Here is a 57,671-nt window from a genome sequence, read left to right as displayed (position 1 = left end):
GTCCGGCGGTGAATCTGCTGTGCGCGATCGTGCTGCTGGTGGTCGTCGCGGTGTTCGGTGAGGAGCGCGAACATGCGGCGTTCTGGTACGGGTTGAGCTTCCTGGCGTTCCTCCAGATCTTCGCGACCGTGCTGAATCTGCTGCCGGTGCCGGGGACCGACGGGTACGGGATCGTGGAGCCGTCGCTGAGCTACAAGACGCGGCGGTCGCTGGATCAGATCAAGCCGTACGGGATTCTGCTGCTGGTGGCGCTGCTGTTCGTACCCGAGATCAACGACGTGTTCTTCACGGCCATCAGGGCGCTGTTCGAGCTGTCGGGGGTGCCCGCGCGGTGGGAGCAGAACGGCAACTGGCTCACCAGATTCTGGCTCTGACCGGGTGGACCGCCCGGACGACCCGGTGAACCGGGCGGTCCCATTCGCGGTGACGGCTCCCCGCCCTCGCGGCCACCACACCACCTGGCCGCCTACCTTCGCCGTCGCCGCGAATTCGGGGCCGGACGACCCCTCGAAGTCCGGCCTTGATTGAACGGTAGAGAGGCGCAAGGGGATCCACGCGAGTAGCGCACTACCCGAAGATCAAGAGTGAGGGCCCGCAGGGGGTGCGGGGAGCTCGCAGGTATGGGCGGCGGATGCGCCGCGCGACCGGTGAGCGAACCGCCGGGGGCCAACGGATCCGCCGGAGGAAACCGTCAATCCACCGGCGTCACATAGGGATTCGGCACGGTGGGCGGCAGCAGGGCGATGGCGGAGAGACGCTTCATGCCGCACACCTCCATCAAATCGACCACGATGGAACGGATTTGGGCGAAGACCACGTGGGCGGAGATGCCGGAGCCCTCGACCATGTCCTTGGTCGCGGCCTTGGCCACGGTGCGCAGTACGCGGGTGGCCTCGGCGGCGTCGGGTTGTTCGCCAGGGTCGGCGAGGAGCATGCGGCGCACCACGTCGATGGCCTCGCCGAGCTTCTCCACCTCGGCGATGAGACGCGGGTCGAGGACCTCGTCGTCGCGAACCGAGCTCAGGGCGCGGCGCAGCAGGACGCGGGTGTTGCGGACGGCATTGTCGAGGGGGTCGGCGGCGGCGCGCAGTTTCTCCAGGCGGGGGCGGGCGTTCCAGTAGAGCGGGGAGATGCGGGCGATCTCCTCGCCGCCCTCCAGGGTGCTGCGCATGCCGTCGATCTGGGGTTGCGTGCCGCGGGCGGCCTGGAGTGCGGTCTTGATCTTCGCGGCATCGTGTTCGAGCAGGCCCGCGCCGCAGTCGGTGAGGCTCTTCTGTAGGACGCCGAGAATATCGGCGGCCTGCTGGCGGGCGCGGCGCACCGGATGCAGTGGCAGCGCCGCCACCACGACGATGCCCACGAAACCGCCGACCAGGGCGTCGACCATGCGCAGACCGCTGCCGCCGCTGTGCGGTGGGAGCAGGGTGGCCACGAGTACCGCGGAGCCCGCGGCCTGGGCGGTGATGATGGTGCCGCTGTCGAGGAAGACGGCCGTCACCATGGCGACGGCCACAACCAGGGCGATCTGCCAGACGCCGGTGCCCACCCAGGAGATGAACAGGTCGCCGATGCCGATGCCGACGGCCACGCCGACCATGAGCTCGACCGCGCGGCGCAGGCGCGCGCCGAAGGAGACGCCGGTCGAGATGATGGCGGCCATCGGGGCGAAGAACGGCTGTGGGTGGCCGATGAGGTTGTGCGAGATGAACCAGGCCAAGCCCGCGGCGACGGCGCACTGGACGATCGGCAGCGCCGAGCTGCGCACGCGTTTGGTGGCGGTGCGCAGGCGCGCGCGGCTCGAGTCGCGCGCGGTGGCTAGGCGGGCATCCAGTGCGCCGGGCAAATCGTGGGTCAGTCCAGGCCGAGTTCGGCGGCGGCGCGGGGGTCGCAGTCCTCGAGCAGGTCGAGGCAGCGGGCGTATTCGTCGGTTTCGCCGATGGCGCGGGCGGCGCGGGCCAGGGCGCCGACGGCGCGCAGGAAGCCCTGGTTGGGTTCGTGGCTCCACGGCACCGGGCCGAAGCCCTTCCAGCCGTTGCGGCGCAGCAGGTCCAGGCCGCGGTGGTAGCCGGTGCGGGCGAAGGCGTAGGCGGCGACGATATCGGCGTTGACGGTGTCGCCGTCGGGGTCGGTCACCGATTCGCCGCGGGTGAGGGCGTCCTCGGCGAGCTGGGCCCACGCGATGGAGGCGGTGGGATGCGCCGCCGCGACCCGCACCGGATCCGTGCCGTCGAGCAGGGCGTCCTCCGCGTCGGTTAGTTCCGGAAGCAGTACCGGCTGGGGTCCGAGCAGATCACCGAAGGAGGTCATGCGGATCATTGTGCACCGACCGCCGATTTGCTCAGTAGGCTGACCGGTTGAATCACCGTTCCGCCAAAGCGAGGGGTAGCGCGTGTCCGACCAGAACGCCGACAAGAAACCACAGGGCCCGGGTTCCGACCCACAACCGGACACCCCTGCCTCGGCCACCCCGGACCACGCCCCCGGCGACCCCGCCGCCACCGCCCCCATGCCCTCGGCCCCCGAACACACCCCCGCCCAAGGCAATTCACCCGACGCGGAAACCGAAGTCATGCGCCGCACGGACAAACCGTCCCCCGGCACCCCCTTCGCGACCATCCAGTACGAAGACCCCACCCCGAAGCCGCCGAGTGCCCCCAACGCGCCCCAAACCCCGGGCAAAACCCCTCCCCCAGCGGCCAAAAACATCCCGACCGCCCCGAACCCGACCGCCACCGACGGCCCCACCGCCCGCACGGAAGTAACCCCGGGCCCCGCCGACGAGGCAACCACCAAATTCCCCACCGTCCCACCGACCCCGCAGCAGGGTCCCAGCCAGCCGCCCAGCAACCAGGGCCGCCCCGGCCAGCCCAGCGTGGCCGCCGGTGCCGCCCAATCCGGCAGCGGCACAGGACAACCCGGTAGCGCTGGCGCTCCACCACGTGGAACCCAGGGCGGCCAGCCCACCCCTGCCGCAGGCCAGGGCGGCGAACCGGGCGCGCAGCGACCGAACCAGACCGGCGGTGAAGGGCGTACGAGTCAGGCGGGCGAAACAGTCGCTGGAGGTACGGGCCGTGGTCCGGTCAGCGGCGCATCCGCTGGTGCCACCGCGCAAACAGGAAGTGGCGCAGGACAACCCGGCGGCGCTGGCGCTGAACCGCGTGGCGGACAGGGCAGCGGCCAATCGAATGCCCCCGAGGACCGTGGCGGGCGGCCGAACCAGGCCGGTGGCGAAACGGCCGCTGGAGGACGCGAACAGGGCGCGAGCGTGCGCGGCAGTCAGCCTGAAGGCGGGCAGTTCAGTGGCAACCGCCCGAGCTCGGCACAACCCGATGGAGAGCAGGCTGGACGGTCGGGCGAAGACTCGAGCCGGGGCGCGGCCGCTGGTGCCGCAGCGCAATCAGCCAGCGGCGCACGGCAATCCGACGGTGGCACCGACAACGGCCCCCAGCCCAGCGGTGGACAGCCCGGTGGCGCGCAGCGCGTTGTCCCGCCCAGCGATCAACAGACGGACCAGTCCCGCGGCGCAGGCCGCATGGGTCAGCCGAGCGAAATGGCTGGCGGCCCGGAGCGTGCGGGTGGCCAGAGTGGTCAGCCTGACACTGCGGCGGCCAGTGGGGCGGCGCAATCGCATGGTGGCGCGGGGCAACCCGGTGGCGGCGCTGGCGCTCCGCCGCGTGGCGGTGGGCAATCGAACGCTGCCGAAAACCAGGGTGAGCGGCGGCCGAACCAAACCGGACGCGAAAGCGCCGGGCAGCCGAGCGAAATGGCGGTCGGTGGCCGCGAGCGGGCTGCGGGCGGACAGTCCGACAACGCAGCGGCCGGTGGCGCAGCGCAACTCGGCGGCGGTGCTGGAGCGCAGGCGCGCGGCGGACCCGGCGGCGACCAATCGAATGCCACCGCGCCCCGGGGCAGCCAGCGACCGAATCAGGTCGGTGGCGAAGGTCCCACCGGTCAGGCGAGCGAAACGTCGGCCGATGCTACGGCCCGAACACGTAGTGGCACAGGACAACCCGGTGGCGGCGGGCCGCAGCTGCGTGGCGGTCAGGGTGGTGGTGGCCGACCGGGCTCGGCGCAGTCCGGCGGAGAGCAGAGTGGACGACCCGCTGGAGGGTCGGGCCGTGGCGCGGCCGCCGCTGGGCAATCAGTTAGTGGCGCAGGGCAACCCGGCGGGAGTGCTGGCGCGCACGCGCCGGGCGGGGGACGACCGGGTGGCGGTCAGCAGGGTGGCCGTGAGGGCGGGGCGCCGTTGGCGGGGCTTGTGAAGCCGCCTTCGGGTGCGACCGGAGCGCCGGGAGCAGGGCGTGCGGAGGCGGGAACGACTGCTGCGCAAGGTGGTTCGGGGGCGGGAGAGCAAGAGGCCGACCGGCGTGGGGCTGCTGGTTCCGGCGATGCTGGACAAGGAGAGGGTGGTCCGGCTGGGGCCGGGCGTGGTGAGGCCCAGTCCGCGGGTGCCGACGCCCAGACGACTGCGCGGGGCGAGGGGGATGCGGGGGCGCAGGCGGGGGCCGCGGATGCGGAGACCGTTGCCATGCGGCAGGTTTCGGGGGCGGATGCGGATAAGACGGCGGTGTTTCCGAAGGTTTCTCGGGAGCAGGCGCCTACCGAGAAGATTCAGCGGGCGGGTGGGCCGTTGAGTAAGCCGAGTACGCCTCGGGTGAATGCGGGGCCTCGGAATGTGGGGCCTCGGGCCGGGGCGGTGGGGGCGCGGCCGCCGGGGGTGGAGGAGACTCGGCCTTCGCCGCCTCGGAAGGCCACGCCGCCCATGCCGCCTCGGTCGGCGTCCGCGCCGTCGCCCGCGGATATGCAGCCGACCATGCCCGCGCAGCCGTTGAACAGCCCCCGGGCGGTCGCGCCGGGTGTGCCGCGGCCGCCGCAGCAGCAGCCTCGGACCATCGCGCCGCCGCAGCGGGTGCCCGCCGCGAGCGAGCGCACCCCGGCCGAGACGCCGCCGCAGGGGCGTGGCAAGCGGTGGTGGCTGCTGGTCGGCGCGGCCGCGGTGGCGGTGCTGGTGCTGCTCGGCGTGGTGATCGGGCTGGTGCGCGGCGGGACGGACAATTCGCCGGAGGCGCAGGTGAAGGGGGCCATCTCGGTCTACACCGAGGCGCTGGCCGACGGTGACCTGGACCAGCTGCGCGGTATCACCTGCGGTTCGCAGCACGACTTCTACCAGAACATCTCCGCGGAACAGTTCGCCGGTGTGTATCGAACCTCCAAGGAGCAGAAGAGCATTCCGGTGATCGACCGGATCGACGCGGTGCGCATCACCGGCGATACCGCCATGGCGCAGGCCACCGTCCACACCGAGGCCGATCCGAGCAACCGCTCGCAGCGCACATTCGACCTCCAGCACACCGACGACGGCTGGAAGGTCTGCGACCCGCCGACCACCCCGCACTGAGGGCTTCGGCCGCAACACCATTCGCGACGCCGACGGATCTCCTTCCGTCGGCGTCGCGCCTTTTCCACCACCCCTTAAACCGCGACAAACGTCACAAACACCTGGTCACCGGTCCGACTGATCGGTAGCATGGCCCGGATTGTCTGGGCCAGCTTCGACGAAGATCGTCCGGCCCGGAAGCAGAATTCGGATACACAGGGAGTGGTAGAACATGCCGGAAACGGCAGCCGAGGCGGCCTCCGCCACCGCATTGGTCGGCAGGCACTTTCGGGTACGTGACCACTACGAGGTCGGCCGGGAGAAGGTCCGCGAATTCGCGCGCGCCGTCCGCAATACGCACCCCGCCCACCACAGCGAGGACGACGCCCTGCGCCTGGGCTACCCGGCGCTGATCGCGTCGCCGACCTTCGCCTCGGTGATCGGCGCGGCCACCACCCGCTCCCTGATCGGCACCGTCCTCACCGAGTACGACCTCTCCCAGGTGCTGCAGACCGATCAGATCTTCGAATTCCACCGCCCCATGCTGGCCGGTGACCTGCTCTCGGTGGATGTGGTCATCGAATCCATCCGCACCTTCGGCGACAACGACTTCATCACCATCAAGGTGACCCTCGCCGACGCCGACGCCCTGCCCGTACTGGTCTCCACCACCACGATCGTGGCCCGCCGCGGCGTCGAAATCGACCACGCCGCCGTGGAAACCATGTCCGGCGTGGTCATGCACGGCCATGTCGAGACCGCCGACTCCATCGACCCCAGCGGCCTGGTGCTGCTCGCGCCCGAAGAGGTCGCCGAGGAGCGCACCCCCGCGCCCGCCCTGCCGGTGCACACCATTCCCACCGTCGCCGAGCTCACCGCCGGTGCTGAACTGCCCGCCGCCAAGGTGCCCGTCACCCGGGGCGACCTGGTCAATTATGCGGGCGTCTCGGGCGACCCGAATCCGATTCACTTCAGCGACACCGCCGCCAAACTGGTCGGCCTGCCCACCGTGGTCGCGCACGGCATGCTCACCATGGGCCTGACCGCCAGCTACCTCATCTCGTGGCTGGGCGATCCGTCGGCGCTGGCCAAGTTCAGCGTGCGCTTCTCCGGCTATGTCGCGGTCGAGCCGACCGCGCCGACCATCATGGAACTCACCGGCAAGGTGAAGTCCGTCGATGCCGAGAGCGGCCGCGCCACCATCGTGCTGGGCGCGACCTCGGAGGGCAAGAAGCTCTTCGGCCGCGCAGTCGCCGAGGTCCGACTCAGCTGACGCGCGCTACCTCATGCTCGCGTGCATGAGGTACACGTTGTAGTCGTTCCACGTCGACAGCGTGAAATACAGGTCCTCGCCCGTGGACCACGGATGAATGAACCCGCCGTACAACTCGGGGTATTGCAGCGCCGACACCATCGGCGTACTCGGCGACCACACCCCCTGCGGTGAATCCGCTTCGCGCACAACGATCGCCGTCTTGGCGGTATCCAGATAGCTCATCTGCCACACCTGCCGCACGGCGTCGTAGCGCACCGACAGCTCACCGGCCGGTGCCTCGACAATCGATGTGGCGGAGGCGAATCCACCGACCGGCGTCCACGATCCGTCACGCCAGTACTGGTACGCGGTGGTGTTGAGCACCTGCTCCTTGGGCACCCGCGCCAGCCCGACCGACCCCAGCCGGGTATTCGGCGTGCCGAACATGTACACGTAGTCGCCCTGCGGCACCATGGACGTCACCTGGAAGTTGGAGAGCCCGAAGATATTGTCCCACTTGGCATGTGGGTCCTTGGTCCAGGTCTCGCCGTGATCGTCGGAGTAGGCGATGCCGCCGTAGTTGGTGTGGAAGGTGCCCGGCACCGTATTCCAGGTCCGAATCGACATGTAGCTCATGTACTGACGGTCACCGAGCGCGAATCCCGAGGTCGGAATGGTGGTGATCTCGATATTGTCGAGCTTCTTGCTGCTCAGCAATTCGGCCGCGTGACAGCGGGAGTCGGTGACCATGCGATCGAAGGTGACGCCGTCGTGCAGTTCGGCATCGGTGCTGAAGGCCAGCAGATTGCTGCGCCAATCCTCACCGAATCCGCCCGGCGGATGGAAGTCGCGTCCGACCGTATCGCCGAAGGCCACCGCGATCTCCCCCGGCGCGCTCTCCCACATGATGCCGAGATCGGTGCCGTTGACCTGCCAGCGCTTGTCGGTGCGGTTCACCGAATTGGCTCCGGTCAGCTTGGCCACCTCGCGCACCCCCGAGACCCTCGGCGCGGGCCGCGCCGGAGCCTGCGGAGCCACCTCGATGGTCGGCGTCACCGCTTCCGGCCCGGGCGGCAGCTGTGGCGGATCAGGGTTCGGGAAGGCGAAGTGGAAGGGTTGCGGCCGCAGGCGCACCTGTGGAATCCCCAACTGCTCCAGCAGATTCGGCAGCGGCGTCGACCCGTCGGTGAGGTCCGGGCACGGATTCACGCACGGATCGGTCGGCAGCGTCATGCGCACCCGCGTGGTGTTCTCCTGCGGCGGCCCGGGGTCGACGGTGACGACCGGATACGGAATCGGCACCTCGACGGTCTTGGCGAACAGCCCCTCGTGCGTCGGCTTCGGATCGCTCACGCACGGCCCGGCTCCCAGCGCCGCTTCGGTCGGCACCGCGTTGACCTCGGACCGGTCGGCGCACACCAGCACGCCCGCTCCGAACAACACCGCCCCCACGGCCGCCAGCATCCGCTTGGCCATGCATTCAACCTCTCGATATTCCGGCTTTTCGGACACATTCGGGCAGGACCATACCCGCCAGACGTGTCCGATTTCCGCTACCGGGGGCGCGACTCGCGCAACTCATGTTCGCGACTTCGCAATGCGTCCCAGCTCACGATTCGAAACCAACTGGGCAGCAGCGTAATACAGTCGGCATTCGTGTACATGGAGAAGATCACGGCCACCCGGGCGCTGACCGCCGAACTGGCCGAGGAGATCCTCGAGCACTGCGGGCGATACACCTCGCGCATCACCATCAGCTGCCACGACCACGTGGTGAACGCGCCGGTGCTGTCGGTGGCCTGGCCGGACCTGCGCATTCGGCCCGGCGACGCCGTGACGATCACCGCCGAGAGCGGACATCAGCCGCCGGATCTGGAGGACCGCCGCGCCCTCAGCGATATCGTCGGGCTGCTCACGGCCTGACTCGCCGCTCGAAAATCAGTGCGCGGCCTGGAAGACCAACACCGTCGAACCGATCCGAATGGCATCGCCGTCGGCCAGCACCGCCGCGCTCTCGATGGCCTCTTCGTTGATGTAGACCCCATTGGCCGAGTGCAGATCCTTGACCAGCAGCCCGGCCCGGCTCGGCGTGATGTGCGCGTGGTACCGACTGGCCTTCGGATCGTCGAGCACCAGATCGTTGTCGGTCATCCGGCCGATCTTCAGCCCGGTCCGAGCCACCGGAACAGTCCGACCGTCCGGTAGTCGCAACTGCCCGCTGCGCACCGCGCGCGGCATTTCGGTGACCGTCTCGGTCATGGCCTTGGCCATGCGTTCGACATCGGCCATCTCCACGGTATTGAGCGGCTCCTGCCGCAACACCCGCTGCTCCAGCGCCACCAGCGCCGGTCCGGGATCGATGCCGAGCTCATCGGCGAGCACCGTGCGCACCCGACGGCACGCGTCCAGGGCGTCGGCCTGCCGACCCGACAGATACAGCGCCGTGATGAGCTGCGCCCACAGCGGTTCCCGCAGCGGATGCGCATTGGTCATGGCGACCAGCTCGCCCACCACCGACGACGCTCGCCCACAGGCAATTTCGGCGTCGATGCGCGCGGCCGCGACCAGCAGCCGCTCCTCGTCCATGGCGGTGGCGAAGCTGTCGGCGAAGGACAGTCCGGTCAGATCGTCGAGGGCGCGCCCGCTCCACTGGTTCAGCGCGTCGCCGTAGAGCCGCGCGGCGGCCTCCGGATTACCCGCCGCCCCGGCCTCCATACCGGTGCGGCGAATACTCTCGAACCGTCCCAGATCGCACTGCTCGTCGGCGATTTCGAGCCGGTACCCGGACGATTCGGTGCGCAGCACCGCACCCGGATCGACCCCGGCATTGCGCAGTGTCTTGCGAATATTCGAGACGAACACCTGCAGGCTGGCCTGGTAGGAGTCCGGCGGCTCGTCGTTCCAGACGATATCGGCCAGGGCCTGCGACGACACCGCGCGCCGTCGGTTCACGGTCAGCGCGGCCAGCAGTGCGCGCGGCTTCGGTCCGCCGACGGGCAGCGCGTGGCCATCCACCAGCAGCTGCACAGGCCCCAGGACCCGCACTTCGAGACTCATGCCCAGCACCTCGACATACACCGAAGCGTCGAAAGCGGCCGCGGCGGCAGCACATCCAGCATTGCCGCCGCGGCACGCGCGTCGTTCACCTCGTTCGGAATTCCGCTCGAGGGCTACCTTACTTGGCGCTGATGGAGCGACCGGCCGACTTCAGGTCGTTGCAGGCCTCCACCACGCGCGCGGCCATATTGGTCTCGGCCTTCTTCAGGTACGAGCGCGGGTCGTAGACCTTCTTGTTGCCGACCTCGCCGTCCACCTTCAGCACACCGTCGTAGTTGCTGAACATGTGAGCGGCCACCGGACGGGTGAAGGCGTACTGGGTGTCGGTGTCGACGTTCATCTTGACCACGCCGTAGCGCAGCGAATCCTCGATCTCGGACTTGAGCGAGCCCGAACCGCCGTGGAAGACGAAGTCGAACGGCTGCGCGTCGGAGCCCAGCCCCAGCTTGGCGGCGGCCACGCGCTGGCCCTCGGCGAGCACCTCGGGCTTGAGCTTCACATTGCCCGGCTTGTAGACGCCGTGCACATTGCCGAAGGTGGCGGCCAGCAGGTACTTGCCGTTCTCGCCCGCGCCGAGCGCGTCGATGGTCTTCTCGAAGTCCTCGGGGGAGGTGTAGAGCTTGTCGTTGATGGCGTTCTCGACGCCGTCCTCTTCACCGCCGACGACGCCGATCTCGACCTCGAGGATGATGTTCGCGGCATGGGCCTGCTTGAGCAGTTCCTTGGCGATCTCGAGGTTCTCGTCGATCGGAATGGCCGAGCCGTCCCACATGTGCGACTGGAACAGCGGGTTCTGACCGTTCTTCACGCGCTCAGCCGACAGCGCCAGCAGCGGACGCACGAAGCCGTCCAGCTTGTCCTTGGGGCAGTGGTCGGTGTGCAGCGCGATGGTGATGTCGTACTTGGCGGCGACGACGTGCGCGAATTCCGCGAGCGCCACCGAGCCGGTGACCATGTCCTTCACACCCAGGCCGGAGCCGAATTCGGCGCCGCCGGTGGAGAACTGGATGATCCCGTCGCTGCCCGCATCGGCGAAGCCCTTGATGGCCGCGTTGATGGTCTCCGAGGACGTGCAGTTGATCGCCGGGAAAGCGAAGGAGTTCTCTTTGGCCCGACCGAGCATCTCGGCGTAGACCTCCGGAGTCGCGATGGGCACAGTGACCTCCGTGTGTGTGCTGCGTACAACAAATTTTGTCAGCCCACACGATAAGGCAACCCGGTTTCCGTCCGGGCAATGCCCTCACAACCATGACAACTCTGTGATGTCACTTCGACATTCGGTGTGATGTGGGAATCACCGGTAGGGTGGTGGCCGTGACCTTGCTGGCCGCTTCCGACGCTATGACGACCACTCTGGCGATGCCCCAATTTCTCGACCCCATGTACCTCCTCACGGAGTCATGGCTGAAGAACGCGGTGCTGCCCGCCATTCTGGTGATCGTCTTCATCGAGACCGGTCTGCTGTTCCCGCTACTGCCGGGCGACTCGCTGCTGTTCACCGGCGGCCTGCTCGCGGCGCAGCCGAATCCGCCGGTCTCCATCTGGATTCTCGCCCCCGCCGTGGCGGTCACCGCGTTCCTCGGCGACCAGTGCGCGTACTGGATCGGCCGCAAGGGGTTCGGGGCCGCGCTCTATCACCGGCCGGACGGGCGTTTCCTGAAGAAGAAGTACATCACCGAGGCGCACGAGTTCTTCGAGAAGTGGGGGCCGGTCGCGATCATCCTGGCCCGCTTCGTGCCGATCGCCCGCACCTTCGTGCCGGTGTTGGCGGGCGTCTCGGCCATGGATTACCGCAAGTACGTGTCCTTCGACATCGTCGGCGCCATCCTGTGGGGCGGCGGCGTGACCGTGCTCGGCTACTTCCTGGGCAATGTGGCGTTCATTCGCGACAACATCGAGGCCATCTTCCTGCTCATCGTGTTCGTCTCGGTCATTCCGATGATCGCGTCCGTAGCGAAGGCGTTGCTGAACCGTCGCTCCGAGGCCGCGACCACCGAAGCTCCCGCACGTACCAACGAACCCACCCACTGAGCCCTTGTCCGCCACCCCGCTGAACCTCGCGATGGGCGCGTTCTCCCCGCTCGAGACAGCCGGGCCGCTACTCGTGTGGACGGTGGTTCTCACCTTCGTCTTCCTGGAGTGCGCGCTCATCATCGGGCTGTTCCTGCCGGGCGACTCCATGCTCATCACCGCCGGTGTGGTGCTGGCCGCGCATGCCACCGGGGAAGCGCAGGTCTGGGCGCTGTCAGTGGGCGCGATGGTCGCGGCCATCGCCGGTAACCAGGTCGGTTACGTGATCGGGCATCGCACCGGACACCATCTGGTGGCGCGCAAGGACGGCAAGTACATCAACACCCGGAATCTGGCGCGGGTCTCCGAGCTGCTGCACAAGCACGGGTTCCTCGCGGTGCTGGTCGCGCGCTGGATTCCGTGGGTGCGCACGCTGTGCCCGGTGGTCGCGGGTGCGGCCGGAATGGATCACCGCAAGTACACGGTCGCCTCCACCATCGGCGCGATCATCTGGGCTCCGGTGCTGCTGCTCGTCGGCTACTACGCGGGCAGTTTCCTGGAGGACATGTCGTGGCTGATGCCGGTCGTCATCGGGACGCTGGTGGTCGGTCTGGTGCTGGGCACGATCGTGGGAATTCGGCAGTACCGGGTGGAAATGGCCCGCCCCATCGAGGATTTCGACGTGGACAGCGCCGAGGCCAGCGCGGGCGTCTCCGACCGCAAGAGCGCCTGAGGCCGGGGTGCTACAGCCCCGCCGCGGTCACCTGGTGCGCGGCCTCCATCAGCTTCCATCCCGAAAGCTGCACGGACAGATCGCGTTCCGGGGTGCGCGAGGCGGTCACCGAACCATTGGCGGTGAGGTATCCCGCGCCCGCGATGCCGGGTAGTCGTGCGGGTTTGCGCCAGTCCGGGCCGAACAGCGGTTCACCCTCGACCTCGAGCCGGTTCTCCCACGCGGCGAGCGCGGAAGTGCGGACGATCGCCGCGGCGGTGCGCCGGGCCTTGACGTGCACCTCGTCCTCCCCGGGCAGCATGATCGCTACCAGCGCCAGGTAGCGAATGAGAATGCCGTTGAACAGGCCGCCGTCACCGCCACCGCCGCCGTTGACCACGCCGCCGCTGGTCATATGCTCTTCGACCGCGTCGAGCAGATGCAGTACGCGTTCGGCGTGGCGCGGCGCGTCGGTGTGCACCGCCAATTCGGTCTCCAGGCCGAGGACCACGCCCTGGCAGTAGCTGTAGACGGGCCGTTCGATCTCCCCGGAGGGTAGGTGGACACCGTCGAGAATCAGCCCGGTCTCCTTGTCCCGCAAGGTCGCATCGATCCAGTCGGCCATATCCTGGGCGCGCTGGTAGCGACCCAAGCGGGCCATGGCGATACCGGCCGGACCGTTGGCGGGCGCGTTGTAGAAGTCCGAACCCTTGCGCCACGGAATACCGCCGCCGACCTCCGGGGCCCACGCGGTGTAGAGCTCCTTCTCCAAAGTGACCAGCGCCGTGCGCATTTCGTCGTCGAAGCCGAGGGTGCGCCGGGCGCGCTCCAAGGAGATGGCCAACCAGGCCATATCGTCGTAGTACCGGTTGGTCCAGCCGGTGATATTGCGGGTGCGCATACCGCGCGCGACGGCGGTGATGCGGCGACGCCGCGCGGGGGTGGGTTCGCGCATGGCGGCATCGGTGGTGCAGTCGATGAGATGGGCCTGCCACCAGTAGTGCCAGGAGGCGAAGGCGCGTTCGCGGCGGGTGGCGGGCCAGCCGACCACGCCGAGGGTGGTTCCCGGAATTGCCCACAGATTGCGCAGATGCCGTGACACGATGGCTGATTCGGCCATATCCGCGCGCTCGGACCACTGCGCGGCAGTCGGCTCCGCGTGGCGGCCGGTCCGGGAACTCATAGGACATATGGTGCCAGTCGGGCGCGCGATTTCGTGGAGGATTTCGTTATGGAACCGTGTCTCTATTGATCTTGGTACTGGTACGTACCACCTGATTCACCAGGCGGTGGTGAGATCCGCGTGCTGACGAATCCAGGCGTGCATGGCGATGCCCGCGGCGACGCCCGCGTTGATGCTTCGGGTGGAACCGAATTGGGCGATGGAGACGGTGAGCACCGCCGCGCCGCGCGCGGCCTCGGTGACGCCCGGACCCTCCTGCCCGAACAGCAACAGACAGTTGCGCGGCAGCTGCGCGGTCTCCAACGGCACCGACCCCGGGACATTGTCGACGGCCACCACGGTGAGCCCCTCCGCCGTCGCGAACGCCAACAGCGAATCGATATCCGAATGGTGGTGGATGTGCTGATAGCGGTCGGTGACCATGGCCCCGCGCCGATTCCAGCGCTTGCGCCCGACAATGTGCACGGCCGCGGCGGCGAAGGCATTGGCGGTGCGCACCACGGTGCCGATATTCGCGTCGTGCCCGAAATTCTCGATGGCCACGTGGAAGGGATGACGCCGGGCGTCGATATCGGCGACCACCGCCTCCCGGGTCCAGTACCGGTAGGCGTCCACCACATTGCGGCGGTCACCGTGTTCGAGCAGCTCCGGGTCCAGGCGCGGATCCGCCGGTGGCTCGGTGCCGAACTCCTCGCGCCACGGCCCGACGCCGTGCGGATGCTCGCCCCACTCGGTGGGTCCGGGCAGCGCGTCATCGGAGGTCGGAGCGGCATTCACTCCGGTCATCGTAGTGACGCGCGCTGGCGAGGAAGTCAGGAGCCGGACGCGGCGGCGACAACGCTGACGAGAATGACCCCGCCGTAGATGACCACGGCCAGGATGAGCAGGCAGCTCGCGATGATCCCGCACACCCACCCGGCGGTCACATTGCCCCGCCCGCCGATCGCACCCCCGGAGTGGTCGATCTCCTTGCGCGCCTTGCTGCCCATGATCCAGGCGACCGGCCCGAGGATCTGGCAGAACACCAGGCTGAGAATGCCGATCACCAGAATGGTGGTGGCCTGCGGGTGATCCTGCGGCGGCCCGTAGCCGTAGCCCGGATATCCCTGGTAGCCGTATGGGGGGTAGCTCACGCGCTCATCGTATTTCCCGTGTGGGTCGCGAGCGAGTCGGTTCCGGCCGCAACGGCGACCGCGCCCGCCTGTCGGCGTGTCATAGCGCATGGGCATGATGCTGGGTGGTGGTGCTGACCCCACCCTGGGTTCTCGGGTCAGCGCCATCGATTGCCGCAGCGCCGCCGACGACGATGAGATGTATGAGCGAGATGTCCGCTGAACCGACCCTGGTCCTCGAGCGACCCGAGACGACACCCGAGCGCGCCCGGCCGCCGCTCTGGCTGACCGTGCTGCGCGCGCCCTTCGAGAAGCGCACGTGGAAGGAGTTGGCCTATCTGCTGGTCGCGCTGGTGCTCGGGTGCGTGGCGGCGGTCTACCTGTTCGTGGGGATCGGTGGCGGACTCTATATTTCGATCTTCCTCATCGGGCTGCCGATTCTCGCGGGGATATTTCTCGGCGCTCGGGTGTGGGGTCGGGTGTACCGGGCGCTGATCGGGGGATTGCTCGATACGCCCGTACCCGCGCCGCCGCCGTTCGCGCCACGGCCCGGGCTCATCGGGTGGCTGCGCGGCGTGGCCACCGACCGGACGTCGTGGCGGGCGCTGGCCTTCCTGCTGACGCAGGTGGTGCTCGGGGTCGTGGTCGGCTATGTCGTGCTGATCGTGGGCGTGGTCTGCGCCTTCATCGTGGTCTCCCCGATCTTCTGGGTGATCGACCATCCGGTGAATGTCGACGAGAACGGCGTGGAGCACCATTCGCTGGCGCAGATCGGCGACTTCTATGTCGAAACCTGGCCTAGCGTCATCGCTTTCGCGCTGGCGGGCCTGATCGCCTGCTTCGTCATGGTGTGGGTGATGCGCGGGGTGTGCTGGCTGCACCGGCAACTGGCCCTCGCGCTGCTCACCCCGACCTCCCGGGACCGGCAGCTGACCGAGTTACAGGCCAGCCGCCATGCGGCGGTACAGGATTCGGCCGCGACACTGCGTCGCCTGGAGCGCGATCTGCACGACGGCACCCAGGCCCGGCTGGTGAGCATCGCCATGGCCCTGGCCCGCGCCGAGGAGCGGCTGGCCACCGGCGGCGACCCCTCCGATCTGATCGTCGACGCCCGCACCGGGGCCAAGGAGGCGCTCACCGAGCTGCGCGAGCTGGTGCGCGGAATCCATCCGCCCGCACTGGAACTCGGCCTCGAACCCGCGCTGGAGACCCTCGCCGCCCGCTGCGCGCTGCCGGTGGAGCTGCGGGTGCTGCTGCCCACCCGGCCCGATCCGGCCATCGAGGCGATCGCGTACTTCTCGGTGGCGGAGCTGCTCACCAATGTCGCCAAACACGCCAACGCCAGCCATATCTGGGTCTCGGTCCTGCCGGAGGGCTCCGGCGGCATCGCGGTGACGGTGCGCGACAACGGTATGGGCGGTGCGCTGCAACCGGCCGAGCCGAATGGCGAATCCGTGGTGGGCGGCGGGCTGTCGGGCCTGGCCTCGCGGGCCCGGACCGTGGACGGCCGCCTGGTGGTGGACAGTCCGCCCGGTGGGCCTACCGTCGTCACCATGCTGCTTCCCGTCGCGGTGCCGAAATGAGCGAGCCACTGCGGATCGTCATCGCCGAGGACAATGCCATCCTGCGCGACGGCCTCACCGGACTGCTCACCGAGCGCGGCCATCGGGTGGTGGCCACGGTCGGCGAGGCCAGCACCCTCGGCGAGGTGGTCGCCGAACACCGGCCCGATGTCGCGGTGGTGGATGTGCGCATGCCGCCCACCTTCACCGACGAGGGCCTCATCGCGGCCCTGGAACTGCGCCGCCGCACCCCCGAGACCGGGGTGCTGGTGTTCTCGCAGTGGATCGAAACCCGGTATGCCACCGAACTTCTCGCCGCCGGGGCCGGTGGCGTGGGCTATCTGCTCAAGGACCGCGTCGCGGATGTGCGCGAGTTCGTGGACGCCCTGCACCGCGTGGCCACCGGCGGTACCGCTCTCGACCCGGAAGTGGTGAGTCAGTTGATGGGCGCTACCCGCCAACAGGATTCGCTCGCCCGCCTCACCCCGCGCGAACGCGAAGTGCTCGAACTCATGGCCCAGGGGCTGTCCAACGGCGCGATCGCCGCCGCGCTGAGCGTCACCGAGCGCGCGGTGGAGAAGCACATCGGCAATATCTTCCTCAAGCTCGATCTGCCGCCCTCGGACCTGCATCACCGCCGGGTGCTCGCGGTGCTGCGGCTCAAGGGCTGACGGCCCGCGGTCCCGGGGAGAAACGATGCCGGGTGGTAGCGGGGCGTGGAAGACTGGACGTCATGCGGCGGTCGAGATCCGCGGAAGCGGTGAAAATGGTTGGGGCGTGGCCGGATCACCTATTGACCATGGCGGAGTGGTCGGCGCTGCGCGAGGACGGCGATCTGTTCTGCGAACTCGTCGACGGGGTACCGGTGGTCGCGCCGCAGCCGCCTCGGCACCAATTGGCGGTGTGGCGGCTGGCCGCGCAGTTGGAACCCTCGCTGCCCGCGCCGCTGGCGGCCCTGGCGCGTATCGAATTGGTGGTGGAGGCGGAGTTTCCGGCAACCGTTCGGATACCGGATGTGCTGGTGGTCGGGGGTGCGGCGGGGGCGGCGCACGCCTCGCGGGTGCAGCCGTCGGAGGTGTTGGCGGCCATCGAAATTCTCTCGCCCGGGTCGCGGCGGGTGGACCGGATCATGAAGCCCGCGGAGTACGCGGCGGTCGGTATCGAGCACTACTGGTTGTTGGATCCGGAGGGTACGGTGCGGCTCACCGCGTACCGGCTGAGCCACGGTCGATACGAACCGGTCGGTGAGTACCGCGACCGGGTGACCCTCGACCTCGCGGGCCATGCGCTGCCCCTGGACCTCAACGCCCTCACCGCCCTGCGCTCCCCCGGCTGACACCGCTCGGTCGGGTTCCTCAACCCGCCCGCATGCCCCGCCATCAGCGCTTATCCTGGAAGTCCAAGGCCCTGGTGGAGGTTGCCATGGACCATGCGCGGATATTTCGAACGGTGCTCGGCGTGACGGTCGTGTACATGCTCACCCTCGTGCTCTGGCTCGGCTGGTTCGTCCACCTCGCCCCGCCCGGAACGGTTCCCATGCAGCTCTGCATGCTGGTCGGCATGTACGGCAGCCTCCTCGGTATCGGCATGCTGCTGGCCCAACGGCCACGGCGCTGCGACCGCCGCCTGCTCCGTCACGGCCTGGAGGGCTGGGCCAATATCGAAGGCGTCCATCCCCTGATGCCCACCGACCACCACACCGAACTGGCCGAACTCGACCTGGAACTGGTCGTCCCCGGTTCGGAGACCTACCACGGCAGCATCGTCCTGGACGTCCAACCCGTGGACCGCCCGAAAATCGAAGTAGGCGAAACGGTTTCGATCCGAGTCGACCCCAAGAACCGTGACCGCATCATCCTCTGCCTCTGACCTCTACGAAGGTGACAACTGATCTCGTGAGGCGGGGGTAACTCATCGGGTACCCCCACAATTGTTTCGGCACCCGTCCGCTGGCACGCGTCGGGGAGTCGCTACGGCTCTCTGCCGCGCGCTGAAGGCTCGGGGAGGCGGATGGGCCTTAGGCTTCCTGGGGTGACGATTGCTGGAGCTTCACCCGAGGAGAAGCAGGAAGCGCCCCTGCTGCTCGACACCGCGCCGCCGCGCACCCTCGGGTTCACCGATCAGGCCGCGTTCTGGGCCAATATCGGCGTCAGTCTGATCGGGTTCAGCGGTGCCGCGTATGTGCTGTATCCGACCGGACATCCGCCGCTGCCGCTGGTCGGCGCATTGCTCGCGACCCTGCTCGGCACGCTCGTCGGCACCGCCATGGTGGCCGGGACGGGCGCGGTGGGCACCCGCACGGGCGCGCCCGCCATGGTGGTGCTGCGCGGGCTGTTCGGCACCAAACTGTCGTATCTGCCGACGCTGGCCAACATCATCCAGTGCGTCGGCTGGGGCGTGTACGAGCTGACCGTCATCGCCCTCGGCGTCTCCGCCATGACCGACGACCGGGTGCCGCACGCGCTGGTGATCGTGGCCGCCGGGGTGTTCTCCACCGTCATGGCCATCTGGCCGCTGCGGGTGGTGCATCTGCTGCGCAAGTACGTCACCGTCGCGGTGGGAATCGCCTTGGTGTACTTCACCGTTCAATTGCTGCGCAATCCGGTGCCGGAGCCCACCGACACCAGTTGGAGCGGATTCTTCCCCGCCGTGGACACCACTCTCGCGGTTTCGGTGTCGTTCGTGCCGCTGGCCGCCGACTACGCCCGGCACGCCCGCTCGGTCCGCTCCTCGGCCGGTGCCACCATCGTCGGGTACTCGGCGGCGCAGATCTGGTGCTACGTGCTCGGCACCATCGCCATCCTCCAGGCCGGGGGCGACGCCTCCAAGATCTTCGACACCTTCCTCGGCGTCACCGCCGGATGGGCGTTCTTCGCGGTCCTGGTGCTGCGCGAGACCGACCAGTCCTTCGCCAATGTGTACTCCACCGCCATGTCCCTGCAGAATCTGCTGCCCCGCGTGGACCGCCGCGTGCTCGCCAGCGCCGTCGGTTTGGCGGTCATCCTGCTCGCGCTGCCGGTGCGCGACTTCAGCAGCTACGCGAACTTCCTGTACCTGATCGGATCGGTGTTCGTCCCGCTGTCGGCCGTGCTGATCGTGGACTACTTCCTCGGGCGCGGACGGCGGCACTGGAACCTGGAACAGAACTCCCCGGCCCGCCCGCTCATGCTGCTGCCGTGGGCCTGCGGCTTCGTCACCTACCAGCTCTGCAATCCCGGCTCCATCAGCTGGTGGGCGCAGTTCTGGTCGAAAGTGCAGGACGCCACCGGAATTCACCCCGGCTGGTGGTCCTCGGCCTCGCTGTTCTCCTGGCTGGTCGCCGCGCTGGTGACGGCGGCGCTCCTGCTGATCGCCCGGCGGAGGGCGTGAGCGCATGACCGATGACCGCGTCTACGGCATGGGCGAAGAACCACTGGTCGAACCCGATTGGCCGCCGCTGACCGCCACGGAGGTGGCGGCGGTGACGGATGCGGACGCGGTCATCGAATGGCGCAGTCCCAGACCGCTTTCCGCGACGGCGCGGGTACGCACCGGCGCGGGGCGCGAGGTGATCGTCAAACGGCTGCCGCGGAGCCTGCGCACCGCCGAGGGCCTCGGCGAGGAGCACGGTTTCATGGCGTACCTGCGGGCGCGCGGCATTCCGATCCCGGAGGTGCTCGACACCCGGGAGACCGGTGAATTCACCTACGAGGTACAGGAATTGGGTGTCGGCGCGGATCGATACCAGGGGGCCTTCTCGTGGTCGCCCTATCTGACACTCGACGACGCCGCGGCGGCCGGTCACATGCTGGCCCAATTGCACATTGCCGCAGTGGGTTACGACGCACCGGCCCGCCCGCCGCATCCGCTGCAGGCCAGTTTCACCATCTTCTCCTCCGCCGATCCCATCGGCGCGCTGGAGCGTCAGGCGGCGGTCCGGCCCGCGCTGGGCATGTTCCTGTCGGAGCGCCCGTGGCGCGACGACCTCGACCGCGTCCACCAGCTCTTCCATCTGCGCATCATGTCGCTGCTGGCCGACCTGGAACCGCTGTGGACACACAATGATTGGCACGGCACGAATCTGCTCTGGCGCGACGGCGACGTCAGCTCGGTCATCGACTTCGGCCTCTGCGACCGCACCACCGCGATCCACGATATCGCCACCGCCATCGAACGCTCCGCCGTGGACTGGCTGGCCCTGCGCGGCGGCGGCCCGGCCACCGTGCGGTTCGACCAGGTGCACACCTTCCTGCACGCCTACCAGCGGGTGCGTCCGCTCACCGCCACCGAGCGCCGCGCCCTGCCCGATCTGCTGCCGCTGGTGCACTGCGAATACGAACTCTCCGAGATCGACTACTTCCTCGGCGTCGTCCCGGGCGGCAATCAGGCCAACGCCGAAATCGCCTACGACGACTACTTTCTCGGGCATACCGAGTGGTGGTCGGAGTCCAAGGAGGGGCAGGAGCTGCTCGAGGTCTTGCGCGGCGGCTGACTACCGGTGTGCGCGCGGATCGGTGAGCAGATACTGCGCGGCGGCGTACGTGCCGAGAATGACGCCCTCGGTGGCCCGGCGAGAAGCGTTGGTGCGAGCGAAGATTCGGCGCAGCACGATGAGGCCGTCGGAGAGTGTGAACAGCAGCGCGCCGAGACCCAGGCGGCTGCGCGGGTCGGCATTCGGGATGTTCAGGCCCGCGACGTTTTTCGCGTCCGACGCGAGTTCCGGATCCGACGCCAGGGTGGCGGCGGTGCCGAGCGTCGCGCCATAGGCGGTGAGCGGCAGCGCCACCGACGGCGCCTTGGCCCGCATGAGCGCGGCCGCGCCCAGCCAGGCCCCCACGCGCGGCCCGGCGATGGCGGCCCGCGCCCGCGCGCCCCGACGCCGCCACAGTGTGGCGTAGCCGGTCTGCATGAGCGCGAAAGACGATGCGCCAGCGATCAATCGACGGTCGTCGTCGGGATCGATGAGCAGGATGTCGCCGACCGTGGCCGCCGCCAGCGAGCCCAGCAGCAGCTTGCGGTCGGCGTCGGCCATCTCGGTATCGCGCGCCACATCAACCGCCAGCAGCGGCATCAGCAGCGGTTTGGCCACCCACTGCAACCGATCGCGGCCGGTGACGGCCCCGTAGACCGTCACCGCCGCCGCCGCGAGAAAACCGGCGCGAAAAGCACTCACCATCAGTGGATTTCGCTTCAGAAGCTGGGCTCGGCCGGAGCCGGGGGCAGCGTCACGACCTGGCCCGCGTAGGACAGGCCCGCGCCGAAGCCGAGCAGCAGCGCCAGCTGTCCGCCCTTGGCCTTGCCGGTCACCAGCATCTCCTCCATGGCCAGCGGAATCGAGGCCGCGGAGGTATTGCCGGTGTTCTCGATGTCATTGGCCATCGGAATGTCGTCTGCCAGACCGAGATTCTTCTTCATGAGCTCGTTGATGCGGGCATTGGCCTGATGCGGCACGAAGACCTCGATGTCCTCGGTGGCCACACCCGATACCTCGATGGCGCTGGCCAGCGCGCGCGGCAGGGTGACCGCCGCCCAGCGGAAGACCTTGGGACCCTCCATGCGCAGCGCCATGCGGCCGATGGGCTCGGCCTCGGGATCCTTGTGCTGGTACGCCTCCGCCTTGTCCATGTACTCCAGGAAATCGATGTCCTGCATGATGGCGGAGGCGTTCTCACCATCGCTGCCCCAGACGGTCGGCGAGATACCGTTCTCCTCCGACGGCCCGACCACGACCGCGCCCGCGCCGTCGCCGAAGATCATGGCGGTGCCCCGGTCCCGGGGGTCCAGGCCGACGGTCATGGTCTCCGCGCCGATCACCAGCACGTACTCCGAGGAGCCCGCGCGAATGAGGTCGGCGGCGACACCGAGGGCGTAGCCGAAACCACCGCAGCCCGAGGTGAGGTCGAAGGCCGCGACGCCGTTCATACCGAGATCGAAGGCGACCTGCGGGGCGCCGTGCGGGGTGAGCGTGAGCCAGCTGGAGGTGGCGAAGATCAGCGTGCCGATCTTGGACCGGTCGATACCGCTGTTCTTGACCGCCCGCTCACCGGCGGCGGCGGCCATGCTGCGCAGCGTCTCGTCCCCGCTGATCCAGCGGCGGTTCTTGATACCGGTGCGCTCGAAGATCCACTCGGGAGTGGAATCCAAGACCTCGCAGACCTCGGCGTTACTGACCACACGCTGGGGTCGGTAAGCACCGATGCCGAGCATCGCGACGTTCTTCCGCCCTGTATTCAGTGCAATGCTTGCCACGAGTGACTCACACGACCCTTCACCTTTGAAAGACATGAACAGCGTTCAGGCTAACCCAGCGATGTGAATCATCCCAGAGCCAGATCCTTGAGGCCGAGTATGGAGCGGTACTCCAGGCCCTCGGCGGCGATGACCTCGGCGGCTCCGGTCTCCCGGTCCACCACCGTCGCCACACCCACCACGATCGCGCCCGCGTCACGCAGCGCGCGCACGGCGGTGATCGGCGAATTGCCGGTCGTGGTGGTGTCCTCGACCACCAGCACCCGCTTGCCGACGATGTCGGGGCCCTCGATCTGACGCTGCATACCGTGGGTCTTGGCGGCCTTGCGCACCACGAACGCGTCGATGGGACGGCCCGGCGCGTGCATGACGGCCGCGGCCACCGGATCGGCGCCCATGGTCAGTCCGCCGACGGAGTCGAAGTCCCAGTCCGCGACGAGTTCGCGCAGCAGTTTGCCGATGAGCGGGGCCGCCTCGTGGTGCAGGGTGGCCCGGCGCAGGTCCACGTAGTAGTCGGCTTCCTTACCCGAGGACAGGGTCACCCGGCCGTGTACCACGGCGAGGTCGCGCACCAGGTTCGCGAGTCTGTCCCGGTCGGTCGTCGTTACCTGCATATCTGTGTCTATGTCCTTCCGCGTGCGTTGAACAGGCCCCGATTGATGCGGGCCGCGAGGGACCGCGGTATGAGTCCTGCCACCGCGGTGACGGCTTTGTACTGCACACCGGGCACGCTGATCACCCGGCCTTTTTCCAGATCGCTCAGCGAACCGGCCACCACCTCGTCCACGGACAGCCACACGGGCCGCGGCAACGAACCCAGCTCGATACCGGCTCGCTCATGAAATTCGGTGCGGACCAATCCGGGGCACAGTGCCTGCACCCGAACGCCGGTCCCGGCCAGCGCACCCGCCAGCCCTTCGGAAAAGGATACGACGTACGCCTTGGAGGCCGAGTAGGTCGAGCCCCTCCCGGGGACGAGCCCGGCCACGCTGGCCACATTCACCACCGAGCCCTTGGCCGCGGCGAGCATGGGCGGCAGAGCCGCCCGGGTCAATCGCATGACCGCGGTGACATTGACGTCCAGTTGCTCCTGCAACCGCTCGGGCTCGATGGTCCAGAACTCCCGTGACAGCCCGAATCCCGCGTTGTTGACCAGGAATTCGACGCCCGCGCCCACGCGCGCCTCGACCCGTTCCCGATCCTCGGCCCGCGCCAGATCGGCGGGCAGCACCTGCGCCCGCGCCCCGAAGCGCAGTTCGAGATCCCCGGCCAGCGCGGCGAGTCGCGACTCGTCCCGCGCCACCAGCACCAGGTCGTAGCCGAGCGCCGCCAGCCGGGTGGCGTAGGCCCGCCCGATACCGGAGGTGGGTCCCGTGACCAAGGCCACGGGACGAACAGCGCCGGGCAGGCGCGTGACGGGCGAACTCTCGGTCATCGAAATCGACTACCTCACACTCGGCCGAAATCCGGGGATGGGCCCAAGGGTATGAACGCCCGCGGCATTGCGGACAGGGCCCAAGGGCCCAACAGTTCCCGAACGTTCCACGCGGAGGCGGAAGTTCCGCGCTACGGCGGAAAGTTTTCAGCGGGGTGCGGGCCCCTGGTACGGCCGGAAGCCCGGATGGAACGGACCGCCGGGCGGATTGTCCCGATCGTCCTCGCGCCACTCGCCCTGTTCCTCGCGGTCGTCGCGAGTGTCGGGCTCGTCGTCTTCGCGCCAGTCGTCTTCTTCCCACTCCTCGTCGGAGTCTTCGGCGTAATCGCCCTCCGGGCGGGCTTGTTCGTCTTCGGCCCAGTCCTCTTCGGGCGCGGGCGGCCAGTTGCGGCGTACCCGTCCGCGCGGGTCGGGGACCACCTTCAGCGCGGGCCGCCAACCCTCCTCGGGCTCCGGTTCGCTTTCTCCCGCAATATCTTTCACGAGGGGCGCGTACTCCTCGTCGTCCTCGTCCTCGGGGAACGGCAGCGGGTCGCCCGCACGCGGCGGGAGACGGCGAGCCGGTGCCGGTTCGGGATCGCCGTAGTCGCCGTATTCGTCGTGGCCGTCGTAATCGTCCTCGTCGTCGACCACCGCGGTGCCGCCGCGCTGCGGCCGACCACCCTCGCGGGCCTCCGGGGCCGGGCCGCGGCCACCGCCGCGCGGTTCCGGTCCGCCGACCACGGGCGGCAGGACGTGCAGCAGCCCGGACAGGCGCAGTACCGCGTCGACGGCCATCTCCCAATCGCGGGAGGTGGAGCCCACGGGCAGCATGCCCAGGGTCCAATTGCCCTCGCTCCACAGCATTTGCACGGTATCGGGCAGCGATTCGATGAAGGCCACCATGCGCTGGTCGACGGCGTGCCGGGCGATATCGGGATTGGTGGCGAAGACCACGCGGCCGCCGATCGCGCCGAGCAGTTCGAGGTCGTGGTCCTTGGGCGGCGCGGCGGTCTTGAGGCGCAGGTCGATATCGATGTCGGAGCCGATCTGGCGGCGCACCGCGACCAGCGTGGCGGCGTCCTCGAGATCGAACAGCACGAACTTCTCGCCCTTGCGATTACCGGACACCACGTCCACCGCCGACAGGTACCCGAGCTTGGCCAGGGCGCCACGTCGCCAGGTGTTGGCCAGGGCCGGTTCCACCGAAACATAGGTGTAGCCCTGGGATTTCGCCCAGACCTGCCGAATGTGACCGGTGCGCTGTCGCTGCTGCCGATCGAAATAGAGCAGCACGATCGCGCCCACCAGCGCGATCGCCGCCAATCCGAACCATATCGCCGTCATCGCCGCCTACCCTATCCACACAATGTCTGAATCGCCTCGGGTGTTGGATGGTGTCCGCTCATCGAGGCCCGCTGGGCACAGCGGTACTGATGATGATCTTCGCGGTGACCGATCCGTCGGATGCCTTGTCGCCCTGGATCATGACGACCTCGCCCACCGGAAGATCCTTCACGGTGGTGCTGGCGAGCGAGATCACCTGGGTCTGATCGTTGGTGCGGACGGTGACGGTGCCACCCGACAACGTGCTGACGGTGAGCGTGGATCCGTCGTTGCTGGCAATGGTGCCCATGGTCGCGCCGAGCGCGTCGATATCGCCCAGCCCCGGAATGGTCGGAATGCCACTGGGCAGCGGCTGTTCGGCGGTCCCACTCGGGAAACTCGGAATCTGCACCTGAGCGCTCGACGTCGTGGAGGTCGCGGACGCGGTATCCGACGAATCCCGATCCGCCAGCAGCGATCCCACCAACACCCCCGCGACGGCGACGAGCGCCAGCGCGCCGAGCCCGAGCGCGATCCACACGCCCGTCTTGCGCTTGGGCCCCTGCGGACCGGGCTGCCCCTGATGCCCCGGCGGATATCCCCCGGGCGGAACCGGCCCACCGGGCCCGCTCTGATACCCCGGCGCTCCCTGATACCCCTGCGGAGCCTGATACCCCGAGGTGTAACTCGCCGTAGGCGGATACCCACCGGGCGCACCGCTCTCGTACCCGCCCCACTGCTCATCGTGCGGCGGCATCACCCGAGTGGCGTCCGGCCCCGGCTGCTGCGCGAAATAGTCGTACGCCGTGGTGGGCTCGTGCCCACCCGCCTGCCCGAACGACTCCGTCGGCCCGTACCCGCCCCCGAACTCCGGGTTGTCCCCAGCCCGGCCGGAGGATGGCGACACCTTCTCGGTCGGCCCATCCACCGATCCCGACTCGGGTCGTCGCGACCACGGATCGTTCGGATTCGTCATGGCCTCCAGGGTAGGCGGAAGGACGGCACCGGTCCCCGAAGACACATGTCTTCGGAGACCGGTAGTTTCCGCGCGGCGCTCAGCGGCCGACGACGAGGCCGTCGCCGTCGGGGCTGACATTGACCTTCACCGTGTCGCCGTCCTGGACCTCGCCTGCCAGCAGTTCCTTGGCGAGGGTGTCGCCGATGGCCTGTTGGATGAGGCGGCGCAGGGGGCGCGCGCCGTAGGCGGGGTCGTAGCCGCGGACCGCGAGCCAGAAGCGGGCGGAGTCGCTGACGTCGAGCTTCAGGCGGCGCTGGGCGAGGCGCTTCTGGAGTTGGTCGAGTTGGATGTCGACGATGTTCTCCAACTGCTCCTCGTCGAGCGGGTGGAACATGACCACGTCGTCGAGGCGGTTGAGGAATTCCGGCTTGAAGGCCGAGCGCACGGCCGCCATGACGAAGTCGCGCTCACCGCCCGCACCCAGATTCGAGGTCAGGATGAGGATGGCGTTGCGGAAATCGACGGTGCGGCCCTGGCTGTCGGTGAGGCGGCCCTCGTCGAGCACCTGCAACAGGATGTCGAAGACATCCGGATGCGCCTTCTCGATCTCGTCGAAGAGCACCACGGTGTAGGGCCGACGGCGCACCGCCTCGGTGAGCTGACCGCCCTGGTCGTAGCCGACGTAGCCGGGCGGGGCGCCGACGAGGCGAGCCACCGAATGCTTCTCGCTGTACTCGCTCATATCGATGCGCACCATGGCGCGCTCGTCGTCGAAGAGGAAGTCCGCCAACGCCTTCGCGAGTTCGGTCTTACCCACACCGGTCGGACCGACGAACATGAACGAACCCGTGGGTCGATTGGGATCGGCCACCCCGGCGCGCGCCCGGCGCACCGCGTCCGACACCGCCTGCACGGCCTCGGCCTGTCCGACCACGCGCTTGCCCAGCTCCTCCTCCATGCGGAGCAGCTTGTGGGTTTCGCCTTCGAGCATGCGACCCACCGGAATTCCGGTCCACGACGACACCACCTCGGCGATATCGTCCGGGCCGACCTCCTCCTTGAGCATGACGTCGCCGTCCGCGGCGACCTTGGCCTTCGCCTCGGCCTCGACGAGCTGCTTCTCCAGCTTCGGGATACGCCCGTGGATGAGCTCGGCCGCGCGGTTGTAGTCGCCATCGCGTTCGGCGCGTTCGGCCTCGCCGCGCAGCGAGTCCAACTCCTCCTTGATGCCGCGCACCGAATCGATGGCCTGCTTCTCGTTCTGCCAGCGCGTGGTCAGCTGGTTGAGCCGCTCGCGCAGATCCGCCAGTTCCGAGCGCAGCTTGTCGAGCCGCTGCTTGGAGGCCTCGTCGGTCTCCTTGGCGAGGGCGACCTCCTCGATCTCGAGGCGACGCACCTGCCGTTCCACCTCGTCGATCTCCACCGGGCGCGAATCGATCTCCATGCGCAGCCGCGAGGCCGACTCGTCCACCAGGTCGATGGCCTTGTCGGGCAGGAAGCGCGAGGTGATGTAGCGATCCGACAGCGCGGCGGCCGCCACCAACGCGGAGTCGGTGATGCGCACGCCGTGGTGCACCTCGTAGCGATCCTTGAGTCCGCGCAGAATGCCGACGGTGTCCTCGACCGAGGGCTCGCCGACCAGCACCTGCTGGAAGCGCCGCTCCAGCGCGGCGTCCTTCTCGATGTGCTGGCGGTACTCGTCCAGGGTGGTCGCGCCGACGAGCCGCAGCTCACCGCGCGCCAGCATGGGCTTGATCATATTGCCCGCGTCCATGGCGGATTCCCCGGTCGCGCCCGCGCCCACGATGGTGTGCAGCTCGTCGATGAAGGTGATGATCTGTCCCGCACTGGATTTGATCTCCTCGAGCACGGCCTTGAGCCGCTCCTCGAATTCGCCTCGGTACTTCGCCCCGGCGACCATGGCGCCGAGATCGAGCGCGACCAGCTTCTTGCCGCGCAGCGATTCGGGGACGTCACCGGCGACGATGCGCTGGGCCAGCCCCTCCACGATGGCGGTCTTGCCGACGCCGGGTTCGCCGATGAGCACCGGATTGTTCTTGGTGCGGCGGCTGAGCACCTGCACCACGCGCCGAATCTCGGTGTCGCGCCCGATGACCGGATCGAGCTTGCCCGCGCGGGCGGCGGCGGTGAGATCGGTGGAGTACTTCTCCAGAGCCTGGTAGCTGGATTCCGGATCCGGGGTGGTGACGCGGGTGTTGCCGCGCACCTGGGTGAAGGCCTCGCGCAGCGCGTCCGCGGTCGCGCCGTACTTCAGCAGCAGCTGCGAGACGTCGGAGTCGCCGCTGGCCAGCCCGACCATGAGGTGTTCGGTGGAGACGTACTCGTCGCCCATCTCGGTCGCCAGCCGCTGCGCGGCGTGCATGGCGGCGAGCGCTTCGCGTCCGAGCTGCGGGGTGGTGGTCGCGCCGGTGGCGCGGGGCAGCCGGTCGACGATGTCCTGGGCCTCGCGTCGAATCGTCGCCGAATCGGCTGCGACGGCCTTGAGCAGCGGGGCGGCGATGCCGTCGGTCTGATCCAGCAACGCCACCAGCAAGTGCGCCGGACGAATCTCCGGGTTTCCGGCGGCCGAGGCTGCCTGGAGGGCGGCGGTGAAGGCCGCCTGAGTCTTGGTGGTGGGATTGAACGAGTCCACGAGTCCCCTTTCCTACTGGTCGCTTTACCCACTCCAACGCGACAAGAGTTGAGTCTGTTCCGCTCAAGTCTGACGAATTTCGAGGCGTTTGCACCAGAGACTTAGGTCACACACAACGCTACGCGCCCGTGACAAAACCGACCGCCTCGAATCACAAGGGTGTCGAGGGTGACGTGCCTACGATGACCGAATCGTTCGCTCACGCGTCACCAGCTCGAATCCCCAGAGGACAGGAGTCTCATGCGCGCGATCGTCGTTCGAGAATTCGGTGGCAAGCCCGAGCCAGCCGAAATGCCCATACCGGAGCCGGGACCGGGCCAGCTGCGGATTCGCCTGGACGCCGCCGGGGTCAATCCCTTCGACAAGAAGATCATCGACGGAGCCCTGAACGGGCAACTGCCGCACGAGTTCCCACTGATCCCCGGCCTCGACGGGGCGGGCGTGGTGTCCGCGATCGGCGAGGGCGTCACCGATGTCGCCCTCGACGACCGGGTCGCGGGCAAGTGGTTGATCCCGCCGGTCGGGCACGGCACCTTCGCCGAGTACATCGTGGTGCCGCGCGACAGCGTCATGGCCCGGATACCCGATGCCGTCACCGCGCTCGCGGCCGCCGCCTTGCCGACCGCCGGACTCACCGCCGCCGACCTGCTCGCCGCCGCCGGGGTGAGCAATGGCCAGACGGTGCTGGTCATGGGCGCGGCCGGGGGCGTCGGCTCGTTCCTCGTCCAATTGGCCGCCGAGACCGGCGCGGATGTCATCGCCACCGCCCGCCCCGACGACGCCGATCGCATGATCCGGCTGGGCGCGGCCGAGGTGGTCGACTACAGCCGCACGGTGCCGGTCTCCGACTCCCCCGACCCCGCGCTGTACCAACCGACCGTCGCCGACGCGGTGCGCACGACGCACCCCGACGGCATCGACGCGGTGCTGGATCTGGTCAGCCCACCGGCGCAGCTGGCCGAACTCACGGCTTTGGTGCGCCCGGGCGGTGCGGTCTTCAGCACAATCGGCTCGGTCGACGAGGCGGACCTGCAAACCCGTGGCATCAAGGGCGGCAATATCAATTCCCAGGGCAGCGCGGCGGGATTGGAGCGCCTGCTGCGCCTCGCCGCCGACGGTGACCTCGTGGTACCGGTGGACAACGCGGTGCCGCTGGCCGACGCCGCGACGGTGATCGGAGCCTCCGGCGCGCGCGGTAAAACGGTGCTGGTCATCTGAGCCGCGGGCGGGGTCGCCGGGTACCGGTCGGGGCAGCCTTGGCCATATCCGTGCGACCTTGTCTTTTTCAGGGATACTTGACGCGGAGGACCACTGGAGAACCAGGCGTGTCCCGGGTAGTAGCTCAGGAAAGGAAAGTTCGACGTCGTGGATGCGCGTATGGCTGCGCTGGTCCGCGCAAACTTCCGGACAGTCACCGAGGTCCCCCACGGACCGGAGCGGCTGATCAGCGCGTTCTACGGTCACCTTTTCGCGGAGATTCCGGCTCTTCGCGAATTGTTCCCCTCCGCCATGGATATGCAGCCCAAGCGGCTGGTCACCGCCATCCAGTTCGTCCTGGATCATCTGGAGGACTGGGATCGGGCACAGCGGTTTCTGGAGCAGTTGGCCCGCGATCACCGCAAATTCGGGGTGGAGGCCGCCCATTACGACATCGCGGGGCGCGCGCTGCTGTCGGCCTTCCGCAGCTACAACGGGGCCGCGCACTGGAACCGCGGGCTGGAGGAGGGGTGGCGCGATATCACCATCCTCATTTCGGCCTCCATGGCCATCGGCGCGAATTCCGATAAATCGCAGCCGTATTGGGAGGCCACGGTGGTGGGGCACCGGCGGGTGGTGGACGATCTCGCCATTGTCCGGCTCCAGTCCGATACGCCCATTCCCTACCAGGCCGGACAATACGTGCCGGTGGCCATTCCGCAGCGGCCCAAGATGTGGCGCTATCTCTCGCCCGCGATTCCCACCAATCCGTACGGCGAGATCGAATTCCACGTCCGCAAGGTGCGCACCGGGTGGGTGAGCCCGGCCATCGTGAACGAGACCCAGGTCGGGGACCGCTGGATGATCGCGGCGCCGCTGGGCGGGTTGCACGTCGACTTGCAGAGCCAGAAGGACGTGCTCATGATCGGCTCCGGCACCGGTATCGCGCCGCTGCGGGCGCAGCTGATCGAAATGGGCAGGCGCGGAATCAATCCGAGGGTGCACCTGTTCATGGGCGGGCGCTATCCGTGTGATCTCTACGATGTGGAGAACATGTGGCAGCTCTCGCAATCCAATCCGTGGTTGACCGTTGTTCCGGTGTGCGAGAACGAATCCAATCCGTGGTGGCATCCGTACGCGCCCGCCGAGACGCCGTACGGGATGCATCGGCGGCTCATCGGCAATCTCGGTGCGGTGGTGGCGAGTTTCGGGGCTTGGTCGGACCGACAGATTCAGATCGCCGGGTCGGCGCGCATGATCGCCGATACGAAGCGCGCATTGCTGGCGGTCGGGACGCCCGAATACGTGATTGCCTCGGACCCGGTGTGAGGAAACAACTCTCGTGACTCTCAGGGGCTTCGCCCCTGAAACCTCGCCAACGACATTCGATTTACGTAGAAAGGCATGCCGTGACGATCGGTCCCGACGAGACCGGAGCAATCGCGCTGGAGAATTCCGAGTACGCGGCGACCGTGGTGGGTGCGCACCGGATTCGGGCCGATTGGACCGTGGTGCGGTTGATCGGTGAGTTCGTGCCGTTCGCGGCGGGACAGTCGGTGCGGGTACGGGTGCCGCAGCATCCGAATATGGTGCGGCGCTTGTACTCCGCGCTGCCGCCGTCGCTGGACGGGAAGCTGGAATTCCATGTGCGCACGGTGCCCGGCGGCTGGTGCAGCCCGTCGATCGTGACCGATACCCGGGTCGGCGACGAATGGCGCGTCAGCGCGCCCGAGGGCTGGCTGGCGGTGGAGCCCGACGCCACGGATGTGGTGATGCTCGCCGACGGTCCGGGTCTCGCGCCCATGCGCTCGCTGATCCTGGATCTGTCCCGCCGCGCCGAGCCGCCCACCACGCATCTGTTCGTCGGCGGGCGCTACCCGCGCGACCTCTACGCCGCCGATATGCTGCACCTGCTCTCCGGCGAATTGCCTTGGCTCACCGTGGTTCCGGTGGTCCAGTCCGAGGAGGACCCCGACTGGGTGGACGACTGGTACGAGGCGAGCCGCGTGGATATCGGCTTCCAGCCCGAGGAGATGATGCCCGGCACCCTCGCCGAGGTGATCGGCCGCTTCGGCCCGCTGGAGCATCACCAGGTGTTGGTGTGCGGCAACTCCGCGCCCGTGCAGAACGCCGTGCGCACCCTCGTGGACAACGGCACTCCGGTGGAAGCCATTCGCTACGAAGGGTTTTGATCGAACCGGCTCAGAACAGCGGGTCGTGCCGAATGTTCGCGGTGGACATCCCCGCGGCCATCAGTCGGAATTTGGTGGTCTGCACCATGGACGGCGAGCCGACGATCTGCACGTCGCGATCGGCCCACGACCCGTATCCCGCAACGATTTTGCCGATCTGCCCGACCTGGCGCGGCTGTAGCCCGGGGTACTGGCGCTCCTCGGCGTCGGCGTCGTCGAACACCCACCACGGATTCTCGTCGCTCTCGGTGACGGGAATGACGTTGAGCCACTTGTTCTCACAGGCGAGCTGGCTCAGCGTCTCCAGATCGTAGAGGTCGCACGGATAGTGGCCGCCGACGAACAGATCCACCTTCGGATTGGAGCGGCGCTGCGTCATGGCCATGAGTTGCGCACGCAGCGGCGCGATTCCGGTACCGCAGCCGATCATGAGCATTTTGCGCCGGGTGTTGCGGGGTACGCCGAGCCCGCCGAGCGCCGAACCGATGAGCCACTGCTCCCCCACCCGGGTGTGCCCGACCATGGCCGGACTCACCCAGCCGCCGGTGACGCCGCGGATATGGAATTCGATCTCCCCGTTGGGATTGGCCGGAACGGCCGGGGACAGATACCGCCACATGCGCGGCCGCGACGGGATCTGCACGCTCATGTACTGCCCCGCGGCGTACTGCATGGGCTGGTCCAGCCGCAGCCGCACCACGGCCAGATTGCGCAGCACCTCGCGGTGTTCGATCACGGTGCCGGTCCACACCGGCGGGGTGTCCTCCTGCTCGGCCGCGCCGATCATGGTGTCGGCGATGACGCCGAGCCCGGCGTCCCAGGCGCGCTCCACCTCATCGGTCCACAGCTCGGTTCCGGCATAGGACTTCATGGCGGTCTTCAGCGAGGAGGCCACCGCCGCATAGTGTTCGGCGACCACACCGTATTTGCGGTGGTCGCGGCCGAGCTGGGCGAGGAAGGGCAGCAACTTGTTCGGCTCCTCGAGCCGATCGACGGTGTAGGCGATGGCCTTGACGAGGCGGTCGCGCTGAGCGTCCAGGGCCGCCGGAAAGAAATCGCGAACTTGCGGATGTTCGGTGAACAGAATGGCGTAGAACGAACGGGCGAGTTTCTCGGGGCCACCCTCTTCCGCAGCAACCGCCTTGAACGTGGTTCTTATCAGTGCGACGGTCCGCGAATCCATATGTGTCACAACCCCTTTTGCACTCGAACGCAGGCGCACGGCCGAGTGCAGGTGCTGCGGGACACTCGACAGCAGCCGATGCCTATCGAGTGTAAGCGAGGGTTGCCAGCAACGGAACGGCTCGTTTCAACAACACGCCCAAAATTCCTCTAAAACCTGAGCCGACTACCCAATTCGCTTTGGAAACAGACCGTTTACCTGCGACACGCCGCGCGTGTCGGGATGCTGCTCGTCGATTTTGGCGGATACGTTTTGCAAGACTCAACAAAGGAGCGATCACTCCGCAACCACGATGGGCTCTCAATTATTCTGCGGCATACCGACTTATCACCCGAAACGGATATAAACAAAGCCGGGCGGTCTGCATCTTTCTCCGGGATTTCTAGATCGATTTCTAGATATGCACAGAGATGCCCCAGCACATCACCCGCAACATTCGCATCCCGGCGAACGCCGAAAGACGAAGGCAGCGCCCCGAAACCGGGACGCTGCCTGTCGGTACTCCAGTCGCCGGTGGCTAGCGCTGCCGCCGATTGCGCGGCTGCCACACCACCAGGGCCGTGCTGCGGGTCGGCGGGGTGAGCTGTTCGGGGCGGTAGCCCGCGCGCAGCCGCTCCACCTCCGCCGTCAGTTCGGCGACCCGCTGCTGCAGGTCCTCGACCTGATTGGTGAGTTCGATGATCCGTTTGATGCCAGCGAGATTGACGCCCTCGTCCTGGGACAGGCGCTGCACCTCGCGGAGCAGCTCCACATCCCGGTCGGAGTAGCGCCGCCCGCCGCCCGAAGTGCGTTGCGGCGACACCAGACCCAGGCGGTCATAGGTGCGCAGCGTCTGGGCGTGCATACCCGCCAGCTGTGCCGCCACCGAGATCAGAAAGTACTGGGTCTCGTTGCCCTTCTTCGGATCGGAACTCATTACGCACCTGCCCATCCAGCACGCGGATCGAATCCACCGGCCTTCTCCGCCTCCGCATAGCGCCGCAGCGCCTCGGCGGCATTGTCGTCCAGCTTCTGCGGTACCGCGACCTTCACGGTCACGAGAAGATCGCCCGCGCCGCCGCCGCGCTTGGGCACGCCGCGACCGCGCACCCGCAGGGTACGCCCGTCGGCCGTGCCCGGTGGCACCTTCACGCCCACCCGGCCGTCCAGGGTCGGCACCGAAACCGTTGTCCCGAGCACCAATTCGCTGTAGGTCACCGGCAGCACCAGGGTCAGGTCGTCGCCGTTGCGGCCGAAGACCTTGTCACCACTGACGTGCACGGTGACGAATAGGTCGCCCGGCGGTGCGCCGCGTAGGCCCGCCTCGCCCTGTCCGGCCAGCCGAATCCGCTGTCCGTCACGCACTCCCGGGGGAATGCGCACGGTGATGGTGCGGGTCCGGTTCTGGATGCCGGTGCCACGGCAGTCGGTGCACGGATCGTCGATGATCGATCCGGTGGCCCGGCATTCGTCGCACGGCTCGCTGAACCCGAACGCGCCCTGGTTGCGGCTGATGACGCCGGTGCCATTGCAGTGCGGGCACACTCGCGGGCTGGTGCCCGGCTTGGCGCCGCTGCCGTGACACGTGGTGCACGGCGAGGGGCTGGTCATCCGCAGCGGCACGGTGACGCCCTGGGCCGCCTCGCGGAAGCCGAGGGTGGTCTCGGTCTCCACATCGCTGCCGCGTCGCGGCCGCGAGGAGGTCCGGGTGCCACCCCGGTTGAACAGGCCGCCCAGGATATCCCCGAGGCCACCGTCCGCGGTTCCCTGTGCGGCGCCGAAGATGTCGCCCAGATTGAACTCCTGGCCGGTGAATCCCCCGGGGGCATAGCCGCTGCCGCCGGGCGAGAAGCCGCCCCGGCCGAAACCACCGCTGGCGAACAGCTTTCGCGCCTCGTCGTACTCCTTGCGCTTATCCGGATCCGACAGGACCGAATGCGCCTCGCTGACGGACTTGAACCGCTCTTCGGCCTTGGTGTCCCCCGGATTCTTGTCCGGGTGCAGGTCGCGGGCCAGTTTGCGATAGGCCTTCTTGACCTCGTCCTGGGTGGCGCTGGAGGAAATACCCAGCTCCTTGTAGAAGTCCTTTTCGAGCCACTCCCGATTCACCGGGCATCCCCTCCTTCCCTGGTCTTACCCGTTGTTACTGGCATCCGAGCCAGCGTTCGTCGAATCCTGCGGCGCGGCATCGCCGTCCGCAGGGCCATCGGTCACTCCGACCAGCGCGTGGCGCAGCACGCGGTCGCCGAAGCGGTACCCCTTGCGCATGACCATGCCGATCACCGGTTCGTGACCGGAGCCCTCGTGCTGCACGGCCTCGTGCAGGGTCGGGTCGAAAGGCTCACCCTCCGAACCGAACTCCTCGAGACCCTGCTTCTCCAGGGCGGTGACCAGTTTGTCCGCGACCGACTTGAGCGGTCCGGACTCCAGGTCGCCGTGGGCACGGGCCCGATCGAGATCGTCGAGCACACCGAGCAATTCGGAGACCACCGTGGCCTTGGCGGTGTCGATGGTGGCCTTGCGGTCACGCTCGACCCGACGCCGATAGTTGGCGTATTCGGCGGTCAGTCGCTGTAGGTCGGCGGTGCGCTCGGCCAGTTCGGCGGTGATCGCGTCGGCGAGCGATTCGGCGCTCACCCCGGCCGCCCCGTCAGGCCCAGGGGCCGCGGCGGATTCCTCCGCCGCGGCCTCACGAACCTCACCCGCGGCCGGATCTTCGACGATCGGCTCCTGTTCCGGGTTCTGGTTCGTCACTTGTTCTCCGGCTCCTCGACAACCTCGGCGTCCACGACGGTGTCATCGGACTGCTGCGCGGACGCGCCATTGCCCTGCGCGGCCTGCTCGGCACCGGCGGCCTCGTAGATGGCCTGGCCCAGCGCCTGCGACTCGGTGGCGAGCTTCTCCACCGCGGTCTTGATGGCCGCGATATCGGTGCCCTTGAGCGCCTCGTTCGCCTCGGCGATGGCCGCCTCGACCTTGGTCTTGACCTCGGCCGGGACCTTGTCCTCGTTGTCCTTGATGAACTTCTCGGTCTGGTGCACCAGCGATTCGGCCTGGTTGCGGGTCTCGGCCTCCTCGCGGCGGGCCTTGTCCTCGGCGGCGTGCGCCTCGGCGTCCTTCACCATCCGGTCGATCTCCTCCTTGGACAGGCCGGAGCCGTCCTGGATCTTGATCGTGTTCTCCTTGCCGGTGCCCTTGTCCTTGGCGGTCACGTGCACGATGCCGTTGGCGTCGATGTCGAAGGTGACCTCGATCTGCGGCACGCCACGCGGGGCCGGGGGAATGCCGGTCAGCTCGAAGGATCCGAGCAGCTTGTTGTGCGAGGCGATCTCGCGCTCACCCTGGAAGACCTGGATCTGCACGGACGGCTGGTTGTCGTCGGCCGTGGTGAAGGTCTCCGACCGCTTGGTCGGAATGGTGGTGTTGCGCTCGATGAGCTTGGTCATCACGCCGCCCTTGGTCTCGATACCCAGCGACAGCGGGGTGACATCGAGCAGCAGGACGTCCTTGACCTCACCCTTGAGCACACCGGCCTGCAGGGCGGCGCCGATGGCGACGACCTCGTCCGGGTTCACGCCCTTGTTGGGCTCCTTGCCACCGGTCAGCTCCTTGACGAGCTCGGACACGGCGGGCATACGGGTCGAACCACCAACCAGCACAACGTGATCGATATCGCCGACGGAGATACCGGCGTCCTTGATCACGGACTGGAACGGCTTGCGGGTGCGGTCCAGCAGATCGGAGGTGATCTTCTGGAACTCGGCGCGGGTCAGCTGCTCGTCGAGGAACAGCGGGTTCTTGTCCGCGTCGACGGTGATGTAGGGCAGGTTGATCGAGGTCGACTGCGAGGACGACAGTTCGATCTTGGCCTTCTCGGCGGCCTCGCGCAGGCGCTGCATGGCCATCTTGTCCTTGGTCAGGTCGATGCCCGAGCTGCCCTTGAACTTGTCGACCAGCCAGCCGACGACGCGCTCGTCCCAGTCGTCGCCACCGAGGTGGTTGTCACCGGAGGTGGCGCGGACCTCGACGACGCCCTCGCCGATCTCGAGCAGCGAGACGTCGAAGGTGCCGCCACCGAGGTCGAAGACCAGGATGGTCTGTTCCTTGTCGCCCTTGTCGAGGCCGTAGGCCAGCGCGGCCGCGGTGGGCTCGTTGACGATGCGCAGGACGTTCAGGCCCGCGATCTGTCCGGCCTCCTTGGTGGCCTGGCGCTGGGCGTCCTCGAAGTAGGCGGGGACGGTGATGACCGCGTCGGTGATCTCCTCACCGAGGTAGGCCTCGGCGTCGCGCTTCAGCTTCATGAGCGTGCGCGCGGAGATTTCCTGCGGGGTGTACTTCTTGCCGTCGATCTCCACGTTCCAGTCCTCGCCCATGTGGCGCTTGACCGAACGAATGGTGCGATCGACGTTGGTGACGGCCTGGTTCTTGGCGGGCTGACCGACAAGCACCTCACCGTTCTTCGCGAACGCGACAATCGAGGGAGTGGTACGCGATCCCTCCGAGTTGGCGACGACGACCGGCTCACCGCCTTCGAGAACAGCGATGACCGAGTTCGTGGTCCCGAGGTCGATACCGACCGCACGAGCCATTGTGGTTCCTCCTAGTTGACGTACCTGCTTGGCGCTGGAAGCGGAGCTCTCAGCAACACTGAGCGTGGTCGGCTCAATCCTGCACCCGCACCGCGCGGGACGCAACCTGAACTTGAGTCCGACTCGCTCAACCTTGTCGATGTGACCAACGAGGTCCCCAGGTCATCTATTCCGGGGGCGCGGAAAAAATTTTCAGAACGGTCCGTCAGTTCGCGGTGGGCGGGTGGACGGCGATGGGCTCGCCCGAGAGGGCCAGATCCACGAACCCGCTGCGGCCGCCGTCGCTCACGTGCACGGTGAGGACGGGCTCGGCGTCGGCGCTCGCGATCTCGCGCCGAACGAGAATGTGGGTGATCGCGCCGTCGGGAATCCGGACCGTGCGGGGCGCACCGGCGATCAGTCCGGCCACCCGGTCGATATCGAGGGCGCCGAGGTCGAAGGACGCGACATCGCGCCCGCGTGAGGTGGTCTCGACATCGAAACCGTCACTGTCGTAGCGAATGTCCTCGCCGCGGCCGGGTTCGCCGCCGGGGCGGTCCACGAGAACGTAGCCGGGGTACAGGCTCACCTCGTCGACCATGGCGTCGCCGAAACGCTCGCGGTAGGCGGTGAGGAAGCTGGCCAGACCGGGACCGGTGGTGGGGTCGGGCAGCGGCGGATTCGGCTCGGCGACGCGGGCCACGCAGCCGCCCAGCGCGCCGAGCAGCGCCGCCGCGGCGACGGTCGCCGCGGCCAGTTGCCAACGCCGCGAAGGGATTCGGCGATCCGTGCGCACCAGCGGCACATTCGCGAGGTTGCGCGGTATCTGGAGATCGCCCACCAGCGCGTCGAGATCGCCGAAGGTGACCGCGCGCATGGCGGCCACGGTGCGTTCGGTGTGCTCGGACTCGGTCAGTTCGCCCTCGGCGTGGGCGGCGTCGAGCAGGGTGCAGGCGTCCACCCGGTCGGAGTCGCGCACCCGGGTGCCGCTGTGGCGGTGGTCGCCGCGGTGTCGGACATCAGCCATCGGACGCGCCTATCCCTCGAACGGCGAGGTGCGCAGGACGGTCCCGGCCGGGGACACCTCGAGAAAACCGCGCTCGTCGACCTCGTTCTCGACATAGACCCGAATGCGCTGGACGGGTGCGCCGCCGCGCGAGGGCGTATCGACCCCGAACATCACGTGGCTGATCGCGCCCCGGTCGACGCGCAGCGTGGCGGGCGCGTCGGCGAGCAGGCGGCCGAAGGCGGCCAGGTCCACTGCCGCCAGGTCGAAGACCGGGGTATCCGGTTTGCGGGTGGTGATATCGCGATCGGCGTCGAATCCGCCGCGATAGGTGTAGTCGACGAGCCGATTGGGCTGACCGGGCACCATGCGCTTCAGCGACGCGTACTCGGGGAAGACCGTCAGGTCGTCCACGACGGTGTCGCCGAACTTCGCGCGGTAGACGGTGACGAAGTGGGTGAACCCTTCCGGCGTCAGCAGATTCGGCGTGGGCACCACGATCGGCTCGATCACGCCGAGTTCGGCGACGGGCGGTCCGGCCGGACGCGCGGCGGGGCGGTCCACGACCAGGAAGGCCGCGACGGCGGCGGCCACGGCGGTCGCGGCCAGGCCCAAGGCGAACCAGTGCCGCCGCCGGGTGGTCGGCGGGCGCGGTCCCCGCGGCGCGTCGGCGGGGCGTTGCAGATCGTCGGTCAGCTCCGCGAGCTCGCCCAGGGTCTTCGCGGTCCCGGCCAATTCGATCAGGGCGCGGTGGTCGTCCTCGGAGAGCTGTCCGTCGCCGAGCGCCGCGTCCAGGACGACGCAGGTCGCCGCCCGATCGCCGTCACGGGCGCGCACGTGCGCCGGATACCCGGCTCGGCGACCCTTGGAGGGTGTCGAATCTGGTTGCGGGAGAGCGAGATCCGATGTTCCCGGCGAAGCCTGGAGATCGGCGACCAGGCGGTGCAGCTGCGCCAGCGTCTGCGCCTTGGCCGCCCGGTCGGAGCGGTTGTGGTACTCGTCGGCGCCGAGCTGGCCCTCCTCATAGGCGGCGTCCAGCCGGGCGCGCGTATTCACCCGGTCGATATCCCGTGCCCGGAGTTGTCCGGACCCGGCCGACTGCCCCGGTTTTCCGGACGATCTCGATGCCACATCGGGATGGTAAGCCCTGGCAGGGCGATGTGTATCCCCATTGGCGACCGACTAGTCCGCGGTCGCCAGCACCTCTCGGGCGAGGTCACGGTCCAGGGTGACCCGCACCAGCGCCGCCGCCAGATCCGCGTCGTGGCCGGAGGCGAGATCGGCGAGGCTGTCGGCATCGGTAGGCAGATCGAGCTGTTTCGCGCCTTGGCGAGCCCGTTCGTCGAAGAACGGACGCACCCAGGTCCAGGTCTCCTGCACCTCGCGCAGGAAGATATCCGCGCCGACCGGTCCGATGCCTTGGAACTGTTGCAGCAGACGGAACAGGTGGGCGGGGTCGCGCTCCGCGGCGGCGGCCAGTTCGCGCAGGTCGCCGTGGTAGTTGTCGAGCAGGATGGCGGCATTCGCGCCGAGGCGGGTCGCGGTGGATTCGTCGTAGCGCTTGTAGTGCGCGCGCCCGAGGGCGTCGACCAGCTCCTGCCAGTCGGCATCGGCCACCCGCTGCGGCGTGCCGTAGCCGCTCGTCACGAGTTCCCGGGCGGCGGCCACCGCGATATCGGCGGAGATCCGCGTACTCAGCAGCTGCGCCAGGACGAGCAGCTGGAACAGGGGTGCGGGTTTGTCGGCCAGTCGGATACCGGCCTCCTCGGCATAGCTGGTTCCCGCGCGCTCCAGCAATGCCCGGACGACGTCTTGTCGCTTCATATCGGCACCTCCCCATCGGACATGGTGCGCGTACCCGGTGCGCGGCGCTTCACACACTCAGTCCAACAGCGGAAACGCGCCGGAGGCGAGGATCTCGCCGATCGCTCGCACGCGGGCGGAGGGGGCCGCGTAGTCGGGATGCGCGCCGAGTACGGCGGCGGCCTGATGCAGGCGCACCATCTGGTCCTCGGCCACCGCCACCTCGCGCGCGAGCGTCCGCGCGGCCTGTTCGACGCCGCGACCGCCCGCGGCGATCGGGTGCGTCGCGTAGGCCGGATGTCGCGGATCGATACGGCCGAGGCTCACGGCCTTGTCCACGCGGCGCGAGCACCGGCACGCGGCCCGCGGATCGGCGAGGCCGCAGTGCGCGGTGAGGAAGGCTCCGAGTCGTTTCCGGCCGCGCTCCAAGCGCTTTCGGTACGCGGCGGGCGTGGTGTCGGTGATCCAGGCGGCCTCGGTCGACCCGAGTTCGAAGACGTCGGAGAGGACGAAGGCGATGCGCTCCTCGCGCGCGAGGCATTGCAGCATGGCCTGGCTGCACATGAGTCGCATCTCGTGCGTGAGCACGGTGGCCTCCGGTCCGCGGTAGTCCTGCTCGGCCAGCCCGTCGCGCAGGCCCGCGCCGAATTCGTCGAGGCTCAGGCGCGCCGCCTCCTGCGGGGATTCGCGCCGCAGGTTCAGCAGGTGGTTGACGCCGATCCGGTAGGCCCAGGTGAGCAGCTTCGCCTCGCCGCGCCAGGTGGCGAGATTGCGCACCGCCCGCAGCAGGATCTCCTGGGTCGCGTCCTCGGCGTCGGCGGGGCGGCCGGTCATGCGCAAGGCCAGGCGGTACAGCGGATCCTGGAGCAGGCGAACGACTTCCGCCAATGCGGCCTGTTCGCCCGCGACGGCGCGGTCCACCAGGGCGCGTTCGGCCGCGGCCCGTTCCGCATCCGGTGTTTCGGCAGCCACCCTGTCAGCTTGAATGCGGCGCGGGCGGAACGCAATCGGCGGATGGGGGTGCGGGAAGTCGATGATGCGGCGGGCTGTGATGGGTGACACATAGAATTCGGGGTGGCCACCGTCCGCGACAGGAGTCCATCATGCGCGCAGCCGTCGTCACCAAGGGCGAATTCCAGGTTCAGGACCTGCCCACACCCGTGCCCGGCAAGGGGCAGGTGCTGATCGATGTGACCCGTTGCGGCATTTGCGGATCCGACCTGCACGCGCGCGTGCACTGCGACGAGCTCGCCGATCTGGCCGCCGCCACCGGTTACGGCCACTTCATGCGGTCGGAGCAGAGTGTGGTGCTGGGCCACGAATTCTCCGGCGAGATAGTCGAATACGGGCCCGGCTGCCGGAAGCGCTGGAAACCGGGCACCCCCGTGGTGGCGCTGCCCATTCTGCGGCACGGCCGCGACCCCCATCTGACGGGACTGTCCACCGCCGCGCCCGGCGGCTACGCGGAGCAGGTGGTGGTGCAGGAATCCATGACCTTCCCCATCCCCAACGGCCTGTCCGTCGAGCACGCGGCGCTGACCGAACCCATGGCCGTGGCCTGGCACGCGGTGCGCAAGGGTCGAATCGGCAAGGGGCGAACGGCTTTCGTCATCGGCTGTGGGCCGATCGGGCTCGCGGTCATCAGCATGTTGAAGGCGGCGGGAGTCCGCACGGTGGTGGCCAGTGATCCGTCACCGCGCCGCCGCGAGCTGGCCACGCGATGCGGCGCCGATGTGGTGGTCGATCCGGGCAGCGAATCCCCGTGGGACGCCGCACCGCGCAAATCCCGCATCACGGGTGCGACCGACATTCTCAATCTGGGATTCGATGCCATGGAACGGCTGCGGCGGATTCCGAATCTGCCGTGGTGGCTGTTGTTTCGGGCCGCGCACACGCTGAACCAGGGTCCGAACGCGCCGGTGATCTTCGAATGTGTCGGCGTACCGGGCATTCTCGACCAGATCCTCACCGCCGCACCGCCCATGTCGCGAGTGGTCGTGGTCGGGGTGTGCATGCAGCCCGACACCATTCATCCGGCCACCGCCATCAACAAGGAGATCGAACTACGCTTCGTGCTCGGCTACGATCCGGGCGAATTCCGCGACACCCTGCACATGCTCGCCGACGGCAAGGTGGATCCGACGCCGCTGATCACCGGCACCGTCGGCCTCGACGGCATCGACGCCGCGTTCGCCGCGCTGGCCTCGCCGGAGCGGCACGCGAAAATCCTGATAGATCCGCGCAGTTCGACGACCGTGCCCTGATCGGCCGTCACTCGCGCCGTCGAATGCGGGCGAACGGCGTGGTCGGGGGTTCCTGCAACAGGTCCAGGAGCCCTTCCGCGCTGCGCGCGGCGGTGAGACAGGCGGTGGTCGTGGCCTGATCGGCCAGCGGATGTCCCGCGCGGGCACGCCATTTCTTGACCGCGGCCAAGGCGTGCGCGTGCTGGGTGCCGCGATCGGCATCGGCGGGCAGGCCCAGGCGCAGATGCGGTGCGACGCCGGAACCGCCTATGAGGCGGTGCAATTCGGCGTGATCGTCGGCGGGCAGGGGGAGGTCCTCGGAGCGGAGGCGGCCGAGCAGGCGCAGTTCCGCGAAGCCGTGCACATCCGCGAGGAGGGTGCGCACCCTCGGGAGTACGGCGTCGGCGGAGGTGCCGGGATAGGCGGTGAGGACTCGGGCCAAGCCGGTGAGGGCCGAATGCGCCTTGAGTTCCTCCGCGCGCTGGGCGAATTGGATATCGAGGACGGCGCGGAGTTCGTCCAGGCCGCTGCGCTGGGTGAGTTCGGCCGCCAGCGAGGCGGAGTCGCGAACGCCGAGCCGAATCAGCGTGATGGACAGGCGGATTCCGAACAGCCCGAAGCGAGCCGCCAGATGGGCGCGCAGCTCGGGCGGGACCGGGAGGTCGAGGTCCGGGCGGGCGAAGCGGTCGGCGGAGAGCAGCGCGGCGGTGAGGTCGTCGGTGGGTACGGCGGCCAGCGCCTCGAACGCGGCGTATTCGCGCTGCCGCAGCGTGGCGGCGGCGAAGGCGAGCAGCCCGGCCACCGGAATCACGGACTGGCACAGGCCGGTGCGCTCGAGTTCGGTGGCGAATCGGGAGGCCACATCGCGTGCGGAGTGCAGGGCGTCGATGCGCCCCGCGCCGATTTCGTCGGCCCGTGACACCACTCCCACCGCGCCGAGCGGTGATCCCGACGAGAAACCCGGTGCCGCACCGGCGAATCCGCGTGCCGTACCGTGCTGCGACCCCGCGCCGATACTCTCCAGGAAGTCCACGTCGGCGGCATCGAGGCGGCGCAGCAGGTAGACCACCGCGTCGGCGCTCGGCAGTGCGACCCCGCCCGGATCGGCGCTCGGGGTGAGCAGGCGCGAGGTGCGGGCCGAGACCTCCTGTGACATCGAGGAGATGCCCGGGGTGTCGACGATCGTGGTCCGGGCCAGTTCCTCCGACGGCCACTGCACGTCCAGATGCTCCACCGCACGCGGGCCGGGCGCGTTCCAGCGCAGGGCCGACAGGTCGAAGTGCAGACCGTGCGCCCCCGGCAGGCCGTCGGCGCCCCGGTCGCGCCGCACCACCACATCGGCGCGCGCGCCGTCGCGCGCGAAGGCGGTCACCCTCGGTGTGGCGCCGTGCCGGTACCAGGTCACCAGGCGGGTGCACTCGGTCGCGTCGGTGGGCGCGATGTCCTGCCCGACCAGCGCGTTCAGCAGCGTCGACTTACCCGCTTTCAACTGTCCGGCCAAGGCCACCCGCAGCGGTTCGTCCAGTCGCCGAGCACAATCGGCCAGCAGCGCGCTCGGCCGCGCCTGCCCCGCATACGCCTGCCGCGCCGCACCGATCAATCGCCGCGCCTCGGGCACGATCCCGGCCACAGCACCCGGGGCATCGAAAACCATCCACTCACGGTAGCGGGACACCCGCCACCTCCCGACCGGTACCCACGTGGTTTACCGCCGCGCTCTCAACGGGCTCCCAGCGCGGGCTGTCCGGAGCTTCCCGGCGGCAGGCCGGTCGACCGCGCGTCCGCGGGCAGCAGGGCTTCGGCGTGGCGGCGCAGTTCGGCGACCACGCGCAGTTGGCGTTCGAGTTCGGCGCAGCGCTGGGTGCGCTGCGCCGTTTCGATGCCAGCGGCCTCCTGGGCGGCGCGCAGGGATTCGTCGATCGAGCGCAGGCTGCGATCGGCGATACCGGTGAAGTGATCGCGCAGCAGGCGGTGGATGCGGTGCAGGCGGTCCTTGGTCTCCTTGCCGGAGTGGAAGGCGATATCGTCGACGTAGCGGCGCACGGCGGTCTTGGCCTCGGCGCGGCGCTTGGCCAGGCGGGCCTGTTTGTCGTCGCGGAAAGCCTTGCCGCCCAGTATGACTCCCGCACCCAGGGAGAGCGGGTTGACCAGGGCCATACCCATGAGGGTGCCCGCCAGCCCGGCCATGACGACGCCGCCGTAGGAGCCGCGCACGCCGACCAGGATCTTGTGGGTGAGGCCGAGATCGGGTTCCAGATCGGCGAGTACACAGGAGCCGACGCGAGAACCGTTGGGGTCGAGGGTTTTCGCGACCTCGGGCAGATCGACCGCGCCGAGTTCGGTGAAGTGTCCGGCGACCCGCTCGGCCAGGTCGATGGCGCGGGTTCGGGTCCACAGCAGATTGTCGCCGACGGCGGTGCCGACCGTGCCGGTGAGCCACTCCTCGATGGCCTCCCAGTGGCGGCCGGGATCGTGGTCGTCGATCCACTCCTCGGCCTCGCGGGAGATGGTGCGCAGGCGATTGCGCAGATCGTGGTCGATATCGCCCGCCAGGTCGGTGACGCCGTCGCCGAGGGTCTGCTGCCAGGCGGCGGTCCGCCGTTGCAGCTTCTCGGCCTCGGCCTTCGCCAGGCGCAGTTCGCGAATGGCGGCGGCGCCGCGCTCGGGATCGCGCAGCGCCACCAGCTCGCTGCCCAGCGCCAGCGCCAAATGCTCTGCGGCCGAGCCGATATCGAGGGCGACCGCCTGCTTCACCGCGGCTTGGTCGCGGGCCACGACGTGCTCGCGCAGGAACTGGAAGACCTGGCCGAAGCCGGATTCGCGGCCGAGCTGTTCGTCGCGCAGGCGCATGGCGTGGGTGCGCAGCAGCGCGGAGACGGGGATCATCGGGATATCGAGACCGGCCGCGGTCAGGTGCTCGCGGTTGGCCTCGAAGACCTGACGCCAGTGCGGGTAGAGGTCGATCTTGCTGAGCAGCACCGCCACCGCCGGGCACAGCTCGCGCACCTGTCGGAGGAACTCCACCTCCGGCGCGGTGAGTTCGGTGGAAGCGTCGGTGAGGACCAACACGGCGTCGGCCGCGGGAAGCAGGCCGACGACGCCCACCGCACCGGCGTTTCCGTGCGCGCCGACACCGGGGGTGTCGATGAGCACGATGCCGTCGGCGAGCAGCGGATTGGGAGCCTGCGCCTCCACCCGGACGACCGGCCTCGCCCGCAGCGCGGGGCCGGTCGCGCCGAGTTCCTCGAAAGGAACCGGCATTCGGGAGGTTTCGGTGTCGCCGCCGTCCGCACCGGCGAGGACCGCTTCGGCGCGCGCCTGGGGGCCGTGCGTGAGGGTGACCGTGACATCGGTGGTCGTATCGTCGCCCACCGCACAGATATTCAGGTTGAGCAGCGCGTTCACGAACTGGCTCTTGCCCTGATTGCCCAATCCGGCCACCACGATGCGCCGTCGCGGATCGCGCACCCGGTGGGCGACCGTCTCCAATCGCCCGACCAGGTCCCCGCGTTCGGCCGCGCGTGCGACCGCGATGGTCTCCCCCAATATCGACAGCAGTGGATGCGCCATCACGGTCCCCGATACGGCAGTGCTCACCGGTCCTCGCTCACGAATGCAGAATGTCGCCGATGATGTCGCCGCCCAGGTAACTCCCGACCTCGACACCCGCACCGCCGTCGCCGAACAGCCCGGCGTCCGCCCCGCCCGACAGTCCGCCGTCCACACCAGCGCCGAAGGCCTGCGAAACGTCCACTCCCGCCCAGGGATTCGCGGCCACTCCGGCGTCCACGGCCCCGCCGCCGCTCACGCCGACATCGACGCCGCTCTCGGCTCCGAGACCGACCTCCAGGCCCGACTCCGCCCCCAGCGCGGTATCGGCCCCGGCCCCGATCTGCCCCACCGTCCCGATCGCGGAGTCCACACCGCCGGAGAGCCCACCGCCGACCTGGCCGCCAGCGCCCACCGCCGAATCGACAGCGCCGCCCAAGCCCGCGCCGAGATCGGCCCCGACCTGCGCACCGGAATCGAACGCGCCACCGAGACCGCCGGAAAGCCCTGTCTCCAAACCACTTCCGATCTGACCACCGGCCTCGAGCACACCGTCGATTCCCGCGTCCACACCCGCCCCGGCACCTACCGCGCCGTTCACGGCAGCGCCCAGGTCGGTCCCCAGCTGCCCGCCAGCGTTCACAGCGCCGTTCAAACCACCGGAAAGACCCGCGTCCACATCGCTCCCGAGCTGCGCGCCGACTCCGGTAGCGGTGTCGATCGCCCCGGACAGACCGGTCTCCAGACCACTACCGAGCTGAGCACCGACCCCCAACGCGCCGTCGAGCCCGGCGTTCACGCCCGCTCCGAGCCCCGCTCCCGCGCCGACCGCACCGTTCAGCGCAGCGCCCAGGTCGGTTCCCAACTGCCCGCCAGCGTTCACAGCGCCGTTCAGGCCACTCGAGAGTCCTGCGTCCACACCGCCTCCGAGCTGCGCACCGGCGTCCAGCGCACCGTCCAGTCCAGCGCCGACACCCGCGCCGAGCCCAGCGCCCGCACCGACAGCGCCCTCCACCGCGGCGCCGAGATCGGTGCCCACCTGCGCGCCCAGACCCAGTGCGCCCTCGATTCCGGTATTCACGCCCGCGCCGAGGTCCGTTCCGGCCTGCGCGCCCGCACCGATGAGGCCGCCGAGCGAGGTGTTCAGTCCCGCTTCGAGGTCGGCGGCGGTCTGGATGGCACCGCCCAGGCCCGCCGTCAGGCCCGCACCAGCGGCGGCCGCGGCGTCGACCGCGCCCTGTACGCCGGTGGTCAGGTCCGCGCCGAGCTGGAGTCCGCCGTTCAGAGCGCCCGACAGGTCGGCCGCGGCCTGGGCGCCGATCACTCCGGAGAGCCCGGTTTCGAGACCGGCGGCCGCGTCCGCGCCGACCGTGACCGCGCCGCCGATACCGGCCGCGAGTTGCGCGCCGAGGTCGGTGGCCGCGCCGACCACACCGCCCACTCCGGCGGCGAGGCCCAGCTCCAGGCCGGTGGCGGCCTCGCCGTCCAGGCAGACCTGGGTGGCGGTCGCGGTGGTGGCCGTGACGGCGACTCCGGTCGTCCCCGCCGCGACCGCACCCGCCGAACCGTTCACCCCGGCGTTGACCGCACCCGCGGCCGCGCCACCGGCGGCAATGATCCCGGCCAGCTGCGAACCGCCCGCCACCAGCGCGGACTCCGCGACCATGGGGGCCACGGCGGCGATATCCTCGGCCGTCACGGCCAATCCGGCCTCCGCCAACGCCTGTCCGGGATTGACGCAGTAGGCGGCTGCGGCCTCGTCGTCCCGCAGCAGGTTGAGGATGAACTCGAGAATCGCGTTGGGGCTCATGGGAAATCGTCTCCTTCGGCGGACCCCCTCGGCCCGCGCTCGTTGCACTTCCTTTCACGCTAGGAAGCGCGGGCGTTACTTCGAAACGGGGTGAACTCCCCTGTTGCCGGACCCCTCGGCATTGGGGGCGGGGCGGGCATTAGGGGAATTTCCCCCTACCTGCCCCCAAACAGGTAACGACGATCCCCCAGCAACCGACAGCTCCCATGGGTCCGCAAAGGCCCCACCAGCATTTTGAACTAATCCGACTGATCGACTTTCGAACGGCCACGCCGGGCAGGGCGTGTTTCGAATGACAGGGGTTCTCGAATGAGTCAGGGTCTGGCGCTCGGCATTACCGTCGGGTCGCTGAACACGGTCGCCGTGACGACTTCGGGGGGACAGCGCACGCTACACATCCGACCGAGCCTGTTGGGTTCGGCGGCCGAGGTGCCCGAGGGCATCCTGTCCCGGGTAGGGGATCCCGTGGACATTCGGATCTCGGACGGATCCGCTGTTCGCGCAGCGGATCTCGTGGCCGCGGCGGTCGGCCGGGCGGTGGACGACACCGGCCCCGCCGCGGCCATGGTCGCCTGTTATCCGGCCTGGTGGACCCAGCACACCGTGGAGGTGCAGCGCGGTGCGCTCACCGCGGCCGGACTGGAGGGCGTCGCCCTGGTGCCGGAGCCCACGGCCGCCCTGCGCTGGCTGCAGGAGGTGCGCGAATCCGCGCACGACGGCGCGATGGCCGTCTACGATCTCGGGGCGACCGGGTTGACCATTTCGGTGGTTCGTACCGGACAGTTCTCCGGTTTGCTGGGCGAGCCGGTGCACTCCAGGCTGGTGTCGGGAGCCGAATTCGATCTGCTGGCCATGCGCTACGTATTGGCGAATGCGGTGGGCGATAACGATTTCGATCCGTTCGATCCGGTGGTCGAACGAGAATTGGCCGCACTGCGCGTTCGCTGCGGAATTGCGAAGGAAGAGCTTTCCAAAAAGACGGCCGCGGTAGTTCCGGTGCGCCTGCCCGCTTTCGGGTTGGATGTCCGATTCGTCCGCGATGAGCTCGAGGAGCTGTTGCGCGGGCCGCTGCTGAGCTCCATGGATCTGCTGCGCGAGGCGGTGCGCCGCGCGGGCATCCACGTCACCGATCTCGACTGTGTGCTGCTGACCGGAGGCGGAGCGGCGATTCCGCTGGTCACCGAATTGCTCTCCACCGAATTCGGGATTCCGGTGGCGGCCGCCGCCGATCCGGCGCACATCAGCGCCCACGGCGCGGCGCTGCTCGCGGCCGATCTGCTCGATTCGACCACCGCGACGGAGCCGCACCCGGCACTGGCCGCCGCGCCGACCACGCCGATCCGCAGTGCCGAAACACCTCGCGATGCCGAACAGCCCCGCGCTGCCGAAAAGCCCTCGGCGACCGAGAAATCCGAGCCCGCACCCGAGCCCGAGGCCCGGGCGCTGCCCGCGCTACCGGTCGAACCCCCGTCGCCGGGCAAACGCAACCGGCGGCGCGCGGTGGTGATCGGCGCGGCCGCCGTGGCGGTCGCGGCACTGACCACCGGCACCCTCGCCATCGGCACCGCCGTGCAGTCCGCGCCACCGGAATCGACCGCGCCACAAGGGACCTCGGCGGTCGTCACGGCCTCCGACAACCCCGGCGCGCCGCAGCAGACGGGCACACCGGCGGTGGTCCATCCGGTGGGTTCGAGCGGACAGCCGACGCTCACCCAGGCACCGGGCGCGGTCCCGACCGTGGCCGGACAGGCCCCGGCAGCGGACCAGACCGCCGCGCGCGAGCAATCGCCCACCGAGGCAGCGCCCCCTCCCGCGCCCGCCCATAATTCGTCGGATCCCGCGGCGCCGCCGCAGATTCCGCCTGCGCAGCAGCCCGTGCCGCAGCAGCCGTCGGCGCCGACCATGCCCGAGCTGCCGACCGGCGTGGTGCCCGAGGTGCTCGACCGGGTCGGCGGCACCGTCAGCACGGCGCTGGAGGCGCCACGACAACTCGTTCCGAATTCGGGCGGCTAGGGGTTGGTTTCGGTGGTAGGTAGTACCCCTGTCGCGCTCGACTCCCTTCCCTACGCGCGAGAGATTCTGCGGGAGTTGGATTCCGAGGATTCCGTTCCCCTGCTGTACCTGATTCGGGGCCGCTCCGGCACCGGTAAATCCACACTGCTGGCGGCCATCCGCGCCCGCCTGCGCGCCCGAGGCGTCCAGCTCTCGGACAATCCCGCCGCTATCGCGCCGGATGGCAGTCCCGCGCCCGGTCGGCCGGGCGGGCACCGCACGGCCGTCACGGTCGACGATGCGCACACCCTGTCCGAGCCGGACCTCGAGAGTTTGTGCGCCGCGGCGGAATCCGGCCGACACATCGTGGTGATCGCCACCAGGCCCCGGCCGCACGTCCACCGCCTGCGCGCCCTCACCGATCTGGTGTCGCGGCGCGGGCGCGTGATCGATCTGCGCGCACTCGGGCTCACCGAGATAGCCCCGTTCGCACGGGAACTCGGCATGATGGTGCCGCGCGGGCTGGCCCAGCACATTCACCGGCAGACCGACGGTATCCACGGCGGCGTGGTGGCGGCACTGGCCGCCGCCTGCGCCGCGCGCATGGACGCGGGGATCGGTGCGGTCGACACGGCGGTCACCGCGTGGGCGCGCGCCCGCCTCGACGATGCCGACCCGGATCTGCTCGACACCCTGGTGGTGGCGGCCGTCGGTGCGGGCCTGGATGCCAGCGAACTCGTCGAGGTGCTCGACGTGACCGGCTCGGCCGCACAGGATCTGGTGGACCGCGCCCGCGCCAGCGCGCTCGTCACCGACGCCGACCTGCTGCTGACCCCCGCCATCACCCCCTTGCGCACCCTGGTCGGCGACCGACGCTTCCTCGCCGTGCAACGCCGCCTGCTCCAGGCCCGCCTGGACGCCGGACTGCTGCGCGACCACACCGCCCTGCTGCTCGCCGAATCCGGTGTCCGCGATCCGCGCCTGGCCGAATTCCTCTGCACCGCGGCCGAAAAGGCGGGTGACGAGGCGGTCCGCTACTACGCCGCCGCCACCCGCGCCGGTGCCGATCCCGACACCATCGCGGTGCGCTGGGCCGATGCCGCCGCCCGCATCGGCGACGGCGAGACGGCGCTGCGACTGGCCGAACCCGCCCTCGCCCGCGACCAGGTGCCAGCCACCGATCTCGCCGCGGCGGTGCGCATCTGCGCCGGAGTCTGGACGCGCCGGGGCCTCATCACCCGCGCCGCCCAGCTCTACACCTGGCTCGGCCCGCATCGCATAGGCCCGGATTGGGCCGTCGGCGCGACGGTGCTCTACCTCGCCGGTGACGCGGATACCGCACGGGCCCTGTCCACCTCGGCGGACCAGTGGCCGCCCACCGAGGCCACCGCCCGCGCCGGATCCATCGCCACGGCACTGGCCCAATCGGTCAGCTCGCCGACCCGAACACGCACGCCGTCCGAGGGCGCGAATCGGCCGACCAGCGCGGTGTCTCCACCGCTCGGCGCGGTTCCGCACGACGTAGCGCGCGGTAGCCAATCCTTGCCTGCCGCAACGCTTCCCGTCCCTTCACGCGGAATGCACACCACCGCACACGGTTTCGCGTCGCGGCCCGACACGGCAGCACACACTCGCGATTCCGCCGGAATCGACACCGCCGCAATGGGTTTCCCCATGCTGCGCGCCGACGACCGGCGCGGTTCCGCCGCGCTGGCCGCGTCCGCGCTGATCCACGCCGCGCATACCGGCCTCGCGCCGGGCGATACGGGCGGCGACCGATTCCTGCCCTGCTCTGCGGTCGCCATCGCGACCCTGCTGTGCCTGAGCATGGGTGAACCCCGCCGCGCCGCCGACGCCCTGCGGGGCGGCTCGACCACCGACCCGCAGGTGCGGGTGCTCGCCGCCTGGGTGGCCATGCTCGGCGGTGACGAACGGGGAGCCGCCGCCGTGGTCGATCAGCTCGACCTCGCCGCGCTCGACCCCCGGGATCGCCTGCTCGCCCATGCCGTCCTCGTCGGCCTGGCCCGGCGCGGCGGCGACCACACCGCCCTCGCCCTGGCCTGGCAGGCCGCCAGCCCGCTCTTCGACGAGGTCGGCGCGGATCTGCTGACCCTGCTGCCCATCGGCGAATTATGGCTCGCCGGAATACGTTTGCGCGACGAGGGCCGAGTGACGGCCTTGGTCGACGCGGCCCGCCAGCTGTTGCGCGGACTGGGGGATCCGCCCGCCTGGGCCAATGCGTTCCACTGGTACGCCATTCAGGCGGCCATCGCGCACGAGAGCCCGGACGAGCTGCTGCCGCACGCGCATCGCCTGAAGGCGGCGGCGCAGGCCGGAGATCCGCAGGCGGCCGCCCTGGCCGACGCCGGTCGCACCTGGGTACTCGTCCTGCGCGGTCAGGTCCGGCAGCAGCCCGTCGAGGCGGCGGTCCGGCGACTGGCCGGGCTGGGTCTCATCTGGGACGCCGCCCGACTGGCCAGCGAGGCGGCGCTCGCGGCCGAGGATTCCGCCACGGCCACGGCCCTGCTGAAACTGGCCCGCACCGTGCGCGTCCAGTCCCGACCGTCCGAGCACCCGGTCCGGCCCCGGCCCGCGACCCCCGCTCCACGCCCGGAACCGCTGCCCGACGCCGTGCTCAGCGAGCGCGAACGGGAGGTCGCCGAACTGGTCCTGCTGGGTCTCACCTACCGTGAGATAGGAGCGCGCCTCTATATCTCCGCCAAAACGGTCGAACATCACGTGGCGCGGATACGACGTCGGATCGGTGCCGGGTCGCGTTCGGAGTTATTGTCAATGCTCCGCGCCATGGGCCATGGATCACTACTCGTGTGACACTCGTGCGTGCGGACGCCAGACCCGCACGCACCGAGTGAGGTAACGAGGATGGCCACTGGGGTGGGCCTGCGGATCGCCGACGACGAATGCGTCGCGGCGATCGTGACCGGGGACGATGCCACCCTCCCGGTGCACTACATCGTCCGTGAGTCAACGCTGCACATGTCCGACGACGGCGATGCCGTCCTCGGCGACGAACAACCCGACGACCATTCGCACTCCATCTCCGGATTCGTCGCGAAGGTCGGCGATCCGGCGGGCATCCCGGTGGACGACGGCGAGGCGTACCGCGCCGAAGACCTGTGGGCCACGGCCGCCTTCTGCCTCATCAACCTGGCCGCCGACCACCTGAACGGCCCGGCCGAGTTCTACGCCACCCACCCGACCGGCTGGCAGGACGAGCAGATTCGCGCCGTCCGCGACGCCCTCGACTACCTGGGTCTGAAATCGGTGGTGCTGGTCAGCGAGCGCGACCTGAGCGTGGAGACCGATACCGGCAAGGCCCTGGCCTACCAGGCCGCCCGCACCGCGCTCGCCGCCGTGCTCGCCACCCCGGCCGGACTCACCCCGCCCGATCCGACGGTCACCGAGAACAGCGCCGAAGTGACCGAGGTGCTGCCCGCCATCAAGGTGCCCGAGCCGCCCGCGCAGGCGTACTCGGTCGCGATTCCGGTGCCGCTGGCCGAAACCACCGCCGAACCCGCGGTGGCCCCGTCGGACGAACCGGCGCACGCTCCCCCACGCAACCGCGGCCCGATACTGATCGCCATCGCCGCCGCCGTCGTGGGATTGCTACTCGGTGGCCTCGGTGTCGCCGCCGTATTGCGGACCGACGACACCGGCACCGGCACACCGCGCGGGGACGTGCTCACCGAACCCGACGCGACCGCCGGTGCGGTGCCGCCGCCCGTCCCGTCCGAGAGCGAAACCCCCACGGCCGCAGCGCCTCCGCCACCGGAGGAGGCGCCCCCGGCCAGCACCGAGGCGCCGCCGCCCGCCACCGAGGCGCCCACCACCACACCGGAACCCTCGCCGACGCCCTCGTCGACCCGCCCGACCCCCACGTCGCCGACGCGGACCCCGCCCTACATCTATCGTCCGCCGCAGCTGCCGACGCTCGAGATACCGCCGCCGCCGATTTTCCAGGATCCGTGGCTGCGAGATTCGAATTGATACAAGTAGAGATCTTCTGTGACGCATGCCTTAAAGTGATGCGCTGACCGGTGTAACCCACGCGCTGCCCAAGAGGTGCGCACGGGATTCGGTCTGCTGGTGCACTACGAAGGGACTCCATGCGCAAGTCTTTGGCGCGCCGCGCCGCGGTTCGAGCAGCTACCGTCGCATTCGCCTCGACCGTTTTAGTAGGTCCCTTGTTCACCGCGGCCCCGGCCCTCGCCGACGAGGCCGCGCCCGCGCAGCTGGCCGCCGATCAGCTGCCGCCCGAACTCGTCCAGGCCATCGCCCGCGATCTGAAGATGACGGCGGCCGAATACCTGGACCGCTCGGCGCGCGCGCAGGAATTGCGCGACTACGCACACGATTTCCGCTCCGAGCGGCCCGAGGAGTTCGCGGGCGCGTGGCTGGGCGAGGACGGCAAGCCGATCGTCGCGGTCACCTCGCTCGACGCCGCGCGCATCGCCTCCGAGGACGGCTACCAGACCCGACTGGCCCCGGTGAGCGCCAACAATCTGGAAATCGCGCTGACCCAGGTGAATTCGTGGATCGCGGAGCTGCCGGTCGATCTGTCGCAGGCGATCAACAATGTCGCCATCGACTTCCTCAACAGCCAGCTGGTGCTCTCGGTGGCCAATACCCCGGCCGGACATCTGCTGAATCTGCCCACGCTCATCGCCAATATCAAGGTGATCCTCTCGCCCGGCGGCGGTGGCCCGGTGGAGCGGCGGCCGATGGGCGGCGACACCTACATCAGCGCCCCCACCTCGCTGGCGGACTCCTCGCTGCAGAACGTCGACGTGTGCTCCTTCGGCTTCAATGCCGTGGACGCCAATGACAATGCCCTGAATATCAGTGCCGGACACTGCAATCCGAATCTCGGCAAGGGTGACGAGCAGGCCGGGGTCTATCTGCCGAACGTGCGCGATCTGGCGGGCAGCCCGCAGGTCGGCACCTTCGTGAACTCGCAGCTGGGCGGCCGCAGCGGTCTGGACTACTCGATCATCAAGCTGAACGAGGCCGCGGTGCGCGGCGGTATGGATCAGCCGTCGGTGCGCGCCTCCAACGGCACCACCCTCACGGTGACCGGCGTGGCGGACCCGATCATCGGCGCGCCGGTCTGCAAGTCGGGCCAATCCTCCACCTTCACTTGCGGTTTCGTGGTGGCCGACCGGGTGGAGACCCAGCTCTACACCGCCGAGGGCCAGTCCAAGACGGTGCGCGGCTTCGCCAGCAGCGCCTGCACCCTGGGCGGTGACTCGGGCGGCGCGATCGTGAGCGGCACCCTCGCCCTGGGTATCACCAGTGGTTCGAACGCCGCCGACGCGCCGAACTGCAACGAGGCCAATTCCGCGCTCGCGCAGTACGGTGGAACCGCCTCGCTGGGAATTCCGATTCGGGCCATCCTGTCCGATATCGACGCGAATTCCGGTGGCGGTCTGGGCAGTGGAATTCAGGTGCGCAGCCGTCCGAATGTGGGATGAGTGGCACTCGCACGCCACCGAGGGTGATGTCGCACGTGGATGCGTGCGACACGCTGATCTTGCACTCGACACGCCGTCCGTTAGCCTGCTGAATACCGAAACGTCACTCGGCAATAAGTAGGCATAACGGGCCCGACACCATATAGTCGGCTCATGCTCCTGCCACGTATGCGTTTTTCGCCTGCGGTCGGACGACCGCGCGCCCTTGTCCGCACCGCAGCGATCGCGGCCGCAGCGCTGCTCGCCGTCGGACCGATGGCAGCGACTTCGCAGGCACAGCCCGCCCCCGATCTGCCGCAGGAACTGATCAACGCCATCCAGCGCGATCTGAAGATCTCCCCGCAGGACTACCTGAACCGCGCCGACCTGGCTCAGCAGATCGCGGCCTTCGCCACCACCGCCCAGCGGCAGTACCCGCAGGTCTTCGCGGGCTCCTGGCTGAACGAGGCCGGTAAGGGCGTGGTCGCGCTGGCCAAGGGCGAGGGTTTCGACGCCGCCCGCCAGGCCGCCCAGGACGCGGGCTTCGAGGTCAAGGACGTGGCCAAGAGCGAGGCCGTGCTGCGCGGTGAGAAGAACGCCTTCCAGCGCTGGTTGGACGAGCAGCCGGAATCGGTCTCGAAGTTCGTGCGCGGCGTGGTCATCGACACGGTCAACAATTCGATCGCGGTGCGTGCGGACAAGTCCGATCTGCCGATGCCCAGCTTCGTCGATCCGGCCCGCGTCATCGTGATGACCCCGCCCGCCGGTGGCGAGCAGGCCGATATCCAGCGCGCGGGCGAGATCGCCGGTGCCAATGGCGGTCCGCTGGCCGCGGGCGACGGCTACGCCTCGGTGGCGGGCCGGATGTCGCTGCGCTGCTCGCTCGGCTTCAACGGCGTCGACCACGCGGGCAACACCGTGAATATCACCGCGGGACACTGCAATCCGAACATTCCGGCCACCGGCGGCGCGAATTCACCCGGCGTGTACGAGATGATCGGCGAGAAGGTCGGCACCCAGCTGGGTTCGTTCCAGAAGTCGGTGCTGGGCAACCAGGACTACTCCATCGTGTCGATCAACGACAATGTGCGGGATCGCTTCCAGAACAACCTGGTTCGCGTGCCGAACGCGGCTCCGGTCGCCATCACCGGCGTGGCCACCCCGGTGGTCGGCGCCCCGGTCTGCAAGTCCGGTTCGCGGACCGGCTTCAGCTGCGGCGTGGTGAACGCGGTCGATCAGGTCGTGCAGGTCGGCGAGCGCCAGCTCACCCAGTCGTTCTCGGCGAACATCTGCGCCCTGCCCGGTGATTCCGGCGGCCCGATCATCACCGGCACCCAGGCCCTGGGCATCTCCAGCGCCTCGTCGGTCGCCGACTACCCGATCTGCGAGATCCCCAACCTCATCGGCCTGCTGACGGGCAACACCCCGCAGCTGTTCGCCCAGCCGGTCAGCGTGGTGCTCTCCGACAACCCGGGTCTGCGCGTCAACGGCAACTGATTCAAGGTCGTTCGGAAAGGCCGGTAGCGCTGTCGCTACCGGCCTTTCGGCGTCTCCGGGTACCTTCGGGCACCCCTGGCGCGGGTTTCGGCGGGTGCGGCCCGGAATCCGCCAGCCCGGTCGGCCTTGTGGCAGCGATCTGGCGGCGGGCGGACACCGATGGGGTCATCGGAGTCGTATGCCGGAAATGCGCGGGTGCGGCATTCTGGGGGTATGTGTTTGGTGCTGGTCGGGTGGCGGGCTCATCCGGAATATCGGCTCATCGTGGCGGCCAATCGGGATGAGTTGTACACGCGGCCAACCGAATCGCTGCGCGAATGGCCGGAGGTGCCCG

Annotated in this window: 50 protein-coding genes (2 of these 50 only partly in view); 22 read left to right on the top strand and 28 right to left on the bottom strand. The window is 69.0% G+C overall.

Annotation, left to right across the window (positions count from 1 at the left end; genetic code table 11):
- On the top strand, positions 1 to 374 hold the 3' end of the coding sequence (locus ACIBH2_RS31325; RefSeq protein ID WP_397124033.1) for a site-2 protease family protein. Its footprint begins 409 nt before the window's first position; only the last 374 of its 783 coding nucleotides appear in the window; its start codon lies off the left edge, out of view; the stop codon is at positions 372 to 374.
- A gap of 317 nt (positions 375 to 691) precedes the next feature.
- Here the strand turns inward: ACIBH2_RS31325 and ACIBH2_RS31320 are convergent, their stop codons facing one another.
- From ACIBH2_RS31320 to ACIBH2_RS31310, 3 genes are all read right to left on the bottom strand, one after another.
- Positions 692 to 1,843 carry an aromatic acid exporter family protein gene (locus ACIBH2_RS31320; RefSeq protein WP_397124031.1) on the bottom strand — a complete coding sequence of 384 codons (1,152 nt, stop codon included), beginning with the start codon at positions 1,841 to 1,843 and terminating at the stop codon, positions 692 to 694.
- Between the two features lie 8 nt (positions 1,844 to 1,851).
- Complete coding sequence (locus ACIBH2_RS31315; RefSeq protein WP_397124029.1) at positions 1,852 to 2,307, bottom strand: DUF3151 domain-containing protein; 456 nt, start codon at positions 2,305 to 2,307, stop codon at positions 1,852 to 1,854.
- Between the two features lie 1,090 nt (positions 2,308 to 3,397).
- The gene (locus tag ACIBH2_RS31310; RefSeq protein ID WP_397124027.1) at positions 3,398 to 4,141 is read right to left on the bottom strand and encodes a hypothetical protein; all 744 of its coding nucleotides are present in this window, start codon (positions 4,139 to 4,141) and stop codon (positions 3,398 to 3,400) included.
- A 621-nt stretch (positions 4,142 to 4,762) separates the two neighbouring features.
- Between ACIBH2_RS31310 and ACIBH2_RS31305 the strand changes: the two genes are divergently transcribed.
- The gene (locus ACIBH2_RS31305; RefSeq protein WP_397124025.1) at positions 4,763 to 5,398 is read left to right on the top strand and encodes a nuclear transport factor 2 family protein; all 636 of its coding nucleotides are present in this window, start codon (positions 4,763 to 4,765) and stop codon (positions 5,396 to 5,398) included.
- A 211-nt stretch (positions 5,399 to 5,609) separates the two neighbouring features.
- A complete protein-coding gene (locus tag ACIBH2_RS31300; RefSeq protein ID WP_397124023.1) occupies positions 5,610 to 6,650 on the top strand; it encodes a fused (3R)-hydroxyacyl-ACP dehydratase subunits HadA/HadB in 1,041 nt (346 codons plus the stop codon).
- A gap of 6 nt (positions 6,651 to 6,656) precedes the next feature.
- Here ACIBH2_RS31300 and ACIBH2_RS31295 read toward each other — a convergent pair whose 3' ends face one another.
- Complete coding sequence (locus ACIBH2_RS31295; RefSeq protein ID WP_397124021.1) at positions 6,657 to 8,108, bottom strand: DUF4185 domain-containing protein; 1,452 nt, start codon at positions 8,106 to 8,108, stop codon at positions 6,657 to 6,659.
- 180 nt (positions 8,109 to 8,288) lie between these two features.
- Here ACIBH2_RS31295 and ACIBH2_RS31290 point away from each other — a divergent pair, with 180 nt between their 5' ends.
- Positions 8,289 to 8,555 carry an HPr family phosphocarrier protein gene (locus tag ACIBH2_RS31290; protein WP_397124019.1) on the top strand — a complete coding sequence of 89 codons (267 nt, stop codon included), beginning with the start codon at positions 8,289 to 8,291 and terminating at the stop codon, positions 8,553 to 8,555.
- 15 nt (positions 8,556 to 8,570) lie between these two features.
- Here ACIBH2_RS31290 and ACIBH2_RS31285 read toward each other — a convergent pair whose 3' ends face one another.
- Both ACIBH2_RS31285 and fbaA read right to left on the bottom strand, forming a co-directional pair.
- A complete protein-coding gene (locus ACIBH2_RS31285; RefSeq protein WP_397124017.1) occupies positions 8,571 to 9,689 on the bottom strand; it encodes a BTAD domain-containing putative transcriptional regulator in 1,119 nt (372 codons plus the stop codon).
- 118 nt (positions 9,690 to 9,807) lie between these two features.
- Complete coding sequence (gene fbaA / locus ACIBH2_RS31280) at positions 9,808 to 10,845, bottom strand: class II fructose-bisphosphate aldolase (RefSeq protein WP_397124015.1); 1,038 nt, start codon at positions 10,843 to 10,845, stop codon at positions 9,808 to 9,810.
- Positions 10,846 to 11,030: 185 nt separating this feature from the next.
- On the opposite strand from fbaA, the gene ACIBH2_RS31275 reads away from it, so the two are divergent.
- Together ACIBH2_RS31275 and ACIBH2_RS31270 are read left to right on the top strand one after the other, a co-directional pair.
- A complete protein-coding gene (locus ACIBH2_RS31275) occupies positions 11,031 to 11,720 on the top strand; it encodes a DedA family protein (RefSeq protein WP_397124311.1) in 690 nt (229 codons plus the stop codon).
- Between the two features lie 31 nt (positions 11,721 to 11,751).
- Positions 11,752 to 12,432, top strand: a complete 681-nt coding sequence (locus tag ACIBH2_RS31270) for a DedA family protein (RefSeq protein WP_397124309.1) — start codon at positions 11,752 to 11,754, stop codon at positions 12,430 to 12,432.
- Between the two features lie 10 nt (positions 12,433 to 12,442).
- Here the strand turns inward: ACIBH2_RS31270 and ACIBH2_RS31265 are convergent, their stop codons facing one another.
- The 3 genes from ACIBH2_RS31265 to ACIBH2_RS31255 form a co-directional block, all read right to left on the bottom strand.
- Positions 12,443 to 13,594 (bottom strand): glycoside hydrolase family 76 protein, encoded by a 1,152-nt coding sequence (locus ACIBH2_RS31265; RefSeq protein WP_397124013.1) that lies wholly within the window; start codon positions 13,592 to 13,594, stop codon positions 12,443 to 12,445.
- 96 nt (positions 13,595 to 13,690) lie between these two features.
- On the bottom strand, positions 13,691 to 14,380 hold the full coding sequence (locus ACIBH2_RS31260; protein WP_397124011.1) for a TrmH family RNA methyltransferase: 690 nt from the start codon (positions 14,378 to 14,380) through the stop codon (positions 13,691 to 13,693).
- A gap of 26 nt (positions 14,381 to 14,406) precedes the next feature.
- Positions 14,407 to 14,727, bottom strand: coding sequence for a DUF4190 domain-containing protein (locus ACIBH2_RS31255; protein ID WP_397124009.1), 321 nt, complete (start codon positions 14,725 to 14,727; stop codon positions 14,407 to 14,409).
- A gap of 182 nt (positions 14,728 to 14,909) precedes the next feature.
- Here ACIBH2_RS31255 and ACIBH2_RS31250 point away from each other — a divergent pair, with 182 nt between their 5' ends.
- The 6 genes from ACIBH2_RS31250 (at position 14,910) to ACIBH2_RS31225 (ending at position 20,739) form a co-directional block, all read left to right on the top strand.
- Positions 14,910 to 16,289, top strand: coding sequence for a sensor histidine kinase (locus tag ACIBH2_RS31250; RefSeq protein WP_397124007.1), 1,380 nt, complete (start codon positions 14,910 to 14,912; stop codon positions 16,287 to 16,289).
- The gene (locus tag ACIBH2_RS31245; protein ID WP_397124005.1) at positions 16,286 to 16,939 is read left to right on the top strand and encodes a response regulator; all 654 of its coding nucleotides are present in this window, start codon (positions 16,286 to 16,288) and stop codon (positions 16,937 to 16,939) included. The genes ACIBH2_RS31250 and ACIBH2_RS31245 overlap by 4 nt, the downstream gene beginning before the upstream one ends.
- Positions 16,940 to 17,001: 62 nt before the next feature.
- Positions 17,002 to 17,604 carry a Uma2 family endonuclease gene (locus tag ACIBH2_RS31240; RefSeq protein ID WP_397124003.1) on the top strand — a complete coding sequence of 201 codons (603 nt, stop codon included), beginning with the start codon at positions 17,002 to 17,004 and terminating at the stop codon, positions 17,602 to 17,604.
- Positions 17,605 to 17,690: 86 nt separating this feature from the next.
- Entirely contained in the window at positions 17,691 to 18,137 is a 447-nt protein-coding gene (locus ACIBH2_RS31235; protein WP_397124001.1) for a hypothetical protein, read from the top strand.
- Between the two features lie 162 nt (positions 18,138 to 18,299).
- Positions 18,300 to 19,637, top strand: coding sequence for a purine-cytosine permease family protein (locus ACIBH2_RS31230; RefSeq protein ID WP_397123999.1), 1,338 nt, complete (start codon positions 18,300 to 18,302; stop codon positions 19,635 to 19,637).
- 4 nt (positions 19,638 to 19,641) lie between these two features.
- Entirely contained in the window at positions 19,642 to 20,739 is a 1,098-nt protein-coding gene (locus ACIBH2_RS31225) for a phosphotransferase enzyme family protein (RefSeq protein WP_397123997.1), read from the top strand.
- On the opposite strand, the gene ACIBH2_RS31220 is transcribed toward ACIBH2_RS31225, so the two are convergent.
- From ACIBH2_RS31220 to clpB, 7 genes are all read right to left on the bottom strand, one after another.
- Positions 20,740 to 21,423: a lysoplasmalogenase gene (locus ACIBH2_RS31220; protein WP_397123995.1), complete on the bottom strand. Its 684-nt coding sequence runs from the start codon at positions 21,421 to 21,423 to the stop codon at positions 20,740 to 20,742.
- 14 nt (positions 21,424 to 21,437) lie between these two features.
- Positions 21,438 to 22,496, bottom strand: coding sequence for a beta-ketoacyl-ACP synthase III (locus ACIBH2_RS31215; RefSeq protein ID WP_397123993.1), 1,059 nt, complete (start codon positions 22,494 to 22,496; stop codon positions 21,438 to 21,440).
- A gap of 68 nt (positions 22,497 to 22,564) precedes the next feature.
- Entirely contained in the window at positions 22,565 to 23,110 is a 546-nt protein-coding gene (gene pyrE / locus ACIBH2_RS31210; protein ID WP_397123991.1) for an orotate phosphoribosyltransferase, read from the bottom strand.
- Positions 23,111 to 23,118: 8 nt separating this feature from the next.
- Positions 23,119 to 23,931, bottom strand: a complete 813-nt coding sequence (locus tag ACIBH2_RS31205; protein WP_397123989.1) for an SDR family NAD(P)-dependent oxidoreductase — start codon at positions 23,929 to 23,931, stop codon at positions 23,119 to 23,121.
- A gap of 147 nt (positions 23,932 to 24,078) precedes the next feature.
- On the bottom strand, positions 24,079 to 25,257 hold the full coding sequence (locus tag ACIBH2_RS31200) for a hypothetical protein (RefSeq protein ID WP_397123987.1): 1,179 nt from the start codon (positions 25,255 to 25,257) through the stop codon (positions 24,079 to 24,081).
- 58 nt (positions 25,258 to 25,315) lie between these two features.
- On the bottom strand, positions 25,316 to 26,212 hold the full coding sequence (locus ACIBH2_RS31195; RefSeq protein ID WP_397123985.1) for a DUF5666 domain-containing protein: 897 nt from the start codon (positions 26,210 to 26,212) through the stop codon (positions 25,316 to 25,318).
- Between the two features lie 79 nt (positions 26,213 to 26,291).
- A complete protein-coding gene (gene clpB, locus ACIBH2_RS31190) occupies positions 26,292 to 28,847 on the bottom strand; it encodes an ATP-dependent chaperone ClpB (protein ID WP_397123983.1) in 2,556 nt (851 codons plus the stop codon).
- A gap of 240 nt (positions 28,848 to 29,087) precedes the next feature.
- On the opposite strand from clpB, the gene ACIBH2_RS31185 reads away from it, so the two are divergent.
- The 3 genes from ACIBH2_RS31185 to ACIBH2_RS31175 all read left to right on the top strand — a co-directional run bounded on the left by ACIBH2_RS31185 (position 29,088) and on the right by ACIBH2_RS31175 (position 32,236).
- A complete protein-coding gene (locus ACIBH2_RS31185; RefSeq protein ID WP_397123981.1) occupies positions 29,088 to 30,065 on the top strand; it encodes an NADP-dependent oxidoreductase in 978 nt (325 codons plus the stop codon).
- Positions 30,066 to 30,212: 147 nt separating this feature from the next.
- The gene (locus ACIBH2_RS31180; protein ID WP_397123979.1) at positions 30,213 to 31,373 is read left to right on the top strand and encodes an FAD-binding oxidoreductase; all 1,161 of its coding nucleotides are present in this window, start codon (positions 30,213 to 30,215) and stop codon (positions 31,371 to 31,373) included.
- 110 nt (positions 31,374 to 31,483) lie between these two features.
- Complete coding sequence (locus ACIBH2_RS31175) at positions 31,484 to 32,236, top strand: FAD-binding oxidoreductase (RefSeq protein ID WP_397124307.1); 753 nt, start codon at positions 31,484 to 31,486, stop codon at positions 32,234 to 32,236.
- Positions 32,237 to 32,246: 10 nt separating this feature from the next.
- On the opposite strand, the gene ACIBH2_RS31170 is transcribed toward ACIBH2_RS31175, so the two are convergent.
- The 9 genes from ACIBH2_RS31170 to ACIBH2_RS31130 form a co-directional block, all read right to left on the bottom strand.
- On the bottom strand, positions 32,247 to 33,419 hold the full coding sequence (locus tag ACIBH2_RS31170) for a globin domain-containing protein (protein ID WP_397123977.1): 1,173 nt from the start codon (positions 33,417 to 33,419) through the stop codon (positions 32,247 to 32,249).
- A gap of 517 nt (positions 33,420 to 33,936) precedes the next feature.
- Positions 33,937 to 34,335, bottom strand: a complete 399-nt coding sequence (locus tag ACIBH2_RS31165; protein WP_397123975.1) for a heat shock protein transcriptional repressor HspR — start codon at positions 34,333 to 34,335, stop codon at positions 33,937 to 33,939.
- Positions 34,335 to 35,507 (bottom strand): molecular chaperone DnaJ, encoded by a 1,173-nt coding sequence (gene dnaJ / locus ACIBH2_RS31160; RefSeq protein ID WP_397123973.1) that lies wholly within the window; start codon positions 35,505 to 35,507, stop codon positions 34,335 to 34,337. The genes ACIBH2_RS31165 and dnaJ overlap by 1 nt, the downstream gene beginning before the upstream one ends.
- A 24-nt stretch (positions 35,508 to 35,531) precedes the next feature.
- Positions 35,532 to 36,152, bottom strand: coding sequence for a nucleotide exchange factor GrpE (gene grpE, locus ACIBH2_RS31155; RefSeq protein WP_397123971.1), 621 nt, complete (start codon positions 36,150 to 36,152; stop codon positions 35,532 to 35,534).
- Positions 36,149 to 37,987, bottom strand: a complete 1,839-nt coding sequence (dnaK, locus tag ACIBH2_RS31150; RefSeq protein WP_397123969.1) for a molecular chaperone DnaK — start codon at positions 37,985 to 37,987, stop codon at positions 36,149 to 36,151. Before dnaK ends, grpE begins: the two co-directional genes overlap by 4 nt.
- 205 nt (positions 37,988 to 38,192) lie before the next feature.
- Complete coding sequence (locus ACIBH2_RS31145) at positions 38,193 to 38,993, bottom strand: DUF1707 domain-containing protein (protein ID WP_397123967.1); 801 nt, start codon at positions 38,991 to 38,993, stop codon at positions 38,193 to 38,195.
- A gap of 9 nt (positions 38,994 to 39,002) precedes the next feature.
- Positions 39,003 to 40,103 carry a DUF1707 domain-containing protein gene (locus tag ACIBH2_RS31140; RefSeq protein ID WP_397123965.1) on the bottom strand — a complete coding sequence of 367 codons (1,101 nt, stop codon included), beginning with the start codon at positions 40,101 to 40,103 and terminating at the stop codon, positions 39,003 to 39,005.
- A gap of 51 nt (positions 40,104 to 40,154) precedes the next feature.
- Positions 40,155 to 40,796 carry an endonuclease gene (locus ACIBH2_RS31135; protein WP_397123963.1) on the bottom strand — a complete coding sequence of 214 codons (642 nt, stop codon included), beginning with the start codon at positions 40,794 to 40,796 and terminating at the stop codon, positions 40,155 to 40,157.
- Between the two features lie 57 nt (positions 40,797 to 40,853).
- A complete protein-coding gene (locus ACIBH2_RS31130; protein WP_397123961.1) occupies positions 40,854 to 41,747 on the bottom strand; it encodes an RNA polymerase sigma factor in 894 nt (297 codons plus the stop codon).
- Between the two features lie 131 nt (positions 41,748 to 41,878).
- Between ACIBH2_RS31130 and ACIBH2_RS31125 the strand changes: the two genes are divergently transcribed.
- Positions 41,879 to 43,039: a zinc-binding dehydrogenase gene (locus ACIBH2_RS31125; RefSeq protein ID WP_397123959.1), complete on the top strand. Its 1,161-nt coding sequence runs from the start codon at positions 41,879 to 41,881 to the stop codon at positions 43,037 to 43,039.
- 7 nt (positions 43,040 to 43,046) lie between these two features.
- Here the strand turns inward: ACIBH2_RS31125 and ACIBH2_RS31120 are convergent, their stop codons facing one another.
- From ACIBH2_RS31120 to ACIBH2_RS31110, 3 genes are all read right to left on the bottom strand, one after another.
- On the bottom strand, positions 43,047 to 44,672 hold the full coding sequence (locus ACIBH2_RS31120) for a dynamin family protein (protein WP_397123957.1): 1,626 nt from the start codon (positions 44,670 to 44,672) through the stop codon (positions 43,047 to 43,049).
- A 65-nt stretch (positions 44,673 to 44,737) separates the two neighbouring features.
- The gene (locus ACIBH2_RS31115) at positions 44,738 to 46,588 is read right to left on the bottom strand and encodes a dynamin family protein (protein WP_397124305.1); all 1,851 of its coding nucleotides are present in this window, start codon (positions 46,586 to 46,588) and stop codon (positions 44,738 to 44,740) included.
- A gap of 37 nt (positions 46,589 to 46,625) precedes the next feature.
- Entirely contained in the window at positions 46,626 to 48,377 is a 1,752-nt protein-coding gene (locus ACIBH2_RS31110) for an IniB N-terminal domain-containing protein (protein WP_397123955.1), read from the bottom strand.
- A gap of 309 nt (positions 48,378 to 48,686) precedes the next feature.
- Between ACIBH2_RS31110 and ACIBH2_RS31105 the strand changes: the two genes are divergently transcribed.
- The 6 genes from ACIBH2_RS31105 to ACIBH2_RS31080 all read left to right on the top strand — a co-directional run.
- Positions 48,687 to 50,390: an Hsp70 family protein gene (locus ACIBH2_RS31105; protein WP_397123953.1), complete on the top strand. Its 1,704-nt coding sequence runs from the start codon at positions 48,687 to 48,689 to the stop codon at positions 50,388 to 50,390.
- 12 nt (positions 50,391 to 50,402) lie between these two features.
- Positions 50,403 to 53,201: a LuxR C-terminal-related transcriptional regulator gene (locus tag ACIBH2_RS31100; protein ID WP_397123951.1), complete on the top strand. Its 2,799-nt coding sequence runs from the start codon at positions 50,403 to 50,405 to the stop codon at positions 53,199 to 53,201.
- Positions 53,202 to 53,252: 51 nt separating this feature from the next.
- The gene (locus tag ACIBH2_RS31095) at positions 53,253 to 54,377 is read left to right on the top strand and encodes a hypothetical protein (RefSeq protein ID WP_397123949.1); all 1,125 of its coding nucleotides are present in this window, start codon (positions 53,253 to 53,255) and stop codon (positions 54,375 to 54,377) included.
- Between the two features lie 119 nt (positions 54,378 to 54,496).
- Positions 54,497 to 55,861, top strand: a complete 1,365-nt coding sequence (locus ACIBH2_RS31090; protein WP_397123947.1) for a S1 family peptidase — start codon at positions 54,497 to 54,499, stop codon at positions 55,859 to 55,861.
- 153 nt (positions 55,862 to 56,014) lie between these two features.
- Positions 56,015 to 57,337 carry a S1 family peptidase gene (locus tag ACIBH2_RS31085; protein ID WP_397123945.1) on the top strand — a complete coding sequence of 441 codons (1,323 nt, stop codon included), beginning with the start codon at positions 56,015 to 56,017 and terminating at the stop codon, positions 57,335 to 57,337.
- Between the two features lie 213 nt (positions 57,338 to 57,550).
- On the top strand, positions 57,551 to 57,671 hold the beginning of the coding sequence (locus tag ACIBH2_RS31080) for an NRDE family protein (protein WP_397123943.1). The gene runs 719 nt beyond the window's last position; only the first 121 of its 840 coding nucleotides appear in the window; the start codon lies at positions 57,551 to 57,553; the stop codon falls past the right edge of the window.

The sequence above is a fragment of the Nocardia sp. NPDC050406 genome (assembly GCF_044459025.1).
Classification (GTDB): domain Bacteria; phylum Actinomycetota; class Actinomycetes; order Mycobacteriales; family Mycobacteriaceae; genus Nocardia.
The sequence above is the reverse complement of the archived record's forward strand: the minus strand, read 5'-3'. Positions and strand labels throughout refer to the sequence as shown.

Coding starts and splice junctions, on each gene's coding strand:
- ACIBH2_RS31315 (WP_397124029.1), bottom strand. CDS start 2,307: ATGACCTCCTTCGGTGATCTGCTCGGACCCCAGCCGGTACTGCTTCCG.
- ACIBH2_RS31305 (WP_397124025.1), top strand. CDS start 4,763: ATGCCGCCTCGGTCGGCGTCCGCGCCGTCGCCCGCGGATATGCAGCCG.
- ACIBH2_RS31300 (WP_397124023.1), top strand. CDS start 5,610: ATGCCGGAAACGGCAGCCGAGGCGGCCTCCGCCACCGCATTGGTCGGC.
- ACIBH2_RS31295 (WP_397124021.1), bottom strand. CDS start 8,108: ATGGCCAAGCGGATGCTGGCGGCCGTGGGGGCGGTGTTGTTCGGAGCG.
- ACIBH2_RS31285 (WP_397124017.1), bottom strand. CDS start 9,689: ATGAGTCTCGAAGTGCGGGTCCTGGGGCCTGTGCAGCTGCTGGTGGAT.
- ACIBH2_RS31275 (WP_397124311.1), top strand. CDS start 11,031: ATGACGACCACTCTGGCGATGCCCCAATTTCTCGACCCCATGTACCTC.
- ACIBH2_RS31270 (WP_397124309.1), top strand. CDS start 11,752: ATGGGCGCGTTCTCCCCGCTCGAGACAGCCGGGCCGCTACTCGTGTGG.
- ACIBH2_RS31265 (WP_397124013.1), bottom strand. CDS start 13,594: ATGAGTTCCCGGACCGGCCGCCACGCGGAGCCGACTGCCGCGCAGTGG.
- ACIBH2_RS31260 (WP_397124011.1), bottom strand. CDS start 14,380: ATGACCGGAGTGAATGCCGCTCCGACCTCCGATGACGCGCTGCCCGGA.
- ACIBH2_RS31250 (WP_397124007.1), top strand. CDS start 14,910: ATGAGCGAGATGTCCGCTGAACCGACCCTGGTCCTCGAGCGACCCGAG.
- ACIBH2_RS31245 (WP_397124005.1), top strand. CDS start 16,286: ATGAGCGAGCCACTGCGGATCGTCATCGCCGAGGACAATGCCATCCTG.
- ACIBH2_RS31240 (WP_397124003.1), top strand. CDS start 17,002: ATGCGGCGGTCGAGATCCGCGGAAGCGGTGAAAATGGTTGGGGCGTGG.
- ACIBH2_RS31235 (WP_397124001.1), top strand. CDS start 17,691: ATGGACCATGCGCGGATATTTCGAACGGTGCTCGGCGTGACGGTCGTG.
- ACIBH2_RS31225 (WP_397123997.1), top strand. CDS start 19,642: ATGACCGATGACCGCGTCTACGGCATGGGCGAAGAACCACTGGTCGAA.
- ACIBH2_RS31220 (WP_397123995.1), bottom strand. CDS start 21,423: ATGGTGAGTGCTTTTCGCGCCGGTTTTCTCGCGGCGGCGGCGGTGACG.
- pyrE (WP_397123991.1), bottom strand. CDS start 23,110: ATGCAGGTAACGACGACCGACCGGGACAGACTCGCGAACCTGGTGCGC.
- ACIBH2_RS31205 (WP_397123989.1), bottom strand. CDS start 23,931: ATGACCGAGAGTTCGCCCGTCACGCGCCTGCCCGGCGCTGTTCGTCCC.
- ACIBH2_RS31200 (WP_397123987.1), bottom strand. CDS start 25,257: ATGACGGCGATATGGTTCGGATTGGCGGCGATCGCGCTGGTGGGCGCG.
- ACIBH2_RS31195 (WP_397123985.1), bottom strand. CDS start 26,212: ATGACGAATCCGAACGATCCGTGGTCGCGACGACCCGAGTCGGGATCG.
- ACIBH2_RS31185 (WP_397123981.1), top strand. CDS start 29,088: ATGCGCGCGATCGTCGTTCGAGAATTCGGTGGCAAGCCCGAGCCAGCC.
- ACIBH2_RS31170 (WP_397123977.1), bottom strand. CDS start 33,419: ATGGATTCGCGGACCGTCGCACTGATAAGAACCACGTTCAAGGCGGTT.
- ACIBH2_RS31165 (WP_397123975.1), bottom strand. CDS start 34,335: ATGAGTTCCGATCCGAAGAAGGGCAACGAGACCCAGTACTTTCTGATC.
- dnaK (WP_397123969.1), bottom strand. CDS start 37,987: ATGGCTCGTGCGGTCGGTATCGACCTCGGGACCACGAACTCGGTCATC.
- ACIBH2_RS31145 (WP_397123967.1), bottom strand. CDS start 38,993: ATGGCTGATGTCCGACACCGCGGCGACCACCGCCACAGCGGCACCCGG.
- ACIBH2_RS31135 (WP_397123963.1), bottom strand. CDS start 40,796: ATGAAGCGACAAGACGTCGTCCGGGCATTGCTGGAGCGCGCGGGAACC.
- ACIBH2_RS31125 (WP_397123959.1), top strand. CDS start 41,879: ATGCGCGCAGCCGTCGTCACCAAGGGCGAATTCCAGGTTCAGGACCTG.
- ACIBH2_RS31120 (WP_397123957.1), bottom strand. CDS start 44,672: ATGGTTTTCGATGCCCCGGGTGCTGTGGCCGGGATCGTGCCCGAGGCG.
- ACIBH2_RS31115 (WP_397124305.1), bottom strand. CDS start 46,588: ATGGCGCATCCACTGCTGTCGATATTGGGGGAGACCATCGCGGTCGCA.
- ACIBH2_RS31110 (WP_397123955.1), bottom strand. CDS start 48,377: ATGAGCCCCAACGCGATTCTCGAGTTCATCCTCAACCTGCTGCGGGAC.
- ACIBH2_RS31105 (WP_397123953.1), top strand. CDS start 48,687: ATGAGTCAGGGTCTGGCGCTCGGCATTACCGTCGGGTCGCTGAACACG.
- ACIBH2_RS31095 (WP_397123949.1), top strand. CDS start 53,253: ATGGCCACTGGGGTGGGCCTGCGGATCGCCGACGACGAATGCGTCGCG.
- ACIBH2_RS31090 (WP_397123947.1), top strand. CDS start 54,497: ATGCGCAAGTCTTTGGCGCGCCGCGCCGCGGTTCGAGCAGCTACCGTC.
- ACIBH2_RS31085 (WP_397123945.1), top strand. CDS start 56,015: ATGCTCCTGCCACGTATGCGTTTTTCGCCTGCGGTCGGACGACCGCGC.